Source organism: Paenibacillus sp. FSL R7-277 (assembly GCF_000517965.1).
Taxonomy (GTDB): domain Bacteria; phylum Bacillota; class Bacilli; order Paenibacillales; family Paenibacillaceae; genus Paenibacillus_AQ; species Paenibacillus_AQ silagei.
Genome location: NZ_ASPX01000058.1, coordinates 1 through 57,671 on the forward strand (window position 1 = coordinate 1; position 57,671 = coordinate 57,671).

Below are 57,671 nucleotides of genomic sequence, written 5' to 3' on the forward strand. Positions count from 1 at the left end.
ATATGATTGTAATTACGGATAGGAACAGCAGCAGCCAGCCCGCTACCATGACCGTGCCTTGTCCGCCTGCCGCCTGATCCGGGCTAACTGTACCTGCGTCAAGCTGCATGAGCGGCGCTGAATCGGTGGACCACCCTGCCGAACCGCCGGTGTACATATCGCTCAGGAACGTCATCCCCGGTGACTGGAAAAACAGCTGATACGCCGCATTCCCCGTAACCAATTGCTGATAGAAGGGGTTGATCGCATACTTCAGGTCGCTGACCCCATCCCCCGTGAGATCCAGTCCGCCAAAGGCGTCCCAGTAATTCCCGTTCATCTCATTGTCCCTGCTGCCAGTGGCCTGGGCCTCAATGACGTTTGCCACAAACCCGTTACGCTCAAAGCGGTTGCCCTCTGCATTCTCGAACTGCACGCCGATATAGTTGCGGAGCACCAGATTCTGCTGCAGCTTGTTATCCGAGGACTGCTGCATGTAAATCCCCACCCGGTTGCCTTCCACCCGGTTGTTCATAATCGCGGAATTCCGTACATCGTAGAGCAGAATTCCCTGTGAATGCACATTCCGGCTCTGCTTGCGGAAGGAGTTCCCGGACACCACCACACCCGTAACACCCATCACCATCGCGCCGGTAATGTTGTATTCACCGGTGTTGTTAGTGACCTTCGAGCCATTGATATACATGCAGTGGACCCCGTACCGCAGATAAGCAAGCTTGTTCTGGTCCACCACCGTATTGCGGCTATTCTCCAGATAGATGCCATCCCGCAGATAAGCGATGTCGTTGCCCCGGATCACAGCGCCGTGAGAGTTATAGAGATCGATCCCGTTGCCTCTCGTTCCCGGTGCTTCTCCTGTGGGGATGAACCAGCTTATTGTATTGTCCGAGATCACCCCGCCATCGGCTTCACGAAGCAGTATGCCGTACCCTGCCGAATGAATGACCAGCCCCTTCAGGGTGACCCTGTCCGCTTCAACGCGTACAGCCGCAGCTTCCCCGTCGTTACTCTGCTGAATCTTCAGGTTCTCAAGCCTTACACCGTCTGCCGTGATCAGCACCGCCGCCTGCTCGTCCTTTACCGTGTGCAGCAGAATCGCCTCGCCGTTACCGTTAATCGTCACTTGCTTATCCAGCCGGACCGGACCGGAATAGGCTCCCGGAGCCAGGGTGATGAAATCTCCCTCACGGGCTGAGTCGATGATGGGCTGCAGCGGAAGGACTCCGGTGCTGGTGTCTGCGCTTACAATGGTGCCATGATTGAAGGAGCAGATTAACATGCCTAGAATCATGAAGACGAGAACCCTGATGCTGATGGAGCATTCACACCTTTTCACTACAAGCATTGTTCACCCCCACTGTAGGATGGTTTCTTGTGCAAACCCGAATTAAGTGTAAATAAAAGGAATTGAAGTGCCTATAGCCCAAACTGGCTATAGCGGCTAGAGTCTGTGACCATTCTGTGATTTATATCATATCCTCTCTTAATATTCGAAAAAGACACTCTTTAATTAAAGAGTGCCCATTTCCAGCTAATATAGAAGCTGTTACATGCTGCGAGACTAATCTTTTACCGGGGTGGAAGGATGAAGCTGTTGAATGAGCAGTATCCCGTCATACTGTTCGCGCGGGATCATTATCTCATTGAGGACTCCCCATGCCTTGGCGGTACGCGGGGTGTACATCCATTCCGTGGACGCGCTTAACGTGGTGTCTCTTAAGTTGATAAACTGCGCAGCGCCCATGCCTGCACCTATAATCTCTTCAAGACTTCCCTTGTCATGCGGCATAATCTGCTCCACCTTACCGTTGTTCTTGTGCGCACTTCCTTCATAAGCATATAATCCGATCACATAGTTATCTTGCTTCAGGGACCAAGGCAGCAGCTCCCCCATCGTAGGATAGGGTGTCTGATCATAACCGAATCCATTATGCTCGGTAATCATCGTAGAATTGTGTTTGCGGATATGGTAGTTGTGTCCCCACAGAATAATCTTTTCCCCCGGATAGGCTGTGTTTGCGAGCCAAGCCACATTCCCTGCCATCACGCGATCTCTCTCATAGCTCCCCTGCTTAACGTGCTTCTCCGGGTCTACCCCGGCCAGCAGCTGTACAATATGAGGATGGTAATAATCCAGCATATCGATCCTGTTCTGGAGCACACGCTCAAGAGTCGGCACCAGCTTGGGCTGTTTGGGATAGACTTTGCTCAATGAAGCCTTATGTTCTTTCACGAATGCCTGGAAAATCATATATTTGCGCTTGATTGCATCCTTCTGGGCTGTAAACTCTCCGATATCATCAATCATATTAAGCTTCAAATACCATTCTTCCGTCCGGGTAAACGCTTTGGCTTTAGAAGAGTCCACCCCGGCAAACCATTGTTCAACAAACGTAATAAAAGAGTCTGTGGCGGCTTGGGAGTCAAACCCGGTCAGCATCAGCGGATGATCTGTACGGCTCTGCTCCGCTATGTACTCGAACAGCGGCAGATTCTCTTCCACCTGCCATACGCCGTAGATGGAGTTCTCCATCAGCTGTTGCGGCTTCAGCTCCTGAACCTGTGTATACGCTGCGGCAGCATCCGCCAGGTTGGACTCGAAGGCGATGACGTTATAGCCCAGCTTTTCATGCAGATACTTAATTAGCCTTACCTTCACCGAATTATATTCGGCCGCCCCATGCGAGGCCTCGCCCAAGCTCACAATCCGTTTATCCGCCAGAATCGGCTGAAGAAACGCCAGATCGGAATAAGTGTCGCCCTTCTCAGCCTTAACAGTTGTGATGATGTTCGCAGTAGCCCGGACGTTCTCCTTCCAGCCGGCCTCTGCGGACATCGTACTCTTAACGTCAGCTGCAGGCGCCCCTTCCGCATGCACAGCTCCCCTACCGGTAATTAGAGTGAAACTGCACAAGACTGCTGACAATACTGCTTTGCGAAGCAATGGATTCATGATGTTAACCCTCCCTTTGTATATGTACATCAGCTTATCAGGTGAAGGTTAAATCGAGCGTACTGCCCTGTTTAAAATTAGTTTAAAGCCGGACAGCTGTGCCCCGATGTATTCGGTTTTCGCATACGGTTGAACCCCAAAAAAGCCCTTGAAAGTATCAAGGGCTTTAATGCCGTACGCCTGCGCTTATTGCCCAATTGCTTTGAACGACTCGGTCTGGCGGGTAATTCCCTGCTCCGCCGCGAAGCGCTCGATGCTTGAAGCGCCGAAGAATCCATGGATGCCCTTCGTCCGCTGAATGACATAAGCCGCATCTTCCGGCTCGGCAATCGGGCCGCCGTGGCAGATAATCATAATCTCCGGGTTGACCGCCCGTCCGGCTTCGATAATCGCTTCAATACGCTCTACACAATCGTCCAGGGTCAACGCGGTAACTGCACCAATCGTGCCCTTGGTGGTGAGGCCCATGTGGGCGACCAGAATATCTGCACCCGCCTCTGCCATGGCCCGTGCCTGTTCAGGGTCGAACACATAGGGGGTCGTCAGCATATCCAGCTCATGGGCGATGCGGATCATTTCAACCTCCAGGCCGTAGCCCATACCGGTCTCCTCCAGATTCTGGCGGAAGACGCCATCGATCAGACCCACGGTCGGGAAATTCTGCACACCGCTGAAGCCCTGCTCCTTCAGCTGCTTCAGGAATACCTCCATCACCCGGAACGGGTCGGTGCCGCATACCCCTGCCAGAACGGGCGTATCCTTGACGACAGGCAGCACCTCCGAGCCCATCTCCACTACAATCTGATTGGCGTCGCCATACGACAGCAAGCCTGCCAGTGAACCGCGTCCTGCCATTCTGTAACGCCCGGAATTGTACACAATCAGCATATCCGCTCCGCCTGCCTCACTACTCTTGGCGGTAATCCCCGTGCCTGCCCCGACACCAAGAAGAATCTTACCCGCCTTCACCTCTTGCTTGAATCTGTCCATAATCTCAGCTCTGGTCTGCTTATTCATTAGTAGCTCCTCCTTATTGTGGGGTTCAGGCCTTCGCGGCCTGCATGAGATCAATCAGCTTCTGGGCTGCTGCCCCGGCAAAGGCCGGATCGTTGATCGCCTCGTCCATTTCGATCAGTTCAACCCTTGAGCGGTCCACCTGCCGGCGCAGGGTATCGAACAGCATCCGGTCCTCTTCAGGGCCGTAGAAGGGCTGACCCTCCACATCAATCGCCGAAATACCGCCAAGCGGCAGCATAAGCACCGTACTCTCCGTTGCCCTATTGAGCTTCTCGGCCAGCTTCCTGCCGAGCTGTTCATTCTCTTCCACTGTCGTCCGCATCAGCGTAACGGTCGGGTTATGATGATAGAATTTGCGATCCTTGAACTTCTCCGGTACGGTATCCGCCGGGCCGAAGTTGCACATGTCCAGGGCCCCCACCGAGACGACCTGCGGAATGCGGTTGCGGCCTGCGGCCTCCAGGCGGTGCGGCCCTGCGTTCAAGACGCCGCCGATTAATTCATCTGCCCATTCGGTGGTGGTTAAGTCCAGCACCCCTTCAATGAAGCCCGCTTCGATCAGCGCCTCCATCGATTGTCCGCCGATTCCGGTAGCATGGAATACCAGCACCTCGTAGCCGCGCTCCTCCAGGTATTTGCGCGCTTCGGTCACACACGGCGTGGTCACTCCGAACATAGTGGCTGCGACCAGCGGCTTTTTCTCCGGTTCATAGTCTGGTTCGAACATGAGCATGCCCGCGATGGCAAACATCGCATTGCTGAATATTCTCGTCGAGATCGAATTGAGGCCTGAGACATCCACGACAGACGGAATCATCATAATATCGCTGGTCCCGACATAGGGGGCGGTATTTCCGGAGGCAACCGTGGATACCAGCACCTTCGGTACGCCGATCGGCAAGGCTCTCATGGCAGGGGCAACCAGTGAAGTTCCGCCGGTGCCCCCGAAGGATATGATGCCGTCAAATTTCCCCTCCTGGTATAACCGGGGAGCAAGCTTCTCCAGCCCCTTGGACAAGACCTCTGTAGCTAACGCCCGGTCCTTCTTCGCGGCAAGCTCGTCCAGCTCCACACCAGCGGCGGATGCGACCTCCCGGTTAGACACATCGGGTTGAAAGGCTGGCTCGAATACACCGGTATGGATCATCAGGGCTCTGAGGCCCAGCTCCTCTGCAAGCTGCTTGATGTACAGATACTCCTCACCCTTCGTATCAAACGTTCCAGCTATGGCGATCGTCTTCATTCTGTGGCCTCCTCGTATACGAATCATAGATTCATCATACCGGGCATTTTTATGGATGAAAACGCTTTTATGTTCTATGTTTTTGTGTTTAGGTTAGATTTGTACTGCTTGGGCGAGCTGCCCATCAGCTTTTTGAACATTCGGCTGAACTGGGCATAGTCGGGGTAGCCGACCATTGTGGACACCTCGGATAATTGCAGATGCGGGGCCTGGAGCAGGATGGCAGCCTTTTGCATACGGAAGCCGACCAGATAGTTCTGGAAGCTGCACCCTACTTCCTTTTTAAACAAGCTGCTCAAATAACTGCGCGACACATGCGCCACCTTGGCCAGATCCGCGAACACTACTTCCTCGCTGTAATTCTGGGCGACATACTCTTTGACGAATTCTACGTAATCGTAATGCCGGGTGATGCCGCTGAGCATCTTGACCATGAGATCATCCTCATCCAGCTTGCCCAGGCGCTTGAAATCGCGGGTTATGGCTGTAATCGACTGCTCGGAGGGAATCCGTTCAAAGGCAGAGCCGCCAATGTAGCCCATAATCTGCGTGTTGCTGCTGTACATATACTGGACGTCAACCGGAGTCTTGACCGGACCGCCGTAGATCATCTTAATGACTTCAGGCTTAACCTCTCCGCAGGCAGTGAGAATACGCAGCGCCTTCGCCTTGGCAGCTTCCAGAGAGACCACCTTCCGCGCCCCCAGCAATCCGCCTACAGTCAGGCCGAGATGCACACAGATCACATCCGCTCCCGCCTCTGCCATCTGGACCGCCTGGGCTTCGTCGAAGACGAAGGCCACTGTGAACAGCTCCTGCTGATGAGCCAGACGTATAGCCTCCACCTCCCTGTCATAGCTGATGCCGTCTTCCTCCAATGCCTCTCTGAATACCCCGTCAATCAGGCCGACCGTCGGATAATTATTCACTCCCGCGAAGCCTCTGGCCTTAATCTCTTCTATATACAGGGACATTTCTCTCGTTGGATCATTCGCATTCAGCCCGAACAGCACCGGAGTGTCTCTAACCAGCGGTACAATCTCCTTCGAGGCAAAATCCATCACCATTTCATTACTGTTGCAGAAGGGCAGGAACCCCGCCAGCGAGCTTCTCCCCATCTGCCGGAACTTGCCGGAGTTCAGCATTAGAATGAAGTCTGCTCCGCTGTCAGCGGCAACCTTGGCTGTAATTCCCGTGCCTGTCGAGACACCGATAATATGGTTGCCTTCGCGCAGCTCTGACTGAAGCCGCTCCAGTATGGCTGTTCTGTTCAAGCTCTATCCCCTCATCTCTCCAGCAGAATTCCCAGCAGAACATACGCAAGCATGATCCCGCCGGCTGCATAATCCATCCGTGCATATTTTAGCAACCTATAGGAAGTCCGTCCCTTCCCGTTTCCGTAAGCCCTTGCCTCAATCGTCATCGCCAGCTGCTCCGCCCGCGCAAGGGTGGTGACGAGCAGCGGAATCACTAATTGGATGTAAGCCTGTACCCGGTTAAGGCCTTTGGTATCCTTGATATCATACCCTCTGGCCTGTTGCGCCACAAGAATGCGGTCCAGCTCCTGGGTAATGGTGGGGATAAAACGAATAGCCAGCATGACCGTCAAGGCCAGCGCTTCTACCGGAACGCCCAGACGGGATAACGGCTTGCACAGCTGTTCCAGACCTTTGGCCAGATCGAGCGGTTTCGTCGTTAATGTCAGGATGAGAGCAAGCGAGACCAGGAGCAGAATCCTCCAGAGTGCGAAGAGCTCATTCCTGAGTCCTTCCTGGTTGAACAGGAGATGATAGAGCATTGGCAGCAGCAGGATGAATAGAATCGGCCGCAATGCCCGTAAGAGCATTCGAAGCGGAACTCTGGACAAGAGGAGCTGTCCTCCCGCCAGAACTGTCGCAGCAATATATCCGGTAATAGCCTGGAGATGCATACTGCCAATTGTGAAGGCTACAAGGATGAGCAGCTTGGTTCGCGGATCAAGCCGGTGGATGACGGAGTTTGAGGGGACATACTGCCCGAATATGATTTTATCCGTCATCGTTCAGAGACCTCTTGCCTGCCAGATAGCATTCACCATTCGAAAAATCTCTGCTTCCCTGCAGCTTGCAGGCCGTGGCTTCGCTCCAGATACTTCCTCAATGATTCTCAAGAGCTGAATCGGTTCCGGTGCAGGCAGACCCGCTTGCCCCATGCAATCTGCCTGCTTCAGGAACAGTTCGTTTGCCTCCCAATGTCCTAACAAGCGGCCCTGCCCCATAATAATCACCTCATCCGAGTATTCGGCAACATCCTCCAGCTGATGGGACAGGAACAGCACGGTCCGCTTGTGCTCCTCCTGCCAGCTTTTTAGCCGCCTGAGCAAGTCGTTCTTGTTCCCGTGATCAAGCCCTGCGGTAGGTTCATCCAGAATAAGCAGCTCTGGCCCGGCGATCAGCACAGAAGCGATAGCCACCAGCCGCTTAAGTCCGCCACTTAACTGTAAGGGATGCTGCTGGAGCAGCGCTGCGGGTAAGCCCAACTGCTCCATGACCTGCCGAATCGCTTGCTCCACGTTCGCCCGGGATTCCCCCCTCATACTAAGCGCAAAAGCCAGCTCCTGATACACCGTTGCCGCAAACAGCTGCTGCTCCGGATACTGAAAGACATAGCCGATGTGCGGAACAGCCTTCAGCCTGCCTTGCGGATCCCTTGGCAACGGCTGCTGACGGTACGTATATTCGCCATTAGAGATCGGCAGCAGACCCTTGAATACTTTGGCGAGGGTGGATTTGCCGGCCCCTGACTTTCCGATAACCGAAATCCATTTGCCCTCCTGAAGCGTGCAGCTTACCGACTCAAGAATGTCCCGCCCGTTCATCTTCACACTTACATCCTGCAATGCGTAGACCATTCGCTTCTGATCGTCTCCTTCCATTCTGCTTGCAACGGGGCATCCAGCCCGAGCGCCTGGAATAATCTTACGGCAAAAGGAGGCGCAAGCTGATGCTCACTCATGCTTACAGTGCTGAACAAGCCGGAGGGCGTCCCGTCAAAAGCCAGCTCTCCCCGGCTAAGCAGCAGCACACGGTCAGAAGGCAGTATCTCATCCATATGATGGGTAATGTGGATGATCGTCAGCCCTTGCTGGTGAAGCATGCGCATCACCTGAAGAAGGTCCTGCCTGCCCTGCGGATCAAGCATGGAGGTGGCTTCATCCAGGATGAGGATGGAGGGCTCCATTGCCAGAACAGCTGCCACGGCAACCCGCTGCTTCTGCCCGCCCGACAGCTGATGCGGAGCGGCGTCCATATAGTCTTCCATGTGAACGGCTTGCAGTGCACGGGTTGCCCGGCTGAGCATTGCGGTTCCCGGGACACGCAGATTCTCCAGCCCGAAGACCACCTCATCCAGCACGGAAGCCGTAATGAACTGATCGTCAGGATTCTGGAAGACCAGTCCGGCCTGCTCGCGGATGCTTACGAGATTCTGGCGCTCCGAGGTACTCAGCGCTCCCAGCCTCACCTCTCCGGCTCTTGGCAGCAGCAATCCGTTCATTAGCTTGGCGATGGTGGATTTACCGCTGCCATTCGCGCCGATGATGGCAACGAATTCGCCTTGGCGTATGTCAAAGCTGAGCTGACGGAGAACCGGCTGCCCTCTCCGGTAAGCAAAATCGACCTGGTCAAAAACGAGTATGGGCGAAACTTCTTCCTGCACGGCCTTCTTCATGTCAACCCCTCTACCACGCGGCTCTTCATGAGCTGGCGGGCGATTTTGCCGGAACCGGTGTAGCTGAATCCCTCTACGTTAAACAACTTCTTAGGCAGCTTGTAGCTGGCCAGATAGGGGCGGCAATACTTGCTGATCTCATCGAGCGTAAGCCGTTCCTGGCCCTGCCACTGTATCAGTAACGTTACCTGCTCCCCCCAGCGTTCATCCGGTATGCCGAACACCATCGCCTCCCGGATATTCGGATGGCGAAGCAGCACCGCTTCCACTTCTTCCGGGAACACCTTGAGCCCCCCGCTCTTGATCATACTGCCCGCGCGTCCGGCCAGGCGCAGATGCATCTGCCGGTCCTGATATACGTAATCTCCTGTGCGCAGCCAGCCGTCCCGGAATACCCGCGCCGTCTCTTCCGGCAGGAGATGATATCCGGAGAAGATCATATCGCTGCGGATGTATAGCTCCCCCACTGTGCCTTGAGGAACCTCGCGGAACTGTTCATCGCAGATCAATAGCTCTACACCGCTGAACGGCTGGCCCAGAGAGTCCTGCGGCTCCGCTCCGGTAAGCTCCAGATAGCTGATGTAGCTGGCTTCAGAGGAGCCGTAATACTCATAGAGCCTAACCCCGTTGAACCTCTCGCGGCACTTAGGTATAGAAGACACAGGCCATTTGCCGCCGGAGCTAATCAAGGCCTGGATGGACACCTCGGCGTTGCTTGACTCCGCTTGGCGCAATAACGCCTCGGTCATAGCGGGCACAACGAACAGAATCATATCCGGTACACGGGAGCACAGGGTGAGCACACGCTCTGCATCGAATTCCGGAAGGAGATGGAACGTGGCTCTGCTGTACAGGGATTGCAGCAGCGCGAACAGCGACAGCGAATGCACGAACGGCCCGGGCGCAAGCACATGCTGCATCCGGTTCAGGCTGAACGCCTTCTCTGTAGCCTCCAAGCTGCTGAACCACGACTGATGGGTCCGCATATACCCCTTCGGGATACCTGTGGTGCCAGAGGTATACCCGATGAACAGCAGTTCAGGGCTATCTGCGGCTTCAGCCTCCGGCCCGAAGCCTGCCGACCAAGCCTCATAACTGCCGGAGACCTGTTCCCTGCCGAAATATAGCTGGGGAATTCCGCTGTAACGACCAGTCAGATCAGCTGCGAAGCATGCTTCACTGACAATCAGCCCGGGAGCGCATTGCCGGATGACCTGCCCCAGCGCTGCTGGAGACCATTTCGGGTCCAGCAGCACGGGAGTGCAGCCTGCATAGATAGCACCCAGGACAAATTCGGCGAATTCCATGCGGTTACCGGACAGAAGCGCAACGGTCTGATTCGTGTGTCCGCCCTGCCGCAGACCGCTGGCAACCTGTTGAACCCGCTTCGTGAGCTGCTCATAGGTACAGTCTTCGTGTCCATCTGAAATTGCAATACGGTGAGGGACGAGTGCGGCACGTTCCAGAATGTGTTCTGCCAGATTCACCGGAATCTCACGCCCCCCTCTTCTCCTCAACCGGACTGAACGCCCGGAGCTGCATGGTGATGACGGCGGCCAACAGAGCCTTGATCAGATCTCCGGGCAGAAAAGCCGCAGACCCGGCAAGTCCGGTCCAGAGCGGAGTATTCGTAATCCAGGCCATGGTCGAAGCGCCGATTAGATTAACGAGCAGAACGCCAAAGATCAGATTAACGGTGAATAGCTTCCAGGCCCGGAGCTTCGGCCAGACCGCTTCAGCGAACCAGCCGATCAGCCCGGCGGCCAGCGGCCAGCTGAACAGATAGCCTGCTGTCGGTCCAACGAGTATGGCCAGCCCGCCGCGTCCGCCTGGTAATACCGGCAAGCCTAAAGCGATAAGGATAAGAAAAATGATCAGGCTGAGTGCGCCTGTCCGCCAGCCCAGAAAACAGCCGGCCAGCATGACGCCAAGCGTCTGGGCAGTGACAGGTACAGGAATAATGCCTAAGGATACGGGCGGAATCAAGCCCAGCACCGCGATAAGCGCGGCGAATAAGGCCGCATAGACTAACTCTTTGATTCTCAATTCAATAACCTCCACAAGATAAGATACAGGAATTGGGCGGCCTTCCGGTTAGGGAGTCCAGCCAACAAGCTGAATTATAGTGGAGGACGTCTTCATTGTAAACCATAAATTATTAATAGGTTCACAATTACGATGTGAGTATACCTGATTTTTCTAATGATCCTAAGCATGTTAATATATTTAAAGAGATGAGATCGGAACGTTATACTTGTGGAGGGTTATAGGCATGACAGTTAAAGAACATATCCTGGCCTTACTGGATAGCAATAAGGGTGAATACTTCTCCGGCGAGGACATCGCCGGGCGGTTATCCGTGACGCGCAGCGCAGTGTGGAAGGCCATCAAAGCGCTGCAGAGTGACGGCTATTCCATTCAGGCCGTCACCAATAAGGGATACTCCCTGTCCCCGCAGACGGACATTCTGTCCGCCGCAGCGGTCGCCAAATACCTGGATGACAGGGGGCAAACGCTGCGGCTTGAAGTTTTCAAGAGCGTGGCTTCCACGAACGAGCTGGTGAAGGCGCTGGCTTCCGGCGGTGAAGCGGAAGGCAAAGTCATCCTCTCGGAGGAGCAGACCGCCGGGCGGGGCCGGAAAGGCCGGCCTTTCTTTTCCCCTGCGGGGACGGGCATCTATATGAGCATTCTGCTGCGACCCCGGCTGTCGGCGGCGGATGCTACGCTTCTGACTACCTCTGCTGCCGTTGCGGTGGCTCTGGCGATCGAGAGTGTGTCCGGCCTCAGCACGCAGATCAAATGGGTGAATGACGTATTCATGAACGGTAAAAAGGTGTGCGGAATCCTCACCGAGGCTTCCCTGTCCCTGGAGAATGAGTGGCTGGATTATGCCGTACTCGGGATCGGGATCAATGTGGCGCTGCCCGCAGCGGGCTTCCCCGCCGCACTCTCTGAGATTGCAACCTCTGTATACAAGGAGGACAAGCCTCCAGGCGATCTGCGCAACCGGCTTACAGCCGAAGTGCTGAACCGCTTCATGGGCTATTATGAGCAGCTTAAGGAACGGCTGTTTCTGCCCGAATACCGGCAGCGCATGATGTCGCTGGGTGAGACGGTCATGGTTGTTAAGGAGCATAAAGAGCAAGCGGCAACCGCCGTTGATATCGACAACGACTGCCGCCTGAAGGTCCGGTATCCGAATGGCGACGAGGAATATCTGTCCAGCGGCGAAGTTCGTATTCTGCTCTAACGCTTAGAAACCACAATTCGCAAGAGATGCTTGCGGGGTGTGGTTTTTTTGTGCCATTATTCCGGCTCGGATATTTGACATGTGAATTGATTATCGATATAGTGTGAATGGATTCACACCACGTATTAAAGGAGGAAGCGATGCCAAAAAATACGTTCTTTCGATTGGATGAAGCCAGGCGCGAGGAAATATCGAACAGGGCTATGCAGCTTTTTGTGGATCATCTTTACGAGGATATATCGATGAAGATGGTGCTGGATAGCTTGTCCATGCACCCCGGAACCTTCTACCGTTATTTTGAAGACAAAGATGACCTGTATTGTCACTTAATCCGTAATGTGACCCGGAAAAGAGCTGCGTATTTTAATAACAGTACTGAAGATTCCCTGTTCCGGTCTTTCCTTACCGGCTTATTTGGTAACGTGAATGGTACGGTGGCCGAGCCGCTGAATGAGCTGGAGATCAAGCTTACTGAGACTTTTTTACACATTCCCGAGGACATACTGCTGAAAGTATATCTGAATGTGCTAAAGGGCGAGTCCTTCCCCTTGATCAAGGATATTATACGGCGGCTGAGGGTTGACGGATATCTCCGGCCTGATATTGACGATGACCTGATTTCATTTATGTTTGAATCTATGCAGTTTAATTTAGTCATGTTTTATAGGGAATTCGGGATTAAGGATTCTCAGATGCAGCATAAGCTTAGCAAATACTTTGCTGACTTTATGGGTCATGGTCTGCTTGAAGATCATAAATATTCCGAGCTGGTTAGCGATATTAAAAAAGCAAAGGAGTAGAAGTGTATGAACAAGCATATGAGAACTTACGAGGTTTTTCCAGCACCTGTTGGCAGCTATACGGTTGGTCGGACTCAGATGGATCTGGAGTACACGGCTTCGGACCATTCTACAAGAGAACTGACGGCATTCGTGTTCTATCCGTCTGACAGCAGCGAAGGTAAAGCTACATCAGCATACATGTTTCCTGAAGTCTACAGGATGTTAAAGGATCAGCCGCTCGTCACCGGGTATGTTACAAGCGATTTTTTCTCCATAGAGTTCAAGACCCGGTGTTACGACGACCTTGCTCTCTCCGCGAAGGAGCAGCGCTATCCGGTGTTATTCTATGTCTGCGGCGGGGGCGGCTCTCCGGAATGGGGCACAGTGCTCTGTACGGACTTGGCCAGCATGGGGTATGTTGTGGTCAGCATCGGCCATCCGAATAGCACGATGTATAAGCGCAAAGACGGACGTCTGTTTAATGTATCCAAGGACTTCTCCGATGCTATCATAGCGTTGTCTGAAGATCCGGAGATGCTGGCGCTGGCTGGTAAGATGGAGATGCGGCCTGACGATGAAGCTGCCGTTCAGATGTGCCGTAACGTGCTTGCACTCCCGGTACTTGCCAAGTTAACAGAGTTTAGTGAGTTACAGGCAGAAGATGTGCGTTTTGTAGCCGATGTTCTGTACAAGCTGGACACTGGAGAGCTGGATTCTATCTTTAAAGGCAGACTGCTTGTTGACACCGGCATGGGCATCGTCGGACATTCTTATGGTGGGCTTACGACGGCGATGGTCTGCCGGGACGACGACCGGTTTACCTGCGGGATTGGCTTGGATAGCGGTGCATTCGGTCTCCTCGATAGCGATCTTAATACGCCCTTCCTGCTGCTGTATCGTGAACCCAACTACAACATGAATGCGATCATTGGCGCTAACAATAGCAGAGAAACCTATTATTTCTCTGTTGACCGGGTTGCGCATTTAGATTACTGTGACATCGTGTTTACCGGTGTTAGTGAGGAACTCAGAGGCAAACGGGATGCGATGGAGATGCGAAATCTGGTTACAGACTATACGAAGACCTTTTTGGATCATTACCTCCGGCAGAAGGCGGCAAGTGTGGAAAGTCTGGCTTACGATGGCGTGGACTTGGTCGGGAAGACCAATAATAAGTGAGCCGTACAGTCTCAATTTTCACCGGCAACAGAGAAATATCTACCCGGCGCTGAAGTCCATATTCTGTCTAAAACGCCAAAAAACCGCACCCCGCAAGCAATGTCTGCGCGGTGCGGTTTTTCAATTGCGGCTTAGCTATGGCTTATGCTTTAATTACGGCTTATGAATGCTCCAGTGCTAAAATCACTTGCTCCCCTGCGCCTGCTGGGTAGGCCCGTAATTCGCCGCTCCGGTGAAGTGAACATCTTCCGGCGTGGGATACACTTTCGGGATGCGCAGATCCCGCTGATACAGTCTCAAATGCTCACCCCGGGGAGCGATATCCACGACATCACAGCCTCTCCAAGATACCTTGTATTCCTCGCCGCGCACGATCTCCTTCACAAGCAGCGTTTCCAGCGGATGCGTAAGCTCAACCGTGTCCCCTGCCCCTACACTGCGGATGACAAGCAGATTTCCTTCCCTCTCAGGTGTGCAGAAGGCTCCGTTAATCTTGATGCTGAGGTTCTGCCCCATCCAGTCATAGACCCGTACCGTAACATCGCATGGCTGCTTGGCTGTAATGGACATATAGCCCCGGTCGGGATAGCTCATGGTGACGGCAGCCTCGTCCGTCTCTTTATCCACCGGCATGTTGACGAATACCGTTCCATTCTGGAATTCCACCGCCCGGTTCCATACAATTTCCAGGGCTACCGGAGCCATGCCGACACAACAGCCCGCAATCGAGCGGAACTTGGATAATGACATGGAATTGACGAGCGAGCCTCCGGTGAAGCCCCCGATCATTCTTTTATCAATCTCCCTGTAGGTTATGCCTGCTTCGTCAGGCCGGGTGTTGTCTGTGACTACGTAGGATGATACCTTAAGCTGATTCTCCACCAGCTGGTTCCGCGCAAACAAGGTCATATCCTCCCAATATTCCTCATACCCGGCCAGAATCAGCTCATTCGCACATTCGATCATATCCTTGATGCAGCAGGTCTCGCAATGCTCCTCATGCGGCGGATGCCACTGGGCATATTCCGGCACCCAGCCGAAGGAGGAGGACAGGCTGCGGATATAATCATAGATTCCTTTACCTGCGGTAATATACCGCTCCTTGCCTGTTACCCGGCCCAGACGTACCAGCCCGGAAGCTACCCAGCCTGCGGAATGGACATGGCCGAAGAATTCCATCCTGTAATTGAAATAGCGAGAAGGTCCGAGCAGATGGTTGGCAATGCCCGTTGCCAGATCAAGCGCGGCCTCATCTCCGGCAATTTCATATCTGCGCACCAGAGAATGTAGGACAATGGCATTGCGGATCGCCTGCTCCCCCCGCCCGGTATGCCTGGATAGCTCGAAGCCGCCGTCCTGCAGGTACACATCATTGGGGAATTCGTACAGGGGCTCCTGCTCCTCATAATCCCCCGACCAGAACGTTCGAACCTTCCGCTCGATCACCAGAGAGCGCATTCCTCTGACCAGCCCGGCCGCTCTGCTCTCCGCCTCCTGATCCCCGGGATCATTCTCCAGCATCCGGTTCAGCGCAGGAAGAATATAGCCCATTTCGTGAAAAGAGCTATGATTCGTATGCGTCCACGGATAAGGCTCATGAAAGCGGAGGCCGTGCTCTCCCCAGGACTTCATGAGATGACGGTAAAAGGATTGCTGCACCGCAGCGCCTTCCTCCGTCTTCAGCATTTTGCGTACCGCGTCTATCGCCTCATACCAAGAGCCGACCAGCTCCGCATCGTCCACCCGGCAATGGGCAGCCTCGGCAGGCTTCTTATGCGGCAGTATCAGCCAGTAGGGCAGATTGTCTTCCTGCTCATCCACCATAGAGGTCAGATACCCCAGAACGAGCTTGGCGTTGTGTAACGGCGTGAACTTTTCGTAGACCTGACTTGACATGTTGTCTATCCCTCCGCTGGTTAATCTCCGGTAACCCTAACCTTGAAATCGTCGAAGTCGATGGACGCATTCGCGTAGCCGTCAACACCGAACAGTTGTCCGGTCAGAGTGCTGCCGCCAGTGTGGCGGAAGGCGAAATCCGTAGCAGCCGGAACAGATTCATTGTTGATATACACGCTGTACGTCTTGGCATCCCAGTTCGCTACCATTTTGATGGCGTACCATGTGCCCAACGAGAAGTCTCTCACCTTGACCTTGTTGGAACCGCCATTTTGCACAAGGATTTTACCGGAATCGAACGCTGTAACCATCGAATAGTTGCTTGTACCGCTATCATTTCTTACCATGGCGCCGTTGGCATACTGGAAGCTGCTGTTTAACCGGACGCGGTACTCTATGACAATGCGCTGATTCCCCGCAGCACTAACCTCCCCAAGATAAGGCAGGAACAGGTTGGCTTTGCCTGATACCGCGGTCGTGGTCAGCCGCAGAAATTTGTTGCCGGCTTCTTCCTGGACTACAGCCGTAGCGCCATTCGTCAAATCCTGCGCAGTAATGCCGTAAGGATATTTGCCTGCTGTATCGCCGGAGAAATCCCGGTACGCCTTATAAGTTATGCCGTTCTGCGTGGTATTCAGTGAATTCAGCAGGGCGGCTTCCGCACTAGCCAGCGCATTCAGTTCTGCATTGAACTGCGCCAGCGTTAATTCCGCATTGCCCGCCAGCGTCTCCGCTTGATCCACAGCGGCAACGAAGTCAGCATACTTGGCAGCGCTATAATTGCCTGCCCCGTTTCCAAGCGGATAAGAGTTATTTGCCAGCTTGCTGCGCAGCTGACTTACGATCTCATCCAGACCATAACCAGGTACAACCTCTACAGAGATAGTGGAGGAGAACTCCTGGCCGCTGATCTTGAGCGTCACAGGAATCTGAACCGTGCCAATGGTGCTGAAGTCCAGTCCTGCCGTCTCGCTGCCGGTCACCTGGGCCTGAACCGTCTGGTTGTGGTAGACGGCATTTACAACGCCCGGAAGCACGGGAACCACGCCTGAAGGTGTCTTCACTGTTGAAGTGACCTGAACGGCATTTGACGCGGCAATGACCGTTATACGGTGAGTGGTTTGCTTGCCACCATAGGAGGCAGTAATTAGCGCCGTGCCCGGTTGAACGGAATTTACCGTATGGGTGGCCGGGTCGATGACTGCCACGCCTGGATTGCTGCTGGTATATTGCGCACTTCCTGTTACATCCTGAACTTCATAATTGTTGTAATATGCTGTTGCCCGCAACGGTGAGCTGATCTGGCCGCTGATCAGCACAGGCTCAGGCCCGGTGAGCGTCAAGGACTGTACTGTTTTCGGTTCAGCCTTGACGTTAACTGCAACGGCAGCAGTTTTGCCGTTATAAGTGGCGGTAATGGTTGCACTTCCTGCTCCGGCGGCTTTCACCTGATTCCCTGCTTGAATCACGGCTACATTCGTATCGGACGAGGTCAGGATCACGCCTGCCGTGATAGCAGCATAGGTAGTTCCTGTTACTGTATAAAGGGGCAGACTGCGGATCTCGTTAAGACCAAGCGTATATCCGGGAGTCCCGAACAGCAGCTCCGTTGTATTCAGCCGGGATAGATCCAGGCTATCGATGTCGGCCAGATTATTCCCCTTGGTGAAGCGGAGAACGTTGTCTCCCTGCTGAAGATAGATTTTCGCCGTGGAGGCTCCCCAGCGGTTCGCGCCGGAATAGACAATATTCATCGTCGCTCCGGGCCCGCCGTTGACCGACAGGATATGGGAGGCATCCCCCGCATTCGCAGAGCCGTTGCTGTTGCGCACGGACATCACATAGAAGCCCGCTTCCGGCACGTTAACGTTGAACTGGGCGTAGTCGTAAGCGTTAGCCAGATTGGTGATCTTCATCCCGCCGGAGGCGGAGCTTTCGCGCCGGACTGCTGGGGATGAAGTGCCAGCCGGATCTTTTACAAGCAGAGCTTCTTCAGCTTGATAACGAATCCGGGCTGGCTCGCCTGATGGGATTGCTATCGGACTGTTCGGATTAACGGGTTCTCCCAGGTTCGGCGTGTTATCTGCGTTCCAGGAGAACTTCTGCGCGCGGACATTGCGGGTCCAGCCTGAGCCCGGCCAGCGGGCGGAGTGGTAGATGATCCAGTCCTCGGTCCCGTCCGGTGAGGTCACGATACTGTGATGGCCCGGGCCATAGACACCGTTCGCGCTGGAGAAGATCGGCTGATTACGCTTGGTCCAGGAAGCGGGATTCATCAGATCGGCACTGGTGCTGGCGGTGATCAAGCCGAGACTATAGCTGTCTGTCCAGCTCCCATTGGCGGAGTAGACCAGATTGATCTTGTTCCCCTTGATCGTAATCTGCGGGCCTTCATTAATCCGGCCGGGTGAGGTCTCCCAGTCATACTCCGGTGTGGACAGGAGCACGCGCTGCGAGCTGATCGTCCATGGATTGCTCATTCTGGCGATGTACAGATTCTGAAAGCTGCCATCGGTGTCCTCCCAGCCGGACCAGATGAAGTAGTGCTGGTCACCGATCGTCAGCACAGTGCCGTCAATCGCCCAGCGGTCCGTGGCATCGGTAATCTTGCCTTTGAAGGTCCAGCTTCCGGTCATCGGATCGGCACTGGCATTCTCCATCACATACATACGGTGGTTAGCGTTGGTTCCGTTATCGGCTGCAACGTAGATATACCATTTGTACTGGCCGTCCGTATCTTTGAGATAATGCATCTCCGGCGCCCACACGTTGGAGCTGTACATGGTTCCCTTAACTGGCGACCAAGCCAGACTCCGCTCGCCTGCTTCAATACCGGTAATCGTCTTCGACCTGCGGACCATCACTCCACTGGCATTAACAAAGGTGTTGTAATAATAGCCGTCCGTGTGCTTGTATACCCAGGGATCGGCCCCGGTCTGCATGATGACATTGTAGAAATCCGTCACATTCGTTCCTCCTTGTGCAGCCACTACCGGCTCTGGTAGTGACGTCCCCGACTCTTCCGCCGCAGCTCTCCCTCCCCACTGAGGCAGCATGAGCAGGACCGCTAGGCTGAGCAGCAGAGCTTTGACGCTTGTTCTGGACCACTTCTGTTCTTTCCGGGCTGAATTAACCGCTTTCATTTTTTCATCTCCTTCTCGTTCGAATGATGACTCCGGCTAGCGTACTCATAATACCCTCCAGGACCGCTTAAAAAAATGGACTATCTTAAATTGTTTTTGTAACCGTTTTAGTAGAAAATAATTACAGTGCGACAACGAGTCAGGCTCAGTAAACAAACAATTGGATACTTGGCTAACAAATAATTGGATAAACGTAGCTCATCCTGAAGCCTGCCCCCCCCCATGCAGCCAAACAGGGCACCTCCCGCTAAACGGAGGTGCCCTGTCCAAACTCATATACTATTAACTCCTCCCGGCAGCTTCGGAATTTTCACGTTCACAGTTGTCCCATAGCCTAATCGGCTGTCAACGGTAAGTCCGTAGCCTGCTCCGAACAGATGGCGGAGCCTGTTATGAATATTCAGCAGCCCGATGCCCTGTGCCGATTGCCCGGTCAGAGCCAGCTCCTTATGCTCCAGGCCAAGCTTGGCCTGAAGGGCGGCCAGTTCCTCCGGCTCCATTCCCCTGCCGGTATCCGTAATACAGAAGCACACATCTCCGCGCGCATCCAGGCTCCCGGTAATCTGAAGGCTTCCACCCTGATCCATCCGTTCCAGCCCGTGATAGACCGAATTCTCCACGATGGGCTGGAGGATCATCTTAGGGGTCTGCAGCTCCAGCAAGCTCTCCTCCACATCGAGCGACAAGGAGAATTTATTCTCGTAGCGGATCAGGATGATCTTCATGTAAGCTTGTATGCAGTCTACCTCTTCACGGATCTGCACAAGATCATCCTTCTTGATGCTATAGCGGAAGATCTTGGACATGCAGTACGTAATTTGTGCAATCTCCCGGCTTCCATACTCCAGTCCGATGCTGCTGATACAATTCAGCGTATTATACAGGAAGTGGGGATTAATCTGGCTCTGCAGGGCAGAGAACTCCGCCTGCTTCTGGCTCAGCTCGGATTCGTATAGTCTGGCCTGGGTATTGAACATCTCCCGCGTCATTTCGTCCATCTCATCCATCATCCGGTTAATATCCTGGGCCAGCAGGCCCACCTCGTTGGTGAACCGGACTTTGATCCGGAAGCCTCTGTCCCGCCCTGCCACCTTCTTCATATCCATGACCAATCCCATCAGGGGACGCATCAGATTGTGTAAGAAGAAGCTGCCTGTAATAATCATACTCACAATAATACCAAGGCCGACCATAATGCTAACCTTCCGCATGGGAATCATGTCGGCCGTCAGTTCCTGCACCGGGATCATACTGACCACACGCCACCCGTCAGCCTGCTCCAGCCCCTTAACCTGAACGAGAACCTCCTTGCCGCCGATCGTTGCTTTTACCCCGTTAAGCAATTGGTTCTTGTCCATAGACAGCACATCTTTGATCACATTGCCCCGCGCATAGGAATTGGTGGAGGCAACCACCTCGTCCCGGTTATTCAGAATATACAAGGTGGAGTTCTGCGTTAATTCCGTATTCGCGACCAGTCCCTGCATTTTGTCCATATTGACCATCACCATGCAGTAACCCGTAATCTGTGAGAAATGGACGCCCCCGATCGACTCCACAATGGGAGCAATATAGAAGAACTGATCTGTCCCTGTCCGGTCATCCTTCAGAATGGCGGTGAACTTCCCCTTCTGCCGAAGCGCAGGATCGTTCTTGTACGGGCGGATAAAGGTCTCATACAGGTTAATATAAAAAATATCGCCGCTTGCAGAATCCTCGCTGGAGAGGCGTCTTCCCTGGAGATCATTGATCATGATGCCGTTCACATAGGAATTGAAGGACCGCATATATTCCATCAGATCCAGGGCATAGGGAGCGCTGTCGAACGCCCTTTTGTAATCATCATCGGCGATGGTGAATTCCTGAATCAGCTTGCTGTTGACCGCAAAGCCGGTGCTGATCCGGATATCATTGAACACCGAATCAATCTTGCGGCGGGTCTGCTCAATCATCTTGTTGCTGTAGGTGACCGCCCGCTTCTGTGTCAGATTCGAGAAGCTGTAGAAGAAGTAGAACTCCATGACCATGAAGATCAGGATGGAGCACACGATGAACAGCCATAGCTGATGCTTCAATTTCACCTTGCCGGTCTTCATGGCCTGTTGCTCCGTTCACTTTCCCTTTTTCTGAATTTGGCGGGCGTCATCCCGCAGTGCTTCTTGAACACCTTATTGAAATAATAGTAATCTACATACCCGGACTGGATGGCAATGCTCTCAATAGACAGGTCTGTCTGCTGCAAAAGCCCGCGGGCTTTCCTGATCCTCAGCTCAGCCACGTATTCAGAGAAGGTTTTGCCCAGATTCTTCTTGAACAATTGACAGCAATACACCTGATTGATGAAAAATTGGACCGACAGCTCCTTCAAATACAGCTTCTGCTCATAATTCCGGTCGATATAGGCGACCATCCGGTTGAAGCAGGAGAGAATATCCCCTTCCTGCAAAGCACGGCTATTCCCTTGCCGGAGCACGGTAAGAACGTCATGCAGGAAGCTGCACAGCGACTCCAGATCCTCGAACCGCTCCTTCAGCTCAGCATAATTCAGGAACTCCAGCTCCATGTCTCTGAGTTCTTCCGAATAAGCGCTCGTCAGAAGTCCGACGGCCTGATTCCATAAGTAGACCACCTCAATCATTCCCAGCTCATGAAGCCTGAAGTATTCCTGCAAGCCCAGGATGTAAGTCTCGATGCTGTCATATTGATTACCATGAACTATAGAGTGCAGCTCATCTATACAGGGCTTCACCAGAGGCAGCTTGGGATTATAATAGTGAAATGCGCCGGAAGCATCATCCACGAATACCCGGGAGGCCGCCAGCTCTGCTTCCTTGATCAGCTTGCTGATCTGCTTAAGCCCGCTGCCGATGCTGCTGATCCCCACCACAGGAAGCCCTGGACTGCCTGCGGCCGCAGGCCATTCATCCGTGATTCCTTCCAGCTCACTCTCCTGCTCTGTGATCAGAACCGCCAGCAGGGTGCTTGCTCCGTTCTCTACCTCCAGCACATGAACCGGCTGCCCGTCCAGCTTCAGCAATTCGCCGAGCTCCGGCCGGTCTGCCTCATAATGGACAGCAAGCACCCGGCAGCAGCCTGCACTCATGCCGGCAGGAAGGCAGCGCCTGATCTCATCTTCATCTGCCGAGGTAAGCGCATCCAATAGAAGATGATTGCGCGCCGCACTTCGCCGGGAGAAGTGCAGGGCGAGCTTCGCCAGGAACGTATCGGTCATATCCACATCCAGCGGCTTGAGGAAGTAATCCAAGGCCCCGTAGCGCAGCGCTTCCTGGGCGTATTCAAATTCCGCATATCCGCTTATAATGACGAATTCCGAGTCTATGCCCTGCGCTTTGGCCCGCTTCATCAGATCGAGCCCGGAAATCTCCGGCATCCGGATATCTGTGACCACCAGATCCGGCTCCTGCAAGGCGATGGCTTCCCACGCCTGATATGCACTTGTGAACTGTCCCGAGATTTCAAAGCCATACTGCTCCCAGTCAAAGGCATTGCTGATCCCTCTAATCGCCCACGACTCATCATCTACAATAATGACCTTGTACATGGATATCCTCCTGAGACTGTGGATTCTTCTGATGTGGTTACACAAAGGAAATGCGGATAAACCAGGCCAATGAACAGCCGGTGGTTTATCCGTATTTCAGGTGTTACTTCTTATTCGCTGTGACTTCCCTGTAGTTCTTCACATTCTCTTCCTGAACCGCTTTACCGCCGGCATCCATGTATTCTTTGACCAGCTTATCGTACAAGGCGTCGAATTCGGACTCCTTGGCCACGATCAACCGGTCAATCATCTGCTTGTTCATATCGCCCAGCGTCTTGCCGTATTTGATGTTGGATTCGTTCGGCACTCCGTAATAGAAGGATGAATAGCCGTCTGTTGTGTTAATTTTGTACGATTCCATAGCGAGTTCCTCATACTGCTTATCCCCGGAGGCCAGGGCTGCGGCATAGGTTTTGACGTTCTTTTCGGTGTCGCCCAGCTCAGCGCCGTTAACAATCATCGTATAATCCATGTTCAAATTACTCATCTGCATTTTCTCGCCGGTCTGTGATATCCCTTGCGGAATGCCGTCTTTCAGCGTATGGTGAACGCCTTCTTCACCGAACTGCAGGAAGAACATCACCTCCGGGTCCGCCATCCAGTTCAGATATTTGACCGCCAGCTCCGCGTTTTTGCTGCTTTTAGGAATGAAGGAGAAGATTCCGTTCTCATTATATACCTCTTTGAGGTATTTGCCTTCGGCATTTTTGAAGGTATCCACCGGAACATAGTGGGCATCCGGCGAGTTTTGCTTCAGTGGTTCACGGATTTTCTGGGTCATCGGATAATCCCAGTTGGCGGCATAGAAGCCGACCTTGCCGTTGGTGACATCGGCATCCGCTTGCTTGGTGGTTTTGTCCAGGGCAAAATCGGGGCTGATCAGCTTCTCATTATACAGCTTATTCAGCCATTTGTAGGCATCTTTGTTGCCCGGCTTCAGCCAGTTCGGCGTGGTGACGAATTCCTCCTCTGACATCTGGCCCCAGAAGGATTGAACGAGGTTGCCGAAGGTGTAGTTCATGCCGGCTGCCGCCGTTGCCCAGGGAATGACGCCGTTCACATTGCCCGGGTTCTTGTCGCGGAAGGCCACCAGCGTATTGTATAACTCATCTCTATTGGTCGGAAGCGGCATCCCGAGCTTGTCGAGCCAATCCTTACGGATGAACATCCCGTTCCAGGCCAGCAGGGTGCGCTTGCCCGGGATGGATACCTGCTTGTCGTTATATTTGCCGTAAGCGAGAACGTTCTCCCCGAGATAAGCCTTTAATTGCTGGCCGTGGCTCTCCAGCAGCTCGTCGAGCGTGTAGAGGCCGTCACTTTTGGCAAAGCGGGTCACCAGTGTCCCGTCATAGGTGAACGAGATGTCCGGAGCCTGGCCCGCAGCCATTAATACGTTCAGCTTATCAACCTCCTGGGACCGGGGAACCGGTACATATTCCACAATGGCGTTATTCGGCTTGCCGAAATGCTCATTCACATATTTCGTCCAGAAATTATTATTCAGATCCGGCTGGCCCTGAACCCCTCTGTCGAACACCTCCACCGTCAGCTTTGCAGGAGGATCAGAAGGAGATTTTGCTGCATTAGACGACTCCGGCGCGGCTGTCTCTTTGCTCTCTTTATCATTGCCGCCGCAGCCCGCTGCAACGCCGGCCAGCAGCACGGTGCTGCACAGAACGGCCGATATTTTCTTGATGCCTGTCTTCACGGTATACCACCCTTTCATCTCTTATCATGATAGTAATCCAGATTATAGCTTTCTTGCCCAGGCAGCTTCAACTTCCCCCAGTCTGGCCTCCCCCCTTCCGCAGAGTATACCCGCCTCAGCCCTTTATCGCGCCCGTCATTACACCGTCTACGAAATACTTCTGCAGCTTGGGGTAGATCAGCAGAATCGGAATCGTGGTGAACATGACGCTTGCGGCCTTCAGCGACTCTGGCACGATGAACGAGCCGACACTGCCCTCGCCGCCCTGCTGACTGTCCAACTGCTGGTTGGCTGAGATGATCTGGTACAGCTTGAGCTGCATGGGATAGAGCTCTTTTTTGGTAATATAAAATAACGCATCCTGGAATCCGTTCCACCGGTCTACGGCATAGAAGAGACTTAAGGTGGCAATCGAAGGCAGCGAGAGGGGCAGGACAATCCGGAGAAGAATTCCCAGATCCGAGCACCCGTCGATGGACGCCGATTCCTCCAGACTCTCGGGAAGGGAGCTGAAGAAGGTTTTCAGGATAATCAGATTAAATACACTCATCGCGCCCGGCAGCACCAGACTCCATATCGTATCCATCATCCCCAGGTTCTTGATCAGGATATAGGAAGGAATCAGACCGCCGCTGAAATACATCGTGAAGACCAGAGCGGACAACAGGAAGTTTCTCCCCCACAGCCGCTTTTTCGTTAACGGATACGCCGCACAGATGGTCAGGAACATACACACCACCGTGTAAAAAATCGTCAGGACAATACTATAGCCCAGCGTATACAGCATATCGGCATCGCTCAGAATCGTCTTATATGTCTCTACAGTGAAGTCTACCGGCCATAAGCTAACCTTTTGCGAGATAATCGCTTCGTTGGAGCTGAATGATAACGCTATCATATATAGGAACGGGACAATGCAGGTGAACGACAAAGCCACTATAAAGACTATAATCGCAATATCTGCCACACTTGTTTTCCGGCCAATCCGCCCTGTTCGTATCGTACTTGCCGCTCTCACCATATCCCATCCTCACCCAATTTCTTCGCAATATAGTTGGCACCGATCAGCAGGGTCAGACCTACCACAGACTGGAATAGCCCGACGGCCGTTGCCTGGGAGAAGTCTCCCGAGCTGATGCCCACTCTGTACACGAAGGTGCTGATGACATCGGAATATTCGCTGACCAGTGAATTCCCCATTACAAACGGGCGGTCGAACCCGATCGATACCATTCGGCCAATCTGAAGAATCAGCAGAATGTTAATCGTAGATTTAATGCCCGGCAGTGTAATATGCCACATTTTGCGGAGTCTGCTGCAGCCGTCCATATCGGACGCTTCATACAGCTCCTTGTTGATGCCGGTAATCGCTGCGAGATAAATAATCGTCCCCCACCCGATGTTCTGCCATACCCCCACAGTAATATAGGTGACCAGCCAAGGGGTCTTCTGCGACAAGAATTCAATTTTCGACAGGCCCAGGCTATCCAGGAAAAGATTAACCATCCCGCTGTTGGAGAACATCAGATAGACAATCCCGCCGATAATTACCCAGGACATGAAGTGAGGCAGATAGAGAATCGTCTGCGTTAATTTCTTAAATCGGGCCATGCGGACCTCGTTAAGCAGAATCGCCAGGATAATCGGGGCCGGGAAGCCCGCCACCAGATCCAGCACATTCAGGACCAGCGTATTTTTGAGGGCACGGTAGAAGCTGTCCTGCTGAAAAATAAACCGGAACACATCAAGTCCGACCCATTCGCTTCCACTCGTCCCCTGAAAAATATTGTAATCCTGAAAGGCCATAATCAAGCCGTAAATCGGTGCATATTTAAAAATGGCAATGTACAGGAGTGGCAGCAGCAAAAGGATGTAGAGTAGGGCATCTCTCCTGATCCTGAGCCAAAAGGTGTGTCTTCGCGTGAGTCCGATTTGATCTTGCTGATTGTTTAAAACCGCTTTCATTTCTCCCATCCCTCCGGCTGTATTAAGGAGCTCTCTTGTTCTTCATTATAGCTGCGCCGGGAGATAAGAAAATGTAATCGCTTAAATGAATTTGGTAATAACTTAAAAGACAGCCCCCGGAGGGACTGCCTTAAGCTTCATTTCATAATCAGATCGATTCTGCCGAACAACAGCTTCACCAGCTCGGTGGGACCCGGCAAGCCTGGTTGAAATAACAGAAGAATGGTAAGACCCGCCGCAGCAAACGTAATGCCTGCAATCACCTTTCTGGCTTTCTTGTCCTTACTGCCCCGGAATTCAAAAATAATGATCCCGCAGGACAGCAGCAGAATACTTAGGATCATTGCCATTTTCATGCTTCCCACATCCTTGTATGGTTGCTGGAATTCAGGCGTACCTTCCATCAGTTGGCCGATTGCTCTGGTATGCCTTGGGGCCCGGTTGATCTTCCGTTACCAGTAATACTCGTCTTGACGGAGACCTCCACCTGCAGCTCGGGGTACATAGTCTCCCACTGTTCCTTCTTTGCCTTCCACTCTTGCGGGTAATGTTTGCGGAAGGAATCGGCGAATCTGTAAAAGTCGGTCTTCTGCTCCTTTTGGGACATATGGAGTGCCTGATCGGCAGCTTCCTTAAGCCGCTTCTCCCAAGCCTTCTTCAGCGCTATCACCTTCGACGGATCAGTCAGATTGGCATCAGTTGTATTCAGAACGACCTCTCCACTCGCCACAATCCGGACCTTCATCATCCATTCCCCATTAACGATGCTTGGCTTCAGCATGGTGGTGATTTGTTTAGACAGGATCGAGAAGGCCCCCTTCTCCCCTTCCAGAGTAACCGGCATGATAATATTATTAAGCTCATTAATCATGAGCAATACTCCGAGGCTTACCGGTTCTTTTACAGTGAGGGAATAACGGCCGTGCTTATACAGGCTTAACCCCTTGAGTGAGGGGGTCGTCGCATTCGGTCCATCGTTCGGTTCCGGGGGAGCAATCAGGATACGGGTTAGGATGGCCGAACCGCTGGCTCCCTGAATGGATTGGGATAATTCCAGCAGAGTCACACGCGTGCCCAGGTTCATATTCGCCATTTCCCGGAGAGATTCGGAGGAGCTGCGCTCCAGCGGGTCCAGCAGGGCAAGAATATCCTTGGCGGAATCCTTGCTGGAGAAGATATACGCATGTTCGCGGAACTGCGGATAACGGAGGAAGAAATCGACGAATTCCCGCAGCCCCTGCTTCCCCGCCTCTTCACTGATCACAATCACCTCACATTGGCCCCAGAACATATGGCGGGCGACCTTCCGCTGCAGCCGGTTCAAGGCTTCCGCAATGTTCACTCCTTCAGCAGTGCGGGTCATGGTGACTCCGCTTGCGCTTTCGCCTGCCCCGCCGCTCTCCGAGCCGCCGCTTCCTTTACGCGGAATGAAGATCTGGGCCGTCAATTGTGCCTGGCCGTCTTTATAATCCACGCCGGTGGCGAGCACGATGGCCAGGTCATTGATCTCCGTCCGGTCCCAGCATCCGCTGAGCAGTATACTGCTCAGCAGCAGCATAATCATGACTCTGCAGCCCCGCATTGCCCTCCCTCCTTATCATCATCCCTTGCTCAGAAGCTTCAGCCCCTTCTTCAGCAGAGCCAGTCCATAGATTGCAGCGGGAATCCCCACCAGGAACATCATTGTATATATGTTAGCCGAAGCACTGATAAGCGCAGCCGCGCCCGCCGCGCCCGTAACTACCCAGTAAGAGAACAACATGCTTACGAAGGCGAGCGGAATCACCAGCGGTTTATAATCGTTCAGCCCGAACCATTCAGCGGCTGAGGTGGCGAAGATGTAGAGAAAGACAGAGATTTTGACAAAGATCCCGAAGATCCAGATCGCAATAATGAGCGCCTCAATATGCTGCAAGAAATCGGCAATCGTAATGTAACGTGCAGCAATCATCACCGGAAAAGCAAAGCTGTCCGTCAAATCACCCATCAGCAGCAGGCAGAACAGATTGGTCACAGTCATCGCCAGTGTCGTTACGACAAGCGAAACGAGCATCGTCCGGCCCAGATGTTTCTTGCTGTTGATGTAGGGCAGCAGAAAGGCCAGCACAGTATATTCACTGAACCATGCCGCCGGAGCCACCGCACCTTTGACGATAGGAACGAATCCGTTCTCCATGAACGGAAGCAGCTCGGCAGGCCGGAGTTCTCCGGTCAGGAGCACAAAGATCAGGCAGAGCATCACCACCAGGAGCGTAACGAACACCTGGGCGGTCCGGCTGACCACCTCTATGCCCTGCCTTACATTAATCGCGCAGACCGCAACCATCGTCCCCATAATGACAAGCAGCGGCGTCTTGGGAAGTGCATTATTCACAATGAACTCGCCGTATTCCAGAATAATCAGGCCGTTCAAATGGGGCAGAAAGAGCAGAAAACCCAGCCCGATCACCTTGCCCGGCAGCCACCCGGCGATCAGCAGACTGGACTGCATAATGGTCTTGCCGGGATAAAGCCGGTTCAGTCCAAGCGAGATCCCTATAACCGTTACTCCAATCAGCGAGCCCAGGATAGGCGATAACCACATATCATGTCCTGCATAATGCATGGTGATCCCGGGGACAGACAGGATAGCGGTGGCAAGAATCGAGGGGAAAACAAGGAAGGCCAGCTGGGTAACAGATATTTTCCCTTTGTCAGTCAACATAAGAATCCCCTTCTCTGGTGAAGTCTGGCTGCCGTCATTTGCTCCGCGGCTGCGAGATCCACAATACATCCTTCAAGCCCTTGCTGAATGTCGGAGCTGCCGGTGACAGATAGGGCCTGCCGAACGAACGCAGACTGCTAAGATGAATGACCACCAGGATGATGCCGAGCATGACGCCGATCAGCCCCATCGTGCCTGCCAGAATCATCATGGGGAACCGCAGCAGACGGGTTGCGATACTGGCGGAATAACGCGGAACCATGAAGGAAGCAATGCCCGTGATCGCCACGATAATGATCATCGGTGCAGAGACAATTCCCGCAGTGGTGGCAGCCTGGCCTATGATTAGTGCGCCCACGATACTGACAGCGGAACCTATCTGCTTCGGCAGCCGGACGCCGGCCTCCCGCAGCGCCTCGAAGGCTATCTCCATAATGAGCGCTTCCACCAGGGCCGGAAAAGGGATCTCCTCTCTCGCCCGCGCGATACTCAGCAGCAGTACGGTAGGTATCATCTCCTGATGGAAGGTGGTGATGGCGACGTAAGCCGAAGGGAGCAGGAGCGACAGAGCATAGAAGATGTATCTGAGCCAGCGGACAAAAATACTCATGTAAATGTTCTCGTAGTAATCCTCCGGGGATTGCAGCATGGAGAACATGTTAACCGGGGCAATCAGACTGAAGGGAGTCCCGTCAATCAGCAGCGCAAACCGGCCCTCCAGCAGATTGGAGACCACCACATCCGGGCGCTCCGTGGCAATCATCTGCGGAAACGGTGAAAAGGGCTGGTCAATGATGCCCTGCTCAATATACTGGCTCTCCAGCACATCCTTGATATTCAGGCGGCTTAGCCGTTTTTTGACTTCAGTGACAAGTCCCGGCTGAATGATTCCTTCCACATAAGCGAGGGTGACCTTCGTATGGCTGTACTCTCCAATAGTGTTAGAATGCAGCTTCAATGCTGGCGTTTTAAGCCGCATACGCAATAGAGACTGATTCGTAGCCAGAGCTTCCGTGAAGCCGTCACGGGCACCGCGCACAGTGGATTCAGCCGCCGGTTCTTCGGGAGTCCGGGTGGGCACCTTGTATAGAGGATAGCCCTTACCCGAAGCCAGGCCATCCAGCAAAAGCACAGCTTCACCGTCCAGGATCGCTGTTACGGCTTGTCCTACGGTTCTAATCTGGTGAATCGAGGCGACCGGAACCTCAGCAGACCCTTCCACTGCCGGTTCAACTGCAAGACCAGTCTGCTCCAGCGGGGCCAGCAATTGCTGCTCCAGCCGCTCCGTATCACATAATCCTGTACAGTACACACAGAGCGCGGAAGTACGATGAATCGTCTGGAACGAATGGAACACCACATCCTCACAGCCCGCAAACACTCCGCGCAGCACCTGTCCATTCTCTGCCAGCCGCCGGGTCAGCTGGGTCTCCTGTTCTGCTTCCGATGCAGTATTCATCCGTACTCCCTCCCTGCGCTATCCTTTGAATTTCATATTCATAGTGATGTTATCCTGTGCTATTGGGGGAAAAATTATGCAAGCCCGGTCTTCCAGGCTTCCCGGTTCAATTCGCCATTCACCGCAGCAGCAGCCAGGGCGCCCGATGCGGCCGCAGCGATGGATTGATGCATCATGGAGGCGGCATCCCCGGCGGCGTAGATCCCGGGCACGCTGGTCTGACCGGACTCGCCGACTTCCAGGATACCCTGCTCAGATATCCGGCAGCCCAGGGAATGCGGCAGATCCGTTCCCGGAGCCAGCTCAGGCCGGAAGAATATTCCGGTACACGGAATTTCCGTTCCATTCATAAGCTTCACATGCTTAACCATGCCTTCATCTGATGCAATCTCGCGAATAGGATTATCGAATAACGGAATAGCGTGGGCACGCAATTCTTCGCGTTCTGCTTCTGTCAGCTCATCGGGTCCATTCGTGCAGACCGCAAATTGCTTAGTCCACCCATATAACAACGGAGCCAGATGCATGAGTGCTGCTCCTCTGCTGATGATTACCAGCGGCTGATCTCTTAATTCCCAGCCATCGCAGTACGGACAGACAAAGGCGCTCTTCCCGTAGACCTTGGCCAGCCCCGGAATGTCCAGCCTGCGGTCCTTCATGCCTGCGGCGAACAGCAGCTTCTTGCTGGTCAGCTTAAGCCCTGAAGCCGTCTCCAGCAGGAAAGCCCCATCCTCACCGGTAATGGACACTACTGTATCTTCAATGTGTGAAACGGATGGATAAGCGCCTAGCTGTTCTATGGCAATCCGCCGGAGTTCGAACGGAGCGATCCCGTCCCGGGTCAGAAAGCCGTGCGCTTCCCGGGTGACCGCATTACGCGGCTGCCCGGCATCAATCACAATCGTCCGTTTGCGTGCACGGCCCAGCATCAGCGCAGCATTAAGCCCGGCTGGGCCACCGCCGATAATTACTGCGTCTGCATTTGCTGCATTTGCTGCATCTGTATTAACTACATTTGCGGCATCATTATTTTTCAGATTCGTCATTTGTAATTCCTCCCTGTGGTTGGTTTGAGTGGTTGGTGTCTGGTGTGGCGGTGACGGCAGATTGATTTGTGGATATTAGAGACTTCCGTAGTCCGTGAATATCACAAAAAAATAGACACCGCATCTCCATCGCTCACCTGCGTCGCCAGTCTGTATTGCACAACTGCATCGACCAATCTGTGCTGCCAATCTGTAATGTACATCAGCGTCGACCAACCTGCATCGTCCAATGTACATCGCCAATCTGCAATGTACATCAGCATCGCCCTTATTAAGGACTATGTGTGTCTATAATAACTTTGAATTTGAATGATGTCAATTGTGGCGCTTCCTAGCGCTTATTAAGCCTTATTCAAACAGATGCTTATGCTGATTGAAAAATTGATAGAAAGATTGTACATTCTCCAGCTCATACCACTCCCTGTCTGCAAGGGGCTGGCAGTGCCCATTGCGCTTGGATAGCGGATGAGACTGGGATGTGTATGTTTGCGGGAGCGCATTTAGTTGGATTTTCTCCACTTCCTGAGGAACGTATGGGCCATGCTAGGGAAACAATTGGAAAAATGGCACTTAAATAATCACTCGTTACCTGAAACGGCCTAATCTGTAAGCAGCAGTTGCTATTTTTCCACTTGCTTCAGGACATTTCGCAGAAAGAGGGAAATTAAGATACGTTTATCCATTTGTTTGCTGGCAAGGCAGATTTGCCTTAATCAAAGCCGCCTTGATTCGCACTTGTATGGATCTTACGCAAGCCGTTCAAGGCTGCAAATAACCGATAATCTCCATTTTGCCTCCTATTCTGGACTGAAGCTCGCTAATCCTGCGTTCCTCTGCCGCAAAAATCACCGCTGTCGCCGGCCCCCCGGATGCCTGTAGCTTATCCTCTATTCCAGGCACCGGCTGGAAGCTGCAGCCGCTTAGCTCCGCCAGCAGTCCTGCTTCATACCCGGCTCCCTTCGAGCCGACCGGATGAATGTCATGGACCTCCGGCGCGCCTGCCAGAAGCTGAAGCTGCCGGAGGGTACACTGGCTTGCTTCCTGCTCCAGAACAGCGCTTCCGACCAGCGGTTCGCCCAGCATCACGATGCAGTCTCCTGTACTTGAACATCCCAGCTTCAGCTGCGTCTCATCCGCCTCCCCTATCACGGTAATACCGATACCGGTCTGGCAGGTCACGAAATTATCCTCGGTACTGCCGTTCACGTGGGCGGCAGTCAGTCCGGCTTCCTGAAGCAGCCTGTGGATGCCCCGGATAATTTCATTCCCTGTAGGCTCCTTCTCTACCGCTAAGGTATCGATGACCGTTAAGATCTCCGCCCCCACAGACAGCACCTCCATTACTGCAACTCTGGCAGCATAATAGCCTGCGACAGCCGGGGGTGTCTGCACCGCATCCATCGGCTTATTCCCGATGCTGGCGCTGGAATCGCAGCCGATGACCAGCACCCGGCCTCCCCCTCTTCGTACTATGGTCAGATCACGGATTCGCTGAACTTGCGGTTTCATATGTTTGATCCTCCTGTATCTTTTTCGTTCCCGTTCCTAAGCGCGGCCCGGTATTCACTCGGCGGCATGCCCGTAGCTTTGCGGAATTGCTTAGAGAAATACAGGGCGTCATTGAAGCCGACCGATGAGGCTACCTGTTCGATGGTCAGCGGGCTTGCGAGCAGCTCTTTGGCCTTGTCCATCCTCACTTTGAGCAAATACTGCTTCGGTGACATTCCGGTCCGCTGCTTGAAGGCCTTGGATAGATGGACCCGGTGATAGCCGAGCGAAGACGCGATGTGATCAATGCTGAGCTGCTGGTGGAACTGCAGCGTAATCCAGCGGATCGCCTGGTCGATCTGCCGGTCGATCATCTCTGGCATTTCGCTTGGATGCGGCGGCAATTGATCCAGATTGTCCCGCCCGAAGCGGTGAAGCAGCAGCCGCACCCAGCCCGAAGCCTCCAGGCTCTCCAGCCGTGGATATGCGGATTGCTTGAAGGATTGCCGGATGCCCTTATACAGGTTATGCAGCTCCGGGACCGAATCCGAATGGGCGAAGGGCCGCTCCCTGGTGATCCCGACCGCCCGAAGCTGATCCAGCACGCCAATGCCCTGCAAGGCGACCCACGCATAATGCCACGGGTGGTCCTCGTCCGCCTTATAACTGAATAACATCCCCGGGATAATCACAAAAGTATCTCCTGCCTTGCACTCCGCCGAGAATGTATCGCTCTCGAACCGGCCGCTGCCCGCAAGAACGGTATGGATCAGGTAGAAATCATGTACAGACGGTCCGACGGTGTGGCCGGGATGCGGCCTCCCTTCCCCGCTGAACAGCACGGACAGCTCCTGCTCCTCCGGGGTCAGGTTGATGCCCAGGGTGAATTCATAATGCTCCGGGTCCATGCAACATTCCTCCATATGTATCTTGTCTTTCTCCATAGCCTGCGCAGCGGTTCTATTCTATAGTGATTATAGTAGAAATCAGCGCAAAAAGCTTCTGTTCCAGCACATTTCTGTCAGTTTCATCCGCAAGTGGCTGTATGACAGAAGGCTTTTCACGCATTTTATAGGAGGCTTATCACTTATGTCTAAAGTTACATTTATCGGTGCCGGAAGTACCGTCTTCGCGAAGAATGTACTCGGCGATATCATGGCTACACCTGCCCTTCAGGGCTTCGAGCTTGCATTATTCGATATCGATCTTCAGCGCTTGAATGACTCAGCGAGTATGCTCCAGAATCTGAAGAAAAGCAGCGGCAGCACATGTACCGTCAATATGTATACTGACCGCAAGGAAGCGCTGCGCGGTGCCAAATATGTGGTGAACGCCATTCAGGTCGGCGGGTATGATCCTTGTACGATTACCGATTTTGAGATTCCCAAGAAATACGGCCTGCGCCAGACGATCGCTGACACTGTAGGCATCGGCGGCATCTTCCGCAACCTGCGGACCATCCCGGTAATGCTGGACTTCGCGGCCGATATCCGCGAGGTGTGCCCGGATGCGCTGTTCTTGAATTATACGAACCCGATGGCCGTTCTGACGAATGTCATGAACACTTACGGCGGGGTGAATACTATTGGACTCTGTCACAGCGTGCAGCAGTGTATCCCTGGATTATTCGACCACCTCGGCATTGACAAGACAGGGGTACAAGCCAAAATCGCCGGCATCAACCACATGGCCTGGCTGCTTGAAGTCACGAGAGACGGCGAGGATCTGTACCCGGAGATCAAACGGCGCGCGGCCGAGAAGCAGCTTGAGCCGCATTATGATATGGTCCGCTATGAGATGATGCTGAAATTCGGCTACTATATTACCGAGTCCTCCGAGCATAATGCCGAATATCATCCTTACTTCATTAAGCGGAACTACCCGGAGCTGATCGAACGCTTCCAGATTCCGCTGGACGAATATCCGCGCCGCTGCGTGGAACAGATTAAGGGGTGGGAGCAGATGCGCGGAGAGCTGGTGAACAACCAGGATCTGACGCATGAGCGTTCCCATGAGTATGCCTCCTACATCCTGGAAGCCATGGAGACGGATGTACCGTTCAAGATCGGCGGCAATGTGATGAACACGGGCCTGATCACCAATCTGCCGCGTGAAGCCTGTGTCGAGGTGCCTTGTCTGGTGGACAGAAGCGGCGTAACGCCAACCTTCGTAGGCGATCTGCCGCCGCAGTGCGCAGCGCTGAACCGGACCAACATTAACACCCAGCTCCTGACCATAGAAGCCGCTATGACTCGCAAAAAGGACCATATCTACCATGCCGCCATGCTGGACCCGCATACCGCCGCCGAACTGTCGATGGACGACATTGTCAGTATGTGCGACGACCTGATCGCGGCTCATGGTGACTGGCTGCCGAAGTATCAATAAAAATTAATTCTCAATAACAAAGGCAGCAATTCTCTATAACTGGAGAATTGCTGCCTTCTATTTTTGCGTTGCGCGCTTGCAGAACCATTTATTTCACATAAATTTTGATTTGATCCGGTGCTGTTCTTGCAAGAACGCGATACCCTGTTACTGAAGCGGTCGCTACTCCATTCTCACCAGGCAGACAGTATCCGTTCACCTGGCAGGTTCCGTCATCCCGGACCAGAAGCTTGCCCATGGTTCCTACAGCCACCCATTCTGCACGATCGATCCGCGATACATACTTTTGGGAAGGGTCGAATTGGGGATTAACAACAGCCGTGCTCATAGTATATGCAGGTGCCATAACATTACCTTTGCTGTCTGTCACAGCCCTCACTTCCCGGTCTTCATATCTAACCCTGCCCCATTCATCCCTTTCGTATTTGCCTTTCCAGTTCAAAGGACTTGCATCACCAAGCACAGAAGGACTTGCACTGACCACGCCCAAGATATATTGATCTGACGGGGTTGCTTTTCTGACCCGCTCTCCATCCGTGGTTACAAAATATCCAGGCTCTATCGGCAATCCATCCACCGTCTCAAACATTTCGGCATAGTCTGCCCCAGGAGATATTACAGTGCCTTGAAGATATAAATTTCCTGTAGAACCCTGAAGCACAGCAGCCAGGTCAGGGGCGGCCGGATTACCATTGGCTAAATGCCAAGAAGCAGGAAACAGTGTTTCACCATAAGTACCCATAATATGAGCATCAGTGTGTTCTGGCAGAACAACTGTACTGTTCCCTTCAGCATGAGAGTTCTGAGCACCTGCAATTGTACCTGAACCTTCAGCATGAGAAAAGTTTCCATTGGCCTCAGTGAAGGAACCTTCAGCATGAGAAATAAACCCATTTGCCAGTGTTGAGAAGCCTTCTGCATGAGCAGCAGAACCAGCAGCTACAGTCAGGTAGCCTTCTGAGTGGGAATATTCTCCACTTGCAGTGCTCTGATTGCCTTCCGCATGTGAAGCTACACCCGAAGCAACCGTTTGAGCACCCTCAGCGTGAGATTGAGTTCCGGAAGCAGTAGTTAAACCTCCCTCAGCGTGGGCAGCGTCATTGATTGCAAAGGTCCTGTAGCCTTCCGCATGTGAGGCCGGTCCTGATGCAAGCGAACCATTCCCTTCGGCATGGGCCGTGTCCAAAACTGCAAGGGTCTGGTACCCTTCAGCATGAGCCGCAGAAGCGTTGGCTGTGGTCTGGTACCCCTCAGCGTGAGAAGCAAACCCGCTTGCGGTCGTGGAGTTCCCCTCTGCATGTGAGCAAGATCCGGAAGCGGTTTGATTGCATCCTTCATCTGCCATAAGCCATTCCTCCTAATATTGTGGTTTTTATGGTCCTGCCCTACACAATATTGCGGACTTGATGGAATGGACACGGCATGTCTCCCGGGTACAAAATATTATTTGTCATGGCTTCCCCGGAACGCCTCTTATATTAACCCAAAGTCAGCCATCTCCGGTTATGGTGCTCCTGCACCTCAACCGGAGTATCAAAGAACTCACTGAGCACCTCGGACTTCAGGCATTCTGCGGTCTCGTCAGCTTTATAGATTTCCCCTTTTTTAACCAGCAGGGTATGCGTGAAGCAGGGTGTAATCTCTTCGATATGATGGGTCACATACAGCAAGGTGGGGCCGCCTTCCTGTTTCGTGATCTTTTCGATCATCTGCAGCAGCTGCTCCCGCGCAAAAATATCCAGTCCCGTACACGGCTCGTCCAGGATGAGCAGCTCAGGATTTGCAATGAGTGCCCGTGCGATGAGAATCTTCTGGCGTTGTCCCTGAGACAAGGTATCATAAGTGCGTGCGGCCAGAGCCGAGCAATCCAGGAATTCCAGCAACTCCTCTGCCTGATTCAGGTCCTCTTCTTCCGTCTTGTCGTACAGTCCGATTGTGGCGAACTTGCCGCTCAAAATGATGTTCAGCGCCGTCTGATGGCCGTACAGCTTCTGCTGCAAAGAGGTGCTGACCCAGCCGATCCGCTTGCGCAGCTCCCGCAGATCCACATCACCGAAGCGGTGGCCAAGCACCTCCACCTGACCCTGGGTCGGCCAGATATAGCCGTTCACGACATTCAGCATCGTCGTCTTGCCTGATCCGTTCAGACCGACTATGCACCAGTGCTGTCCCTTCTCCACCTGCCAATTCATCTCGTGCAGAATCATCGTCTGCTCACGCCGCCAGGATACCTGTTCAAGCGATATAATCATGTTCCGGTGCTCCCCCTTGCTTCGTAATAATCTTCTAATGAAACATTATAGCAGCTCAATGTATTCTGCGCTTGTTAGACCTGCCCGGACTTACATCCTGGAAATGATGCCCATTCCGGGCAAACTGCAAATGAAAGAACCCGGGCGAATGTCCGGGCCTTTCATTAAGTGGATAGTATAGTTGTGCGGTGATCAATTTGGCCAGCCTAGTTATTTCGCCCATAGTAAAGCTTCAGGTTCGTTACATCTACCAAGTACAAGATGTCAATGCCCTTCGGGCAGCGGTCTACCGCCAGCCTTTCCACCGGGATACCCGGTGCAAGCGAGCTCTCTGTCCAGCCTCCGCCGGTATTCACTGCCATGAATGCACGGTCAGTACCGCTGCTTTTGACATAATAGATTCTGGATGTTGTACCCGTCCAGGTCACATCAATGGCCGCGTTGGTGGGAGCAGCGTTATAGACGGTCTGCAGTTTCCAGCCCCCTGCACCGTAAGTGGCCTGCTTCACAGCAAAGCTAGTGCTGCCCTCCTCACGGTAACGGTAAGCGATCACCGGACGTCCCGCTGCATCAAGCGTCATCTTGGCGCTCTGTACGCCCGGGCCGCCGGGATCACTGCCGCTCTGCACATAGGCTTCGCTTGGAGCCATAGGCTGCACAATATCCGCCGTAGTCAGGGAGACAGGCGCTGTGACCGGAGTTCCATCCGCTTTGCTGAATACCCCCGTGGACGGGCTGTACTTCAGATAGGACAACTGATGGCGCAGCGGGCTGGCGGCGAAATACGCCCACTCGAACAAGATATGCAAGTCGCCGTTTGCATCAAAAACCAGGTCATCCGGATAGACAGACCGGTTCAAATGTGCCGCAATGGTCTTGACCTGAGTCCATACAGAGTCGGCATTGTTCCAGCGGAGCAGAACAGCCTCTCTTTTGCCGGCCGGGTCTTTGTCAATGCGAACCAGCAAATACAGATCTCCATTCGGAGCGGTCGTGACTACCGGATAGGTTACCGTCATGCCTGCGGGCAGCTCGTCCGAGTGGTTCTGCGGAATCCCGCCCACGGTATCTGAGCGGTAGTAGCGCCAGGGATTGCTGTGCATGGAAGCAAAAACGTGGAACCGGCCGCTTCCGTCTCTCGCCATAGAAGGCTGGTTGTGCCCGAGATCATCCAGATATTCCGCCGGGGTTGTCCCATCCATGAGCGGAAGCTTGCTCCATATCCCGTCGTTGTCTCTTCTTGCAATAGCTACCGTATGCTTGCCGGGGATCGATCCCGGGGCGTTATAAGCCATATAAGCATACTCATAACCAAGCCCGTAAGTGGCAAGAGGAGACCACCATCCCGCCTGATTGCTGGAATCCATCGGAAAAGGCACCTCCTCCAGCACAGCCGCCGCGCTCCCCGCCCCCGCTGGCACTACAGTCAGCAGCAACGTCATCACAAGAGTAAGCATCCATTGTTTGATCTGCTTCAACGATTACGCCTCCCTTAATTCTTGGTCTTACATACATAAATAGATACCGGGTAGCCATGTGAACGCATTACCCGTTCCAGCAACTATCCTGGTGTTCGTATGCCTGGTCCTAGTGTGTGACATGGCAAGTTGCTAGTGTTACTGATACTGTTGCTGGCCCAAGAATAGCATGCTGCTGAAAGGATTGTTACTGTACTATTGCAAGATTGCTGTAACTGGCGGTTTTTATTGTAATAGCTCCACCAAATTGCATGAATGCCCACTCTCTTTTACTCTTCGCCTACTTTTAGCGGCATCCAGTGTAGGGAGGTGCACTAGTGCTCCTTATTTGCTCGTTTTGCTCGTATCCGGTACATTCGGGGGTACTAGTGCACTATATTTGCCCCGTCCGGCCCGCATTCGCTGGATTCAGGTGCACTTTTGCTCTTCATTTACGATTGCCGCCTACTTTCGCATAACTCAGGGGCACTAATGCTCCTCCTGCCTCTCCTCCATCCCCATTCAGCCCAAGCCATGAGATGCATCTCTTGCAGCACAAAAAGCCCGGTTTCCCGGGCTTTTCCAGTTAATCTCGCACGAACAAGCGCATCATCTGGTCTTCAACCAGCCGCTCACTTCCCTACAATCACTGTCATCTTCGCAGATCTGGTCTCGCCTGCTGCGTTGCGCAAGACGGCTTCGTATTCATAGGTTCCGGGGGTTTTGCCGGAGATTGTAGTGACTGCGGATTGGGCATCCGGGGTATGCGCCTGTAGAGTCTGTGTATCAACCAATACTCCATTCTCGTACAGCTGGTATTCCGTTGCATTCGTCCCCCACCACAGATTCATCATCACCGCATAGCTGCCGTCCCCGTCCCAGTTATCACCCGATAATACCGCTTGCCCAGGAGAAGCATCGGTGACCGTCACCGTCAAGGGTGCGCTCGTCACCGATCCATGCAAATTGCTGAGCTCCAGCGTATAGACGTATGTCCCGTTCGGTCTGCCGGCAATTTTGATCTGCACGGACTGGGCGGACGGTGACTGGTCTGTCAGAGCGCCTTCTTCAATCTTTTCTCCATTCTCATAGAGCTTGAAGCGGGTGCCATTATTGCCCCACCAGAGATTCATCGTAACCGTATAATCGCCGTCCCGCAGCCCCGTATCATGCCCATTATTATCCGACAATACAGGCATACCTGGAGCACTTTCTGCTAGTGGTATTCCCTGGCTGATCCATGCGGCCCATCTCGTTAGCACATTCCCTTGTTCCACCGTAAAAGCCGCAGCGGCCCCAGAGCTGACCTCCTGGCTGTATGCTGCAAGCAGCGTTCTGGCCTTCGCCCCTTCACGCGCCCCCGCCGCTTGCTCCGCCAGCATTAACTTACTGGCGAGCTGCTCTGCAAGCGCCGCTGCACCCGGGTCTGCCGATTCACCCGCGAAGGCACGGGTCAATTCAGCCAGACTCGCAAACGTAGCGTAAATACTATAGCTGAAATCCACACTTGTCTCACGGCCAGCAAGGTCGCTGACGGTGGCCGTTATTTTATGCAGACCGGGTTCAAGTGTATACGCAGGTGTATTCAGCAACTCGCCGCTTGGTTCTGCAACACCGGACACCGAATCGGAAGCCGTATAGCTAATCTCGACCTGCTGGTCAATCGTATACTGTGCCTCTCCCTGAATAATTACCGCCGGAGGCGAGAGGTCAACCGCTACTGCCAGTGTCTGCTCGGTCTCCTTATTACCGGCTTTATCCACACTCCAATAGGTCAGGGTATGCTTGCCCTCCTCACTTATCGTCAGCATGCTGCCGGTCTGAAGCTCCCCGCCATTCACCTTGAAATACGTCTGGTCAATCCCGGATTGCTCATCGCTCGCGGTGAATGTCACTTCCGCCGCCGATGTGTACCAGCCGTTCTGCTCAGCCCCCTTCACTGCCGCAGACGTATGCGGCGGGGTCTGATCCGCTTGCCCTCCTTCCAGAGTAACTAAAGCGGACAACGGAATATTCAGCTCCTTCACCAGCCCCGCTAGCAGCTCCGATACTTTAATCGCACCGTTCATCTGCAGATGGGTGTTGTCCTCCGTGGTTCCCGTCCACATGAAGATGGATTTGGTGCCCTCTGTGCCCAGCTCCTGAAAATACTCCCAGCTCGCTTGATTCAAATCAATCAGCAGCGTGCCCGTCTCCTGCGCCGTTTCCTTCATCGCCAGTACGTATGCCGGGAAGCTTTTGTTCAGCACTTCACCACTGAAATCCCTCCGGTTGACAGGTGTAACCAGCACTGGAATCGCACCTCTCTGCACAGCACCGTTAATGTAATCCTTCAGATACACCTTGAACTGTTCCGGGGTAAGATAACGCTCCGGCCGGGAGGGTGTGGAGTCATTATGTGACCACTGCATGAACAGATAATCCCCTTCATGAATGCCTAGCAGAATATCGTTTAGATATCCGCCGTTCAGGAAGGTTTTGCTGCTTAGTCCGCCGACTGCCCTGTTATCAATGCTGATCTTCTCTGTGTCAAAATAACGGCCCAGCTTCTCGCCCCATCCGGCCTGCGGACGGTAGCTCTCCGCATAATTGGCAACCGTGGAATCACTCGCCAGATAGATAGTTGGCTTATCAGCCGCCCCCTGCTCCGGAAGGCGCTCAATCTTCAGCGCGTTGATCTTTGGCGTACTGCCGGAGAAGCTGAAGTTAAATACGCCATCGATCAGGGCGATATCATACGTAACTTCCTTGAATTGGCCTGAGGGGATGGTGGTGACCGGGAGTTTGTTCATTTGCTCCACCGTAACACCCGTCTGGGTCACTTCTTGCGCATCCCCGATGGTCATCGTTACACGGTAATTCGCCGGCTTCATCTCCACTACGAGAGAGGTCCCGTTTACACGGGTGAAGTCCTCTGTCAGCGGGTTGCCGGTTCCCCGGTTCTCGTCTTGGACCAGCGCGGTGTCGGCGAACCCGTATGCGTTCCCTTCCACGTAGGCCCGTTTGGCATCCACCTTCGTATAGCCGTCTGCTGCGCTGCCGGAGCCAAAATCAAATGAGTACGTGCTTACATCACCCGCAGGCTCACGGGTCAGTGAGTCGCGTGCAACCTTAAGCATATTCACAGCATGATCGATTTGCGCCTGCGAGGCTGTTGTCCCGATCAGCGCCTCGGCAGCGTTCAAGGCTCTATGCACCACAGCTACAGAAGCTTCCGTGTAGGATGTGAGATCGATAGCCTTCACTTCCTGATGCAGCGCAATCAATGCCGTCATATCGCCTGCCGCCACCGGAAGCTTCGTACCCTCAATCTTCACGTTGTCAATCTGGGTGGTCCAATTCAGCGTGCCTCCTCCTCCTTTTCGCGTACCCAGGAACCGCAAGCCCCTGACGTTATTGTCATAGACTCCCGGACTCAACGGAATATCGCGGATCGTCTGGGTGACACTTGGGTTAGCGAGACTGGTCAAGGTGAGATCCAGACTTTTCTCAGCAAAATCAATCTTCAGCTTGATATTCACCCACTGATTCTTGGGAATCGTCGTAGCGGTTCCGCCCCCTGGAATGGCAGTGGTGCCGGTACCATAGTCTGGTGTGTACGGGCCGGTGAAATAATGAATGTTCGTATTCGGGCTTGCCGCTCCAGTCTTGGTGAACAAGGTGAAAATAATATTCTCACTGGCATCCTGCAGACTTAAATGCCCCTCCGACGGGACAGCGCTGACGTTGCCAGAATGCCAATTGAAACCGACATTCACAATGTCGCCGTTCACCGCATCGAACAGGCGGAATACCTTAGCGCGGTTGCCGGAGCCGGAACCCGTCACAGACAATACCTTGTTCCCGTTCTCTTCTGTAACCGTCCCCGCCATAGTTCCGGCAATGCCAGTAGCATTCACCATCGAATATTGTGCTGCGGCCGGGTCACCCTCGAAGTCCTCCGCATATTGCTGCACCTCCGGCTCTGGCTCCGGCTCGGTAATACCGGGATCAATCACGAACGGGGAGATGCTGAGGTTCATCTCCTTCACTGCGCCCGCCACCAGACCGGCAATGACCTGTGCGCCATACGTGCTGAAATGGGTATTATCGCTGACACCGTTCGGGTATTTCGGGTACTCGCCAGGATTGGCATACAGGAAAAACTTCTCCGTAGCGGCCAGGCCGACACGGTTATACTCCGCAATGCTGAGCTGGCTCAGATCGATCAGCGGCACGTTCAGCGCAGCCGCTGTTTCTTTTGCCGCCTTCACGTATTCCGGAAAGCTTACATTGAATTCTTGAGTGATCGTATTGAAATCCCTGCGTCCTACCGGCGTTAACAGAACCGGAGTGGCCCCGCGCTGCTTCGCTCCGTTCACGTAGCGGGTCAAGTACGCTGCATAATCTGCCGGAGAGGCATAACGGTCAGGAATGCCCGCGCTGGCATCGTTGTGGCCGAAGGAGATGAAGAAATAATCGCCCGGTCTGATCCGCTGCAGGATACTATCCAGACGGCCATCCACCATGAACGACTTGCTGCTTCTGCCGCCGATGGCATCATTCTGGACCGTTACTCCGCTGCTGAAGTATTTACTGAATTGCTGGCCCCAGCCTTCCTGCGGAGCCTGCATTCCGCTGTAGGACTGCATCGTCGAGTCACCAGCCATATAGATGGTTGTTCCGCTTCCCGGGACCTTCTGCGGGTATTTCTCGATCTTAATCTCTTGCACATCGGCAGCCGTGCCGGAGAAAATAAACTCTAACTGGCCGTCCATCACTGCAATGTCATAGGAGTAGAGCAGCGGCGTTCCGGCATGAACTTGGGTGAGCGCCAGCTTTTGCACAAATTCAGATTTGACCCCTACACTTGAGTCTCTGTCTCCGCTGCCCAGCTTGAGCGTCACCTTGTAATTGGCATCCGGCAGGTCCACCGCAAACTTGGTGTTCTCCGGCAGGGAAGCGTGGCTCGCGCCCAGGGTGATTCCGCTTATGCTCTCGAAACCATATCCCGCTCCCTCCGTGTAAGGGGTAGCCTGCACAGAAGTTGTTCCTGCTGGCGGCTCCGTACCGAACCCGAAGTGGTAGAGCTGCTCCAGCGGTTGCGGCGCGCCGGTCAGTGCCAGATTCGCTTTAGGGAATGCAGTGGCCTCCGTCCCTAGATAGAAGCCTGTGTGCGGCGGCTGGTTGTACGCCACGTTCTGCCATGCAATCCCCAGCCGGTACACCGGATCTTGCATAAGCGTCGGAATTCTGTAGGTTGTAGGAATCGTAGTGGTATAGAGTCTATACTCCGAGCTGTCTTCGCTGCGCAGCAGCAGCTCCTCGCGCCAATCGCCCAGGAGATCCGCCTGAAGGGCCGGGTTGCCTTTGGTATGATTATTGGTCAATGAACCGGCTGCCCGGAGAATCTCCTTCAGCTGCTTATTGCGGTAATCCCACTTATAAATCAGCGGAATGCCTTGCGCGGTAGTGTTGTTCCAGTCGTGGTCGAACAGCTCCCGCTGAAGATCCCCGTCCCACCAGATCGCAAAATTCGCACTTCGCGGCACTTCATTCTGTTCATAAATCACCTCACCGTCCGCTGCGTAGCCGCGGGATAACGGGTCCATCTGACCATTCACAATCGTGGATGCCCAAGACTCATAACCGGGATGCTCCGGATCGATATCTGCTGACATTCCCCGCCCGGTATCTTTGCCGGTGAATTGTCCCCAAAGGATCTCTCCTGTAGCAGCATCGCGCATCTCCAGCCCGTAAGCAGCATCCTTATGCTCATGCACACTGACAACCTGATACCCTTCCCGGTTCGGATCAAGCTTCCCGGCGTGCATCGCATCTCCATGTCCAAGTCCGGTGCTGTAGAGCAGCGTGCCGTCATCATCAATCGACAGCGCACCGTACATGATCTCATCCCGGCCGTCACCGTCTGCATCCAGCACACTGAGGTTGTGATTGCCCTGTGCTTCATATTGCGCGCCAGCTTCGTTCGTGTCAAAGTTCCAGCGCTTCACCAATGCGCCATTCGTGTAGTCGTATGCGGTAAGTGTTGTTCTTGTATAATAGCCACGGGCCATCACAACGCTTGGCTTCACGCCGTCCAGGTATGCAATCCCGGCCAGGAACCGGTCGACGCGGTTGCCGTATCCGTCTCCCCACGAGCTGACGTTGCCCCTTGGCGGGTCATAGTCAACGGTGGACACCGCAGCGCCGGTCTGGCCGTCGAACAGCGTTAAATATTCCGGCCCGTCCAGGATATATCCGCCGTCATTGCGGTAATCCTTGGTGCCGTCACCGATGACTGTACCCTGACCGTCTTTGGTGCCGTCTGCCGTTTTGACCACCACCTCGGCTTTGCCGTTGCCGTCCAGGTCATACACCATCAGCTGCGTATAGTGCGCCCCGGCCCGGATGTTCACGCCAAGATCAATGCGCCAGAGCTTGGTCCCGTCCATTTTGACCGCATCGATGTAGACGTTCCCGGTATAGCCTGCTTGTGAATTATCCTTAGAATTGCTGGGACTCCACAAGAAAACGATCTCATATTCCCCGTCCCCGTCCAGATCCCCAACAGAGGCATCTCCGGCATAATAGGAATACGTCCCCCCGTCTTTGGTCCGGCCATCAGCAGGCTTATCCAGCGGAATCGGCAGATAAGAGTTATGCCACACTGCCGCCCGCTCCGGCTGCATTTCCTCCTTCCCGGCAACAATCGTAGAAATCTGATATTGCGAGCTGTCCGCACCCGTCGTATCCACATAGTTGGTAGAGTCTACGATCGGTGCCGGGTTCACCTTCATCCCGTTCTTATAGACGTTGTAAGCGATTTCATCCGAATCCGTATTCAAGTACCTCCAGCTCACAAAGACGCCGCCATCGGTCAGAACCGCCACCAAGCCACGGTCCAGATATTCTGCCTGCCTGGGAGGAAGATTTCCGGTAGAAGCTGCATGTGCCGGTGCGGGCGGGAGAGCAAGCGGTAAGACCAGCAGACAGGATAATAAGAATGTGAGCAATGATTTCTGAACAGACCTCTTTTTTCTACCCATGGGCTTAACTCCTCCTATTATTCTAAAATCAATTTAGAAATCAGGGGAAACTTGTGCAGATGCTCTCCTAGTTGTCTTCCAGCTTGAGCTTGAGCGCTCCCGCCTCCTTTCCTGGTAACATTCATATGGAGCGTAACAAATAATAGGGATCCGTTCTGCTCAAAAAAAAGCACTTTCAGCCTAGAATCGACTTTTATAACGGGTAACCCCTAATCCATTCATTAATCAAACTAACGTCAAAAAAACAGCGCAGCGGACCTCCCCATTGGAGAGTCACTGCGCTCTCTGATTACTTCATATACAACTCCACCAGCTTATAACAACGTTCCTTCGTCACGGAAGCCAAGGTCGCCGCGTACTCCAGCCCCTCCATCGTTCCGCCTTTATACTTGGCAGCCGCTTCCTCTGCGGCCTTATCCCGTTCCTTGATCCAGCTTAGCTGCTCCTCTTTCAGTTTCGCCATATCGGCTTCGGGAAGCTGCACTTTAAGCGCCTGGTAGATTTCATTCAGCGCCTTGTCCCAGCGCTCATGCTCCTTGGAAGCGGCTTCCTTCATATCAGTCATGACCCCACTGTCTGACATTGCCTTCAGATCGCTAAGGCCCTCTTCAATCTTATCCAGCTTATCAAAATACGTCTGCCGCTGCGAATCCCCCGCCGCACTGGCCTTCGGCGTGGCTTCCGGTGCGGTCGTCTGCGCTGGTGCCTGTGCCGTTGCATCCGGTGCAGGCTCTGCGGTAGCCTCAGCTGCCGGCTCCGGCGTAACCTCGGGTGTAACCTCAGGGCTTGCCGTCGCTGCTTGTCCGGTCTCTGGAGTAGCCGCCGTACCGCCATTTGCCGCCCCGTTATTGCCGCAGCCAGCCATTAACAGACTGGAGATGAGCATGGTAGTCAGAATTGCTTTTCGCATAAGTCCTCATCCTGTCATTGGTTTATAGTCGAGACTCTCTTGCATATCGGCTTTTAAAGCCGTCTTGAGAGTTATTACCTGATTTCACCCGACTGTAATCATTTTTGTGAGACGCTCGGTGCTGCGGACGGACGCGAATTGCTGCTTGACAGCACTTTGAGATCGGAGTAGTATTTTGAAATACTTCTACATACAACGAAGCAATACTTACTTTCACAGAAAGGCGGTTCACCCATGATTGAAGCATTACGCAAGCTCGGCTTATCCGATCTGGAAGCCCGCTGCTACCTGGCGCTACACGGCCAGCCGCCCTCCTCGGGCTATGAGGTCGCCAAGCAGGTGTCCGTGTCCCGGTCCAATGTATACGCCGCGCTGCGCAGTCTGGTCGATAAAGGAGTCTGCCGGACAGTCGAAGGCGAGCCGGTGACCTTCGCTGCCATTCCGGTCCGGCAGGTCGTTAAGCTGCTTCAGGCGGAATTTGAGCGCACCGCCCACCTACTGGAGAACGAATTGGGCCACCTGCCTGCTGTACCGCCCTTCTTCAGCAACTGGAAGGGAGATGCTCAGGTGAATCTGGCGGTAAAGCGGCTTGCTGCCAATGCCAGCGCAGAGATTCTGGCAGATATCTGGGCGGAGGATCTGCACCGGATAGAAGACACACTGCTTGCCGCCGAAGAACGGGGCATTGCCGTCCACCTGATGGTGATAGGTGACATACCTACAGCGCTGTCGCGTGTCACTGTGCATAGTGTTCCGGCAGGCGGGCCGAAGGCCGCCCGGAACTTCTCGCTCCTGCTGGATAAGGAGACCTCGCTTCTGGGCAGCTTCACCCGCCATTCGCAGGCTTCGGCGCTGGAGAGCAACCATCCGGCTGTGCTGGATGTGCTTCAGACGTCTTATTATCACGATATCGTGATGATGCGCATAGAGCAGGATTTCGCCGCGGAGCTGGAGGCGCGTTACGGCAAGAATTACGCCTTAATATTCCAGGAACACCCGGAGATGCGCGGGCGGAAGCCGGCCCCCGAATCTGAACCCGATTCTAATCGCTTGGAGGATGACACCCATTGAATACACTGAATACATCGAATGCGAATACTCCACGCTCGTCTGTACTGCATAACCGCTCATTCCTGCGCCTGTGGATCGCGCGGATCTTCTCCACCAGCGCCTTCCAGATGCTGTCGGTGGCGATTGGCTGGCAGATGTATGCGCTGACCGGCAGCGCCTATCAGCTTGGACTGGTCGGGCTGGCCCAATTCCTGCCCATGCTCCTGCTGACATTGCCTGCCGGACAGACGGCAGACCGCTATGACCGCCGAACCATTGTGTTCCTGTGCCAGCTTACAGAGTGCCTCATCGTGCTGCTGCTTGTCCTCGGCAGCATCGAAGGCTGGCTCAGCGCAGTCCACCTGCTGGCAGCCGCAGCAATCCTTGGCGCGTGCCGTACCTTCGAGAGTCCGGCCTCGGCGGCGCTGGTCCCCGATATCGTGGACCGTGAGCAGTTACCTAAGGCAGCGGCCTGGTCTGCGTCTGCTATGCAGACGGCAATGATCGTCGGCCCGTCCCTCGGGGGTGTTCTCGTAGTCTGGGGTACGGCTGCCGCCTATATCGCCTCGCTTGCCGCCCTGCTGGTATCTACGGTGCTGATCTTCTTCGTCAAGACTGTTCATTTCGTCAAGAAGCTGGACGCGGTCAGCATGGACACCTTCCTCAGCGGCCTGCGGTTTGTCTTCGCCCGCAAGATTATCCTGGGTACAATCTCGCTGGACTTGTTCGCTGTACTTCTTGGCGGGGCCACGGCATTGCTGCCGATCTTCGCCGAGGATATTCTGAAGACCGGCTCGCTCGGTCTTGGCCTGCTGCGCTCCGCCCCGGCGGTAGGCGCGATCATCGTCTCACTCATCCTGACCCGCTATTCGGTGGAACGGGCCATCGGCCGGATGCTATTCGCCTCGCTGGTCGTCTTCGCCCTGGCCACGATGCTGTTCGGCATCTCCCACAGCTTCTGGCTGTCCTTGTTCGCGCTCGTTCTGATCGGCGGCTCGGATGTCGTGAGTGTCGTTATCCGCTCGACACTGGTGCAGGTCAATACGCCGCAGGAGATGCAGGGCCGGGTGAACGCAGTGAATTCGTTATTCATCGGTACCTCGAACCAGCTTGGCGAATTCGAGTCCGGCACGATGGCCGGGCTGGTCGGAGCCGTGCCTGCAACCGTGATCGGCGGAGTTGGTACCCTGATTATTACCGTGCTCTGGATGTACCGGTTCTTCCCGGTCCTCCGCACCCAGAAGACGTATACAGCGGAGGAGATTTGAACGATACAAGGGGCTGCCAGATTGGCAGCCCCTTATGGCCGTTCAAGAATGTATATGGTTTTGGGGCCCCCGCAAAGGTTCTGAATAGACTCCGAAGCTTAACTTCACTTTGTGGGGATTTTTATTAGTACTCGCCCTTAATCACAAAAAACGAACCCCGGATCGTTCCAGCCAGCTTCGACTTTTGCCGCGCGAACTTGAACTTGTCCGCCAGCTCCGCCGGAACTTCCATCCCCTCGGAGAGCTTGAACCCGACCGCCCGCTTCTTGGGATCATCCACCGTGTACATTACGTTAAGCGCAAGGCCATCCTCATAGAAAACGTAGGCGAACCTGATATTCTCCACCTGAAACTGCGACGTTTGGAGTGGCTTGGCAGCAAACTCAAGACCCCGCTCCTTGCTCAGAATCCCGTTGACGTAATCCAACGTCTCCTGGCTTTCACTGGCCGGAACGACTGTGAATTCATGCTTATACTTGTTCATGAAATAACGCGCCTCATTCGCACGTAATCCCGCCAGCGCTTCAGCAACAGGCGATGACTCCAGACCTTGCACAGACACTTCTTTGAAATCCACTGTATATGGCATAGTTACTTATCCTCCATTACATTTTTAATTTCTGACTACAGGAATCCACATTTCACCATACAGCGAGCCGTCCCGGCTGCCCATCTCCACAGCCGTATTCGGCCCGCCCACGTAGGCGTATCCTTCTGCTTGCGGCAAAGCTTGTCCGAAGGCCAAGCCCGTCAAAGTATTGCTTAATTCCTCCGTTGTCGCTCCTTCGCCTGCCACTACGAGGTATTCCCCCTTCGGGAATTGAATCACCCGGGCTTCCTGCGGAATCTGTGCGGCTGCACCTGCCATTACCCCGGCATAATGCATCATCTTGCCGTTCACCGCTTCGTTCACCACAAACACATAGTCATTCGCCGCAATCCCTTTTAACAAGTCGAGCCTGCCATCTTCACTAACCGCCTGCCAAAAATCCATCTTCTCCTTATAAATACCGGCATAGTCCGTGTAATCACTCTTAAGATCAACGCCCAGACCAATCACCGTAAAGCTGTCTTTTTCTTCAATAGTATACCCTGCCATTGTTATATCCCGCCTTTATTCATATTTGTGTTCCTCACCTGCTATGTATATGATAACCTTGAACCATGTCAAAAAATGAACCTGTTTAGGAGCCGCGATGAAAAAAGTAGAACGGATCAACATCATCATGCGGTACATTAACAATCGTGCCCATTTTACCCTGACGGAAATCATGCGGGAATTCAATATTTCGCGTTCGACCGCCCAGCGGGATATCCGGGAGATCGAGGCGCTCGGGATGCCGCTGGTTGCAGAGGTGGGCCGGGATGGCGGGTATTCCGTTATGCGTAACTCTCTTCTTCCCGTGGTCCGGTTCACGGATAATGAGGTCAAAGCGCTGTTCATTGCCTTCATGGCGACAAGAAACGGCCAGCTTCCTTATCTCAAGAGCCGCCAGTCGCTGACGGAGAAATTACTGGGGCTCATCTCGGAGAATCAGCAGGAGGATCTTGTTCTACTCAATCAGATCCTGCTGTTCGAGGGCACCCACCCGGGCAATCCTGATCTGCTGGACCTGTCCGATCTCCCCCACCCTATGCTGGACAAGCTGATCCGGCTCCTGCTGGCGGACCCTTATCTGTTCATCACCTGCCGGGAAGACCAGAAGGATATCTCTTATGCTGTGTATCTTTTACGTCTCTACCAGGAGAAAAGCCTGTGGCTCATCGAGGGCTTCGACCTGCACGCCTCCAGGAAACGGATCATCCCGGTTGATCAGCTAACGGATGTCATCCCCTACCCGGGCTCCGACAGGCCAAGCGCCAAAAAAATTAAGGAGAAGCTGAGCAAGCAGCAAGTGAAGAACAACCTTGTTCTGGAGCTCGGTCCCCGCGCCATTGCCCAATACCGGAAATATCACCCGTTCAGGGTGGCGCTGTCCTATACTGACCCCTACCAAACTACCGCTATCCTGAAAATGGAAGTCGAGGCGAACCGCACGGAGGAGCTGAAGGAGTTCACGAATTGGCTGTTATTCTTGGGCGATGACCTTAAGGTGAAGGAAATGCCGGATGAAGTAAGGGAGGAGCTGCAAGCTAGAGTAGATCTTTTTTGTACTTAGGAAGCGCACGGCCCCCTACTGTTGCGTTCGCCGCGACCCATTGTAATCGGTTTTCCGACTACATTTGGCACGTTCGCCCTCCCTCGCCCCAATGTGTTCGGTTTTCCGCCTACATGCGGCCCGGCTCCTTCGTAATCGAACTTTCCCATGCCAGTAAAAAGAGCAGCGCCCCCAAACCAGGAGAATCGCTGCTCTACTTCTACTTCTCTCTAATCCTTCGGCTTACAGATTAAGCAGCAAACTCAATACCTTCGCACACTCTGCGCGCGTCGCATTGGCCTGGGGCTTGAAGAATCCGTCCGGAGTCCCCGTGATGAAACCCAGTGAACCGGCGGCACTCACGGCGTCCTTAGCCCAGCTGTCAATCTTGGCGGCATCGGCAAAAGCAGGCAAGGAACCTGCCGGCGCCTTGCTTCCAGAGCGCAGCTCGTAGGCTCTCACAAGCAGCGTTGCCATCTCTTGCCGCGAAATACGCGACTCGGGGGCGAACTTGCCGGCAGAGTCCCCTTTGACGATTCCGGCTGCAAAAGCGGCGGCCACATCGCCCGAATACCACTTGCTGCTGTCTACGTCAGCGAACGAACGCAGGCCTTCCGCCTTCAGCCCAAGGGCACGGACAAGCATCGTAACGAATTCGGCCCGGGTTACTTCTCTCTTCGGTGCGAAGCGTCCTTCCCGGTCGCCCTCGATAATATGCTTGGCAGCCATCTCTTTTATCACTGAGTAGGCCCAATCCGCCGGAGTCACATCTGCAAAGCTCTTGTCATACTCCAGTACAGCATAATTGCCGGATTGCCGTATCTGTGCAGTCAATACGGACGATTCCCAGGTTCCGCCTGCATATTCAAGCGTTCCATCGTCTGCGGCCGCATAGACACCTGCAAGCATCGGGTTCCCGTTCTCCTGAACCTTCAAGCGAAGTGTAACAGGTTCCGCGAACGAGACCAGCGGAGTCTTAACTCCCTGCTGATTCAGCACAGACAGCCTGAGATTGAACATTTCTCCGGCTGTTCTCAGTTCAGCTTCACTCTTCTTATTAGCCTGAAGTATCCAGGCTGTCTTCTGCTCTGGGGACCTTGGCTCAAGCAGGATAGACATCATCGAGCCCTTCTGCTGCTGTCCTGCCAACGCTTGAAGCTGCTGAGCAACCTTGCCTGGAATCTCTACAGCCACTGTCTTGCCTTCCACCTTCAGAGCGGCTATTCCCTTAAGGGCCACAGCGTCAGCGGGAATTCTTACTTCGCTCTGCCCTTCAGCCATTGGAATCACAATCTGGTTCTGGGCATTCACCTTCGGCTCAGTTACAGTCAGAATCTCCGGCTGCGGCGTAGCTTGTGGTGCAGCTGAAGCTTGTGCTGTTGCCAGCGGAGCTGTCCAGCCTGAACCGGAGCCCGTTCCTGGTGCCGTAGTCGGGCTTGGTGCCGGGCTGGCTTCCGCACTTGGCGCGGGATTCTCTTCCGGAGGTGTCACCGGCTCTGTGACCGGGGGTGTTACAGGCTCCGTTACTGGAGGTGTTACCGGTTCACTCGGTTCACTTGGTTCGCTAGGAACCTCAGGTGTAGTTGTGCTATTGCGCACGAAGGTCACCTCTTGCAGATAGCCGTAATGATTATCCGAGTCTGTGAGGACTTTGAAGCCCAGCGATGCGCTGCCGTCTTCCCCAATGTGCACATGCTTTAGCGTCAGAGTCCGGGGCTTCAGCCAGGCGCTGCCTGAATAGGTAACCGGCACCGAATACGTCTGCCCCTCGGAGATCACATACATTACCGAACCGGGAGAAGGTTCACCCTTGTCCCCGAAGATTTTGGCCTGGAGGGTATAGGTTCCGGGCTCCAGTCCGGTCATTTCATGAGTAAGGCTGAAGTTAATCGGCTTGTCATCCCCGTAATCGAAGCCGCCTGAAGCATTGCTGTCTCCGAAGGTAGCGGGCTTAGTGCCGCTCAGATACCAGTCGGACTTAGAGCCGTTCACCGTGAGATTATTGGTGCTGACAGATCCGGCTTTTTTGACCAGCTTGAAATCATCAATATTCCCCCACTTGTCTCCAGCGTATTTCAGATTAGCGCCTAGTGTCAGCGTTCCATCTGTAACTTCAACGGTATCGATGGTTGGATTACTCCATTGCTGCCAGCCTGTGTTGACGAACGGCTGCTTCTGATTACCCGCAAAAATCTCTGCCGTTTCTTCCCCTCCCCCGCCCGAGACCCAAGCGGATAACTGATAGGTACCATTTTCAAGTCCGGTGACCGTCTGGGAGATTTGGAATTCCGCAGCCCCTGAGCTCCAGTAGTGCAGTGCAGCCGAACCGGAATGGGCATCTGACTCCACATTGACCGCCGCGCTATCGCCGCTTACGGTCCAGCCGTTCAGCCCGTCCTCGAAGCCTGGATTCTGAATGAAGCTTGTGCTTGGCGAGACTGTGATCTCCGTTGAATCTGTAAATCCGCCGTCATACGTAACCGCAGTTACTGTAGAGGTCCCGGCAGCAAGCCCGGAGATGGTTCCTTTATACTTGTCTACCTTGACGATGGCTTCATCAGAGCTGGTGAAGGTTAGCCCCTTATAGGTTGCATTCGCCGGGCTGATTGTTGCCTTAACGCTGCCGGTTCCGCCTACTTCTAGGATAGCGGTCTGCTTCTCAACTTTTACAGACTGAACTGGTACCCGGTTGATTGCCGAAGCACCGTCGATAAAAGCATCCATCGCGAAGGAAGGCTTCCCGTCCGGGTTCCAGGCAGACAGCCCATAGCCGAAGTAGACGCCCTCGGGTGCCCAATAGAACACACCTGTTCCCTGGCCTCCAGGTACAGCCTTCACGCCATCCTGCACAGCAACTAGCATGTTGTATACATTATCCACATTCTTGCTCACATCGCCGCCAACCTCGACGACCATGACCTCCTTGCCATATTTTGCAGCCAGAAGATTCATGTTGGAGGATAGTTCATTAATAGAAGAAGTGTAGATAGAATCCGGGTAATAAGATAACCCGATAATGTCATAATCACTGTCTTTAAGCCCTGCCTCGACCAGACCTGCATAGAACGGATCTACACCGGTGTCTGCCCCGTTGGCTCTATGAATAATGATTTTGGTCTCAGGAAAAAGAGCCTTGGCCGCATGTGATCCCGCCTGGATCAATTCCACCAGATTCGCAGTATTGCTATAGCTGCCCAGCGGATGCATCATCCCGTTATTAATCTCATTGCCAATCTGCACCCACTCGGGGGTTACCCCCGCAGTCTTCAGCGCTTGCATCACCTCTGTGGTGTACTCTGAGACATGTGCTTTGAGCTGCTCCAGATTATCACTGGCCCAGGCGGCCGGAGTAACCTGCTTCCCGGGATCGGCCCAGGAATCACTGTAGTGCAGATCGACCATCACCCTGAAACCGAGAGCGCTTACACGGGAGGCCAGCGTAACCATCTCTTCGATGCTGTTATGGCCGTTGATCGGATCATCGGATGGATTGACAAAAGCCCGGAGGCGTATCGAATCGATTCCGTGATCTTTTAGAATCTGGAGAAGGTCCTCTTCGTCTCCCTGATCGTTATAGAATTTGTAGCCCTCAGCTTCCATTTGCGGCAGCCAGCTGACATCTGCGCCCTTAGCGAAGGATTGCGGAATCGGAACCGCTCCAGCTTGTGCCGGTAATCCAAGTGCAGTCAGCGACATGATTAGCATTGTAAAAGTAAGAACCGCCGCAAGCCATCTTGTTCTCTTTTTCAAAATATTCCCTCCCTGTATTAGTCTCACCGTTAGTATAGATGACCAGGAAGGTAACATTAAATTAAGCGAAGCAACGAAAAACTATACTTATTCAATTTTTTCACTGAAATGCGCTTACATTTCACTCTGAAAGACGTATAATATTCTCTATGTGAAATGCTATTCACCCTGGAATATAGATAACGGATCATACCAAAGGAGACCTAGAGATGCTGGATTCAAACACTACCCGTCTAATCACCAAAGCGCTGAGCGCAAGCATTGCCAATAAGGAAATCGCCGGTGCGAACTTCATGGTGATTCAGGACGGACAAGAAAGCTGGTATCACGAAGACGGCTATGCCGATATTGAAGCTGGACGCAAAATGTCCAGAGATTCGATCTTCCGCCTCTACTCGATGACGAAGCCGGTTACTGCCGCAGCCGTTATGCTGCTCATGGAGCGCGGGGAGATCGACCTGTTCGATCCGGTCAGCCAGTACATACCTGGATTTAAAAATCAGAAGGTGGGGAAAAACGGGGAGCTTGTACCCGTAACTCGTGAGGTTGATATTAACGACCTGCTGAACATGACCTCCGGTCTGGTCTACGGAGGAGCCGACCTGGCTGGTCAGTATGCGGAGGCGTTGTACCAGGAACTGAACAACCGCCTGCTTGGAACGAACCCGATGAGCACCCTAGAATTCGCTAACCGGCTGGGCGAAGGCCCGCTGGCCTTCGACCCGGGAACATCCTGGCAGTATGGAACCTCTGCGGATGTTCTCGGTGCATTAGTTGAAGTCGTCAGCGGCATGCGGTACGGCGAATTCCTGCAGCAGGAGATCTTCGGTCCGCTGCAAATGAACGATACCGGCTTTTGGCTGCCCGAAGACAAGAGAGAGGGGCTGGCCTCTGTCTACCAGGATGATGGTGAAGGCGGATTGATACCCTTTTCGGAGAGTCCTCTGGGCGTTAATCATCATATGGACCGGGAGGCGGCTTATGAAGCAGGCGGGGCCGGGCTGGTCTCGACGATTGAGGATGCTGCCAAATTCACCACCATGCTGATCAATCAGGGCAGCTTGAACGGGGTGCAGCTGCTGAAGCCCCGCACCGTTCAGTTTATGACCTCGGCCAGCTTGACCAGCCCGCAGCAGCAAGGCTTCAATCCCTGGCATTCGCTGCAAGGCTATAGCTACGGCAATCAGATGCGCATCCTGACCGATCCGGGTCAAGCCGGAGGGCTCGGCAGCCTGGGAGAATACGGCTGGGACGGCTGGCTGGGAGCTTATTTTGCCAATTGTCCGCTGGAACGTCTGACCATCCTGTTCATGATCCAGAGAAAGGACTCCGGTACCCTGCCCATTACACGCAAGCTGCGGAATATCGTGTTGAGTGCATTTTAAGCGACGAAGCTGTATGAATTCACTAAATTTGAGAAGCTGGAATTAGGTGCTTCCAGAAATAGATGATTTTCTCCACCTGCTCCTGAACAAAACAGCCCTCTCCAGGGAACAGTTGGAAAAAGGGTACTTAATATACTGTTTTTCCACCTAAATGTGAGAGATCCACTCCTACCATTTGGCATTTGCCCTGTTGGCGGCAATCACTTCAAGGAAGCGGTCGGGATAATTCGTATGCACTCCGTCTACTCCCCAGGAGTAAGCTTTATCCATATTGAGCTGGTAGTTCACCGTATACGGGATGATCTTGAGCCCCGCCCGCTTCACTTGAGCCACATAAGCCCCGCTGATTCCCTGGAAATTCGGGCTGATGCCTACGGCATAGGTCTTCACGGTATCCAGATAGGACTGAGTCACCCTCGTAGCCGCATAATCATTCCATACCAGCTGGTATAGCGGAATATCCGGGTTAATCGCATGAAGCTGCCGCAGACTGGCTGCGCTGAAGGAGTGAACGGACACCCTTTTGGCGAGATCATATTTCAATATCGTATCATTCAGGATCGCTTCGATCCCGAACTTCGATGCAGGCTCCTTGATTTCGATCATATAGTTGATGTCCTTGCCGAATGTCTCGAATACTTCTTCAAGCGTTGGGACGGTAAGCCCTGTGTATAGATCTCTGGCGAACATCGGGTAGTCCTGATTGAACCAAGAGCCTGCATCGAGCTGCCTGATCTGCTCCAGGGTCATATTTTTCACAAAACCTTTGCCGCTCGTGGTACGGTTAACCGTCTCGTCATGAATCACAACAGGAATCAGGTCCTTGGTCAAATGAATATCGAGCTCAATCGAGTCGGCACCCATCTCACGTGCCAGCTCAAAGGCCGGTATCGTGTTCTCGGGAGCATAACCGGATGCGCCGCGATGGGCAATCGTATAGAC

General features: G+C 53.7%; 42 protein-coding genes (1 of these 42 running past the window's edge). 8 read left to right on the plus strand and 34 right to left on the minus strand.

Going from position 1 to position 57,671, the window contains the following annotated elements; genetic code table 11:
* The 10 genes from C173_RS17825 to C173_RS17870 all read right to left on the minus strand — a co-directional run.
* Positions 1-1,291, minus strand: a 1,291-nt coding sequence (locus tag C173_RS17825; RefSeq protein WP_235191938.1) for a NosD domain-containing protein, incomplete at its 3' end; no start/stop codon positions are given.
* A 270-nt stretch (positions 1,292-1,561) separates the two neighbouring features.
* The gene (locus tag C173_RS17830; RefSeq protein ID WP_162174701.1) at positions 1,562-2,953 is read right to left on the minus strand and encodes an erythromycin esterase family protein; all 1,392 of its coding nucleotides are present in this window, start codon (positions 2,951-2,953) and stop codon (positions 1,562-1,564) included.
* 186 nt (positions 2,954-3,139) lie between these two features.
* Positions 3,140-3,970, minus strand: a complete 831-nt coding sequence (locus C173_RS17835; protein ID WP_036727015.1) for a phosphoenolpyruvate hydrolase family protein — start codon at positions 3,968-3,970, stop codon at positions 3,140-3,142.
* Between the two features lie 25 nt (positions 3,971-3,995).
* Positions 3,996-5,213 (minus strand): Tm-1-like ATP-binding domain-containing protein, encoded by a 1,218-nt coding sequence (locus C173_RS17840; RefSeq protein WP_036727016.1) that lies wholly within the window; start codon positions 5,211-5,213, stop codon positions 3,996-3,998.
* 74 nt (positions 5,214-5,287) lie between these two features.
* Entirely contained in the window at positions 5,288-6,487 is a 1,200-nt protein-coding gene (locus C173_RS17845) for a phosphoenolpyruvate hydrolase family protein (RefSeq protein WP_036727018.1), read from the minus strand.
* Between the two features lie 11 nt (positions 6,488-6,498).
* Entirely contained in the window at positions 6,499-7,251 is a 753-nt protein-coding gene (locus C173_RS17850; RefSeq protein ID WP_036727020.1) for an energy-coupling factor transporter transmembrane component T family protein, read from the minus strand.
* Between the two features lie 3 nt (positions 7,252-7,254).
* Positions 7,255-8,127 (minus strand): ATP-binding cassette domain-containing protein, encoded by an 873-nt coding sequence (locus C173_RS17855; RefSeq protein WP_235191939.1) that lies wholly within the window; start codon positions 8,125-8,127, stop codon positions 7,255-7,257.
* Positions 8,079-8,921 carry an energy-coupling factor transporter ATPase gene (locus C173_RS17860; protein WP_036727023.1) on the minus strand — a complete coding sequence of 281 codons (843 nt, stop codon included), beginning with the start codon at positions 8,919-8,921 and terminating at the stop codon, positions 8,079-8,081. The genes C173_RS17855 and C173_RS17860 overlap by 49 nt, the downstream gene beginning before the upstream one ends.
* The gene (locus tag C173_RS17865; RefSeq protein ID WP_036727024.1) at positions 8,918-10,408 is read right to left on the minus strand and encodes a class I adenylate-forming enzyme family protein; all 1,491 of its coding nucleotides are present in this window, start codon (positions 10,406-10,408) and stop codon (positions 8,918-8,920) included. The genes C173_RS17860 and C173_RS17865 overlap by 4 nt, the downstream gene beginning before the upstream one ends.
* A 7-nt stretch (positions 10,409-10,415) precedes the next feature.
* Positions 10,416-10,967, minus strand: coding sequence for a biotin transporter BioY (locus tag C173_RS17870; RefSeq protein WP_036727026.1), 552 nt, complete (start codon positions 10,965-10,967; stop codon positions 10,416-10,418).
* Positions 10,968-11,193: 226 nt separating this feature from the next.
* On the opposite strand from C173_RS17870, the gene C173_RS17875 reads away from it, so the two are divergent.
* The 3 genes from C173_RS17875 to C173_RS17885 all read left to right on the plus strand — a co-directional run bounded on the left by C173_RS17875 (position 11,194) and on the right by C173_RS17885 (position 14,132).
* Complete coding sequence (locus C173_RS17875) at positions 11,194-12,171, plus strand: biotin--[acetyl-CoA-carboxylase] ligase (protein WP_036727028.1); 978 nt, start codon at positions 11,194-11,196, stop codon at positions 12,169-12,171.
* Between the two features lie 140 nt (positions 12,172-12,311).
* Positions 12,312-12,971 carry a TetR/AcrR family transcriptional regulator gene (locus C173_RS17880; RefSeq protein WP_036727030.1) on the plus strand — a complete coding sequence of 220 codons (660 nt, stop codon included), beginning with the start codon at positions 12,312-12,314 and terminating at the stop codon, positions 12,969-12,971.
* A gap of 18 nt (positions 12,972-12,989) precedes the next feature.
* Positions 12,990-14,132, plus strand: a complete 1,143-nt coding sequence (locus C173_RS17885; protein WP_036727064.1) for an alpha/beta hydrolase — start codon at positions 12,990-12,992, stop codon at positions 14,130-14,132.
* Positions 14,133-14,315: 183 nt separating this feature from the next.
* Here C173_RS17885 and C173_RS17890 read toward each other — a convergent pair whose 3' ends face one another.
* From C173_RS17890 to C173_RS17960, 15 genes are all read right to left on the minus strand, one after another.
* A complete protein-coding gene (locus C173_RS17890; RefSeq protein ID WP_036727032.1) occupies positions 14,316-16,028 on the minus strand; it encodes a beta-L-arabinofuranosidase domain-containing protein in 1,713 nt (570 codons plus the stop codon).
* 20 nt (positions 16,029-16,048) lie between these two features.
* Positions 16,049-19,171 (minus strand): family 43 glycosylhydrolase, encoded by a 3,123-nt coding sequence (locus C173_RS33385; protein WP_063830926.1) that lies wholly within the window; start codon positions 19,169-19,171, stop codon positions 16,049-16,051.
* A 272-nt stretch (positions 19,172-19,443) separates the two neighbouring features.
* Complete coding sequence (locus C173_RS17905) at positions 19,444-21,267, minus strand: sensor histidine kinase (protein WP_036727033.1); 1,824 nt, start codon at positions 21,265-21,267, stop codon at positions 19,444-19,446.
* A complete protein-coding gene (locus tag C173_RS17910; protein WP_036727035.1) occupies positions 21,264-22,733 on the minus strand; it encodes a response regulator in 1,470 nt (489 codons plus the stop codon). Before C173_RS17910 ends, C173_RS17905 begins: the two co-directional genes overlap by 4 nt.
* Positions 22,734-22,836: 103 nt before the next feature.
* A complete protein-coding gene (locus C173_RS17915; protein ID WP_155991530.1) occupies positions 22,837-24,441 on the minus strand; it encodes an extracellular solute-binding protein in 1,605 nt (534 codons plus the stop codon).
* A 115-nt stretch (positions 24,442-24,556) separates the two neighbouring features.
* Positions 24,557-25,462: a carbohydrate ABC transporter permease gene (locus tag C173_RS17920; RefSeq protein WP_051478146.1), complete on the minus strand. Its 906-nt coding sequence runs from the start codon at positions 25,460-25,462 to the stop codon at positions 24,557-24,559.
* Positions 25,456-26,406 carry an ABC transporter permease gene (locus C173_RS17925; RefSeq protein ID WP_081751225.1) on the minus strand — a complete coding sequence of 317 codons (951 nt, stop codon included), beginning with the start codon at positions 26,404-26,406 and terminating at the stop codon, positions 25,456-25,458. Before C173_RS17925 ends, C173_RS17920 begins: the two co-directional genes overlap by 7 nt.
* A gap of 137 nt (positions 26,407-26,543) precedes the next feature.
* Entirely contained in the window at positions 26,544-26,762 is a 219-nt protein-coding gene (locus tag C173_RS17930; protein ID WP_036727038.1) for a hypothetical protein, read from the minus strand.
* A gap of 47 nt (positions 26,763-26,809) precedes the next feature.
* Entirely contained in the window at positions 26,810-27,988 is a 1,179-nt protein-coding gene (locus C173_RS17935) for a Ger(x)C family spore germination protein (protein ID WP_036727039.1), read from the minus strand.
* A gap of 18 nt (positions 27,989-28,006) precedes the next feature.
* Entirely contained in the window at positions 28,007-29,110 is a 1,104-nt protein-coding gene (locus C173_RS17940) for a GerAB/ArcD/ProY family transporter (RefSeq protein ID WP_036727041.1), read from the minus strand.
* 34 nt (positions 29,111-29,144) lie between these two features.
* On the minus strand, positions 29,145-30,569 hold the full coding sequence (locus C173_RS17945) for a spore germination protein (RefSeq protein ID WP_036727042.1): 1,425 nt from the start codon (positions 30,567-30,569) through the stop codon (positions 29,145-29,147).
* A gap of 74 nt (positions 30,570-30,643) precedes the next feature.
* On the minus strand, positions 30,644-31,615 hold the full coding sequence (locus tag C173_RS17950) for an NAD(P)/FAD-dependent oxidoreductase (protein ID WP_081751227.1): 972 nt from the start codon (positions 31,613-31,615) through the stop codon (positions 30,644-30,646).
* Between the two features lie 101 nt (positions 31,616-31,716).
* The gene (locus tag C173_RS35375) at positions 31,717-31,845 is read right to left on the minus strand and encodes a hypothetical protein (RefSeq protein WP_268748456.1); all 129 of its coding nucleotides are present in this window, start codon (positions 31,843-31,845) and stop codon (positions 31,717-31,719) included.
* A gap of 529 nt (positions 31,846-32,374) precedes the next feature.
* Positions 32,375-33,124 (minus strand): AIR synthase related protein, encoded by a 750-nt coding sequence (locus C173_RS17955; RefSeq protein WP_036727044.1) that lies wholly within the window; start codon positions 33,122-33,124, stop codon positions 32,375-32,377.
* The gene (locus C173_RS17960) at positions 33,121-34,011 is read right to left on the minus strand and encodes an AraC family transcriptional regulator (RefSeq protein ID WP_036727046.1); all 891 of its coding nucleotides are present in this window, start codon (positions 34,009-34,011) and stop codon (positions 33,121-33,123) included. Before C173_RS17960 ends, C173_RS17955 begins: the two co-directional genes overlap by 4 nt.
* Positions 34,012-34,192: 181 nt before the next feature.
* On the opposite strand from C173_RS17960, the gene C173_RS17965 reads away from it, so the two are divergent.
* On the plus strand, positions 34,193-35,491 hold the full coding sequence (locus C173_RS17965; RefSeq protein ID WP_036727048.1) for an alpha-glucosidase/alpha-galactosidase: 1,299 nt from the start codon (positions 34,193-34,195) through the stop codon (positions 35,489-35,491).
* An 88-nt stretch (positions 35,492-35,579) separates the two neighbouring features.
* Here C173_RS17965 and C173_RS17970 read toward each other — a convergent pair whose 3' ends face one another.
* The 5 genes from C173_RS17970 to C173_RS32935 all read right to left on the minus strand — a co-directional run bounded on the left by C173_RS17970 (position 35,580) and on the right by C173_RS32935 (position 47,138).
* Entirely contained in the window at positions 35,580-36,836 is a 1,257-nt protein-coding gene (locus C173_RS17970) for a peptidase G2 autoproteolytic cleavage domain-containing protein (RefSeq protein WP_036727049.1), read from the minus strand.
* Between the two features lie 133 nt (positions 36,837-36,969).
* On the minus strand, positions 36,970-37,743 hold the full coding sequence (locus C173_RS17975; RefSeq protein ID WP_036727051.1) for an ABC transporter ATP-binding protein: 774 nt from the start codon (positions 37,741-37,743) through the stop codon (positions 36,970-36,972).
* 206 nt (positions 37,744-37,949) lie between these two features.
* Positions 37,950-39,221 (minus strand): BNR-4 repeat-containing protein, encoded by a 1,272-nt coding sequence (locus tag C173_RS17980; protein ID WP_200869564.1) that lies wholly within the window; start codon positions 39,219-39,221, stop codon positions 37,950-37,952.
* Between the two features lie 611 nt (positions 39,222-39,832).
* Positions 39,833-46,228, minus strand: a complete 6,396-nt coding sequence (locus C173_RS17985) for a rhamnogalacturonan lyase family protein (protein WP_036727052.1) — start codon at positions 46,226-46,228, stop codon at positions 39,833-39,835.
* Between the two features lie 289 nt (positions 46,229-46,517).
* A complete protein-coding gene (locus tag C173_RS32935) occupies positions 46,518-47,138 on the minus strand; it encodes a lysozyme inhibitor LprI family protein (protein WP_051478147.1) in 621 nt (206 codons plus the stop codon).
* Between the two features lie 234 nt (positions 47,139-47,372).
* Between C173_RS32935 and C173_RS17995 the strand changes: the two genes are divergently transcribed.
* Entirely contained in the window at positions 47,373-48,209 is an 837-nt protein-coding gene (locus C173_RS17995; protein ID WP_063830927.1) for a TrmB family transcriptional regulator, read from the plus strand.
* Positions 48,206-49,456 (plus strand): MFS transporter, encoded by a 1,251-nt coding sequence (locus tag C173_RS18000; protein WP_155991533.1) that lies wholly within the window; start codon positions 48,206-48,208, stop codon positions 49,454-49,456. The genes C173_RS17995 and C173_RS18000 overlap by 4 nt, the downstream gene beginning before the upstream one ends.
* Positions 49,457-49,580: 124 nt before the next feature.
* Here C173_RS18000 and C173_RS18005 read toward each other — a convergent pair whose 3' ends face one another.
* Together C173_RS18005 and C173_RS18010 are read right to left on the minus strand one after the other, a co-directional pair.
* On the minus strand, positions 49,581-50,045 hold the full coding sequence (locus tag C173_RS18005) for a phage tail protein (RefSeq protein ID WP_036727054.1): 465 nt from the start codon (positions 50,043-50,045) through the stop codon (positions 49,581-49,583).
* A 24-nt stretch (positions 50,046-50,069) separates the two neighbouring features.
* Positions 50,070-50,555, minus strand: a complete 486-nt coding sequence (locus tag C173_RS18010; RefSeq protein WP_036727056.1) for a GyrI-like domain-containing protein — start codon at positions 50,553-50,555, stop codon at positions 50,070-50,072.
* Positions 50,556-50,652: 97 nt separating this feature from the next.
* Here C173_RS18010 and C173_RS18015 point away from each other — a divergent pair, with 97 nt between their 5' ends.
* Entirely contained in the window at positions 50,653-51,615 is a 963-nt protein-coding gene (locus C173_RS18015) for a helix-turn-helix transcriptional regulator (protein ID WP_036727057.1), read from the plus strand.
* Between the two features lie 222 nt (positions 51,616-51,837).
* Here the strand turns inward: C173_RS18015 and C173_RS33390 are convergent, their stop codons facing one another.
* Complete coding sequence (locus C173_RS33390) at positions 51,838-55,344, minus strand: glycosyl hydrolase 53 family protein (protein ID WP_063830928.1); 3,507 nt, start codon at positions 55,342-55,344, stop codon at positions 51,838-51,840.
* 209 nt (positions 55,345-55,553) lie between these two features.
* On the opposite strand from C173_RS33390, the gene C173_RS18025 reads away from it, so the two are divergent.
* Entirely contained in the window at positions 55,554-56,729 is a 1,176-nt protein-coding gene (locus C173_RS18025; RefSeq protein ID WP_051478148.1) for a serine hydrolase domain-containing protein, read from the plus strand.
* Positions 56,730-56,897: 168 nt separating this feature from the next.
* On the opposite strand, the gene C173_RS18030 is transcribed toward C173_RS18025, so the two are convergent.
* Positions 56,898-57,671: the 3' portion of a glycerophosphodiester phosphodiesterase gene (locus C173_RS18030; protein ID WP_051478149.1), read on the minus strand. 138 nt of this gene lie beyond the right edge of the window; the window shows 774 of its 912 coding nt (coding positions 139-912); its start codon lies beyond the right edge, outside the window — the gene reads right to left on this strand; it ends in the stop codon at positions 56,898-56,900.

What these genes read in the sequence shown, in the direction of transcription:
- C173_RS17830 (WP_162174701.1), bottom strand. Translation starts at nt 2,953, where the DNA reads ATGAATCCATTGCTTCGCAAAGCAGTATTGTCAGCAGTCTTGTGCAGT.
- C173_RS17835 (WP_036727015.1), bottom strand. Translation starts at nt 3,970, where the DNA reads ATGAATAAGCAGACCAGAGCTGAGATTATGGACAGATTCAAGCAAGAG.
- C173_RS17840 (WP_036727016.1), bottom strand. Translation starts at nt 5,213, where the DNA reads ATGAAGACGATCGCCATAGCTGGAACGTTTGATACGAAGGGTGAGGAG.
- C173_RS17850 (WP_036727020.1), bottom strand. Translation starts at nt 7,251, where the DNA reads ATGACGGATAAAATCATATTCGGGCAGTATGTCCCCTCAAACTCCGTC.
- C173_RS17855 (WP_235191939.1), bottom strand. Translation starts at nt 8,127, where the DNA reads ATGGAAGGAGACGATCAGAAGCGAATGGTCTACGCATTGCAGGATGTA.
- C173_RS17860 (WP_036727023.1), bottom strand. Translation starts at nt 8,921, where the DNA reads ATGAAGAAGGCCGTGCAGGAAGAAGTTTCGCCCATACTCGTTTTTGAC.
- C173_RS17875 (WP_036727028.1), top strand. Translation starts at nt 11,194, where the DNA reads ATGACAGTTAAAGAACATATCCTGGCCTTACTGGATAGCAATAAGGGT.
- C173_RS17880 (WP_036727030.1), top strand. Translation starts at nt 12,312, where the DNA reads ATGCCAAAAAATACGTTCTTTCGATTGGATGAAGCCAGGCGCGAGGAA.
- C173_RS17885 (WP_036727064.1), top strand. Translation starts at nt 12,990, where the DNA reads ATGAGAACTTACGAGGTTTTTCCAGCACCTGTTGGCAGCTATACGGTT.
- C173_RS17890 (WP_036727032.1), bottom strand. Translation starts at nt 16,028, where the DNA reads ATGTCAAGTCAGGTCTACGAAAAGTTCACGCCGTTACACAACGCCAAG.
- C173_RS33385 (WP_063830926.1), bottom strand. Translation starts at nt 19,171, where the DNA reads ATGAAAGCGGTTAATTCAGCCCGGAAAGAACAGAAGTGGTCCAGAACA.
- C173_RS17905 (WP_036727033.1), bottom strand. Translation starts at nt 21,267, where the DNA reads ATGAAGACCGGCAAGGTGAAATTGAAGCATCAGCTATGGCTGTTCATC.
- C173_RS17910 (WP_036727035.1), bottom strand. Translation starts at nt 22,733, where the DNA reads ATGTACAAGGTCATTATTGTAGATGATGAGTCGTGGGCGATTAGAGGG.
- C173_RS17920 (WP_051478146.1), bottom strand. Translation starts at nt 25,462, where the DNA reads ATGGTGAGAGCGGCAAGTACGATACGAACAGGGCGGATTGGCCGGAAA.
- C173_RS17925 (WP_081751225.1), bottom strand. Translation starts at nt 26,406, where the DNA reads ATGAAAGCGGTTTTAAACAATCAGCAAGATCAAATCGGACTCACGCGA.
- C173_RS17930 (WP_036727038.1), bottom strand. Translation starts at nt 26,762, where the DNA reads ATGAAAATGGCAATGATCCTAAGTATTCTGCTGCTGTCCTGCGGGATC.
- C173_RS17935 (WP_036727039.1), bottom strand. Translation starts at nt 27,988, where the DNA reads ATGCGGGGCTGCAGAGTCATGATTATGCTGCTGCTGAGCAGTATACTG.
- C173_RS17940 (WP_036727041.1), bottom strand. Translation starts at nt 29,110, where the DNA reads ATGTTGACTGACAAAGGGAAAATATCTGTTACCCAGCTGGCCTTCCTT.
- C173_RS17945 (WP_036727042.1), bottom strand. Translation starts at nt 30,569, where the DNA reads ATGAATACTGCATCGGAAGCAGAACAGGAGACCCAGCTGACCCGGCGG.
- C173_RS17950 (WP_081751227.1), bottom strand. Translation starts at nt 31,615, where the DNA reads ATGACGAATCTGAAAAATAATGATGCCGCAAATGTAGTTAATACAGAT.
- C173_RS17955 (WP_036727044.1), bottom strand. Translation starts at nt 33,124, where the DNA reads ATGAAACCGCAAGTTCAGCGAATCCGTGATCTGACCATAGTACGAAGA.
- C173_RS17960 (WP_036727046.1), bottom strand. Translation starts at nt 34,011, where the DNA reads ATGGACCCGGAGCATTATGAATTCACCCTGGGCATCAACCTGACCCCG.
- C173_RS17965 (WP_036727048.1), top strand. Translation starts at nt 34,193, where the DNA reads ATGTCTAAAGTTACATTTATCGGTGCCGGAAGTACCGTCTTCGCGAAG.
- C173_RS17970 (WP_036727049.1), bottom strand. Translation starts at nt 36,836, where the DNA reads ATGGCAGATGAAGGATGCAATCAAACCGCTTCCGGATCTTGCTCACAT.
- C173_RS17975 (WP_036727051.1), bottom strand. Translation starts at nt 37,743, where the DNA reads ATGATTATATCGCTTGAACAGGTATCCTGGCGGCGTGAGCAGACGATG.
- C173_RS17985 (WP_036727052.1), bottom strand. Translation starts at nt 46,228, where the DNA reads ATGGGTAGAAAAAAGAGGTCTGTTCAGAAATCATTGCTCACATTCTTA.
- C173_RS32935 (WP_051478147.1), bottom strand. Translation starts at nt 47,138, where the DNA reads ATGCGAAAAGCAATTCTGACTACCATGCTCATCTCCAGTCTGTTAATG.
- C173_RS17995 (WP_063830927.1), top strand. Translation starts at nt 47,373, where the DNA reads ATGATTGAAGCATTACGCAAGCTCGGCTTATCCGATCTGGAAGCCCGC.
- C173_RS18005 (WP_036727054.1), bottom strand. Translation starts at nt 50,045, where the DNA reads ATGCCATATACAGTGGATTTCAAAGAAGTGTCTGTGCAAGGTCTGGAG.
- C173_RS18010 (WP_036727056.1), bottom strand. Translation starts at nt 50,555, where the DNA reads ATGGCAGGGTATACTATTGAAGAAAAAGACAGCTTTACGGTGATTGGT.
- C173_RS18015 (WP_036727057.1), top strand. Translation starts at nt 50,653, where the DNA reads ATGAAAAAAGTAGAACGGATCAACATCATCATGCGGTACATTAACAAT.
- C173_RS18025 (WP_051478148.1), top strand. Translation starts at nt 55,554, where the DNA reads ATGCTGGATTCAAACACTACCCGTCTAATCACCAAAGCGCTGAGCGCA.